This window comes from Stenotrophomonas sp. SMYL11, assembly GCF_036320005.1.
Lineage (GTDB): Bacteria > Pseudomonadota > Gammaproteobacteria > Xanthomonadales > Xanthomonadaceae > Stenotrophomonas > Stenotrophomonas maltophilia_A.
Map to the genome: position 1 here is coordinate 258,212 of NZ_JAWIRS010000002.1, position 56,867 is coordinate 315,078.

Consider the following 56,867-nt stretch of genomic DNA (forward strand, 5'->3'; position numbering starts at 1 on the left):
GGGGGTGGGGGGGCCCCCCCCCCGGCGGGGCCCCCCCCCCCCCCCCCCGGCCCGCCCCCCCCCCCCCCCCCCCCCCCCCCCCCACCCCGCCCACCCGCAGGAAGCCCGCTGTTGCTGTTGCTCTGGCCTCGGCGGGTGCAGGGCGCAGCCCTGCCAGAACCCGCTCCAGCATCCATGTCCGAATCCGGCGAGTATCCCCGCCCGCACACGCCTAGACTGACGCCATGGACACCGCCCTCGCCCTCGACACCGCCGCCTGCGACCGCGCCCGCCTGGCCCGCGACGCACGCTTCGACGGTGTGTTCTTCACCGCCGTGCGCAGCACCGGCATCTATTGCCGCCCCGTGTGCCCGGCACCGCCACCGAAGCCGCGCAACATCACTTACTACCCGACTGCGGCCGCTGCTGCGGCAGCCGGTTACCGCCCGTGCCTGCGGTGCCGCCCCGAGCTGGCACCGCAGGCGCAGCAGGCACTGGCCGGGCAGACCGTGCAGCGCGCACTGGCCCTGATCCATGGTGGCTTCCTGCAGGAACAGCCGGTAGCCGACCTCGCAGAGAAGATCGGACTCAGCGCGCGCCAGCTGCAGCGCCTGTTCGTCGAACATCTGGGCGCAACGCCAGGCCAGATCCACGCCACCCATCGGCTGCTGCTGGCCAAGCAACTGCTGACCGAGACCACGCTGCCGGTGACCGACGTCGCGCTGGCCGCCGGCTACAACAGCCTGCGCCGTTTCAATACGGCCTTCCTGCAGGGTTGTGGCATGGCACCGACCGCACTGCGTCGCCAGCACCAGCCGCTGGCCGCCGACGATGGCTGCCTGGTACTGCGCCTGGCATACCGGCCACCATTGGACTTTCCACGCATGCTGGCCTTCCTGCGCAAGCGCAGCCTGCCCGGCATCGAGCTGATCGGCGAAGACAGCTACCAGCGCGTGCTCGGCACGCCGGAGCGCCCCACCCTGCTGCGCGTCACCGCCGACCCGAAGCGCCCGGAACTGCGCCTGCATCTGGGCGCGGTCGATCCGCGCCTGATTCCGGACATCGTGCGCCGCGTGCGTCGCGTGTTCGATCTGGATGCCGACCTGCAGCAGGTCCACGCCGCACTGGATGAGGAACCCTTGCTGGCGCGAGGCATCGCCGAGCGCCCCGGGCTGCGCGTACCCGGCGGCTGGGATGGCTTCGAGGTGGGCGTACGCGCCGTGCTCGGACAGCAGGTCAGCGTGGCCGCGGCCACCACCTTCGCGCGGCGCCTGGTCGATGCCTATGGCGCACACCTGCCGGGCATGCCATCGGAATTCGATCGCCAGTTCCCCGCGCCCGAGGTGCTGGCTGAGGCACCGCTGGAATCGATCGGCCTGCCGCGCAGCCGCGCCGCCACCGTGCGCGCACTGGCCGCCGCCTGCGCCAGCGGCGCGCTCGACTTCGGGCCCGGACAGGCACTGGAAGAGTTCGTTGCGCGCTGCGTGGCACTGCCCGGCATCGGCCCGTGGACTGCGCAGTACATCGCCCTGCGCGGGCTCGGCCAGCCCGATGCCTTCCCCGCCGGCGACCTGGTACTGCAGCAGGTGCTCGGCCACGCGCAGGGCCAGCGCCTGAGCGAACGCGCGACCGAAGCACGCTCGCAGCCGTGGCGCCCCTGGCGCGCCTATGCCGTGCTGCATCTTTGGCACCTGTCCGGCACTTTCGTTGGAGAACCGACATGACTTTGTTGTTCGATCGTTTCGACAGCCCGATCGGCGTGCTGACCATCGCCGGTGACGAACGTGGCCTGTCCCATGTGCTGTTCCCGGAAAACCGCCACCCGGCGCGCGGGCGCGACGACTGGCACTACGCGCCGGATGCACTGCCGGAAGCACGCGAGCAGCTGCTGCAGTTCCTGCACGGTGAACGCAGCAGCTTCGACCTGGAGCTGGCGCCACGCGGCACGCCGTTCCAGCTGCGCGTGTGGCAGGCGCTGGCGCTGATCCCGTTCGGCCAGACCTGGAGCTACCTGCAGCTGGCGCAGCATCTGGGCCAGCCCAGTGCGACCCGCGCCGTCGGCGCTGCCAACGGCCGCAACCCGCTGCCGATCATCCTGCCCTGCCATCGTGTGATCGGCAGCAACGGCGCGCTGACCGGCTTCGGTGGCGGCCTGGAAACCAAGGCCGCGCTGCTGCGGCTGGAACAACGCCAGGCCCCGCTGTTCGCTTGAGAGGGCTGGCCGGGCTGCGCCCGGCACCCGCAGAGGCCAGAGCAACAGCAACAGCGGACTTCCTGCGCGGAGGCAGGGTGGGTCCGGTTGCAGGGGACGCTGCAAGTACGTCCCTGTAAGCTCGGTCGCGCCATCCATGGCGCTCACGCCCCTGCAACCGGGCCCACCCCGCCTTCGACAGGTTCCTGCGATCTGTCCGAACGTCATTCTGCGCAACTGTTGGTAGGTGTCGACCTTGGTCGACACGGTAGATCCACGCCATGCGGGGATGGAAGCATCAGGAACATGCCTGGGGAAAAGCCCCCTTCTTGTTGAAGGGGGCGCGCCGATGGCGCGGGGATAGGGAAAAATGCGCGCACACGCTGCGCCCTTCGGCGCAGCGTGTCTTGGGGTGGTCATTGCACCGGCTTATCATGCGCGGATGACTTCCGTACGCCTGACCTGCGCGCTGGCGCTGCTGCTGCCATTGGCCGCCTGCACCACCGCGCCCGCCCCTTCCGCCTCCGCTCCCACCGCTGTCGCTGCGGCTGCGCCGCCGAAGCTGCTGCTGATCTCCATCGACGGCCTGCGCGCCGATGCGCTGGACCGCGGCCTGACCCCGAACCTGCAACGCCTGATCGACGGCGGCGTGCGTGCACGCTGGATGACCCCGTCCTATCCGTCGCTGACCTTCCCCAACCACTACACCATCGTCACCGGCCTGCGCCCGGACCACCACGGTATCGTCAACAACAGCATGGACGATCAAGCACTGGGCCGGTTCGAGCTGAGCAATCGCGAAGCGGTCACCACCAGCGGCTGGTGGGGCGGCGAACCAATATGGGTCGGCGCTGAGAACGCCGGGGTTCGTTCGGCCACCACCTCGTGGCCGGGCAGTGAATCGGAAATCCGCGGTGTGCGCCCGAGCCAGTGGCGCGTTTACGACGGCAAGGAACCGCTGGAGCAGCGCGCCGGCATCGTGCTCGATTGGCTTGCACAGACCGACGCCGATGCCCCCCGCCTGACCACGCTGTACATGGAACACGTGGACAAGGCAGGTCACAACTACGGCCCCGAGTCGAAGCAGTACGCCGACGCCATCGTGCGCGCCGACCAGATCGTCGGCCAGGTACTCGATGGACTGCAGCAGCGCGGCCTGGCTGCGACCACCAACGTGATTGTGGTCTCCGACCATGGCATGGCCAGCGTCCCGGTCGGCCAGGTGATCTCCACCGAATCAATGGCCGCCCCGGCCATCGCGCGCAATGTCAGCCAGGGCCAGTCGGTGGGTTTTGCGCCGTTGCCCGGTCACGAAGCCGCCGCCGAACGCGCTCTGCTCGGCCGCCACGCGCACTACGAGTGCTGGAAGAAGGAGAACCTGCCGGCGCGCTTGCACTACGGCACGCATCCGCGCGTTCCCGCCATCGTCTGCGTGATGGATGAAGGCTGGGATGCCCTGCATCAGGAGAAGATCGCCAAGCGAGACCATCAGGATCGTGGCTCGCATGGCTACGACAATGCCCTGCCCTCCATGCGCGCGGTATTCGTGGCCAGCGGCCCGTCGTTCCGCCAGGGCCTGGTGATCGATGGCTTCGACAATGTCGACGTCTACCCGCTGCTGGCACACCTGCTGCAGGTGCCGGCCGCACCGAACGACGGCAATCCGGAAACGCTGAAGAAAACCCTGCGCTGATCCGTTGTAGACCCGAACCCGCGTTCGGCTGCATCCGGCCAGCCGAGCATGGGTTCGGCTCTACAGAGAATCGTGTGCCGGCCTGCGCGCGGGCATAAAAAAACGCGGCGCCAGGCGCCGCGTTTTTCGTTGAACCGGTCTGGGCCGGATCAGGCCTTGGCGACGGCCTTCTTCGCCACAGCCTTCTTCGCCGGAGCCTTGGCCACGGTCTTCTTGGCAACCGGAGCGGCGGCGCCTACGGCGACCTTGCTCGCGGTGTGCGAACGGGCGTTGCCGTAGCTGGCGTTGTAGCGCTTGCCCTTGGCGGTCTTGCGGTCACCCTTACCCATGTCTTCAACTCCTCAAATGTGAAATCTGGTTACCCCGTACTGACACGGGTTCGGCGGGGCCGCCTTGCTGGGCGCCCCCGCGCACGATCGAAAATCCTATCACGGAGCGCCTAGTGCGCGCAGCTGGCGTCGTGCACGTGGCCGTGGTTGAGGCGCAGGTTGACCAGATGGGCAACGCCCACCAGCAGGCCGCCGATGGTCATCACCACCGCATGGGGCACCGCGTTGTGATGCAGCGGGTCGTACAGCACACCGGCCCACAACGCGACCAGGCCGGGGATCAGGAAGCCCAACGCGCGCAGCGCACCGTGACGGCGGTAGCCCCAGACCAGGCTGAACAGCCCCAGCAGGGTCACGAACACCACCAGCGCCTGTTCCACGCCATCGCTCAGCCAGAACGACAGCCCCAGCGACGGCGCCGCCGCCAGCAGCACGGGGATCACCGCGCAATGCACGGCGCACAGCATCGAACCAGTGGCACCGAAACGGTCGAGCAGGTGGCGCAGGCGTGAGGACAGGGACATGACTTCCAGCAGGGTCGGCGAATCGTTATGGAATAATATAACATCCCTCCCCGACCCGCACGGTTTCCCTCCCCCTGTCCCGCTGACGGGATACGTGCGCCCAGCGATTGATACAGTGTAACAAAGGACCCACCGATGCCTGCCCGTACCCCGCGATTGAAGCCGCATTCCCTCGCCCTGGCCCTGACCGCCCTGCTTCCGACCGTTGCCTTCGCCGCCAGCGAAGACGATTCCCATCGTGACCGCCACCTGACTGAGCTGTCGTCGGTGCAGGTCACCGCGTCGCCGCTGCAGGGCGATGCCGAATCGCTGGCGCGCCCGGTGGACGTGCTGGCCGGTGAGCGCCTGGACGAGCAGAAGGCCGGCACCCTCGGCGATACCGTGGCCAAGCTGCCCGGCGTGCAGAGCACCTTCTTCGGCCCTGGCGTCGGCCGCCCGATCATCCGCGGACAGGAAGGCCCGCGCGTGGCCGTGCTGTCCAACGGCATGGGCAACATGGATGCGTCCACGGTCAGTGCCGATCACGCCACCAGCATCGAGCCGTTCCTGGCCGACCAGATCGAAGTGCTGAAGGGTCCGGCCACGCTGCTGTTCGGCAGCGGCGCGATCGGTGGTGCGGTCAATGTGGTCGATGGCCGCATCGCGCGCGAACTGCCGGAGCGCCCGCTGAGCGGCCGCGCAGAACTGCGCGGCAATTCGGTGAACAACGAACGCAGCGGCATGTTCCGCCTCGATGGCGTCAGCGGCAATGTCGTGCTGCACGTGGATGGCCTGGTCCGCAATGGCGATGACTACCGCATCCCCGGCTATGCCGTGATCGACAGCCTTGAAGATCATCACGATCACGACCATGACCACGCGGGCGAGGAAGGCGAAGAGCCGCGCCGCGGCCGCCTCGACAACAGCTCGATCCGCACCCGCGCCGGCGGTGTCGGCGCAACGTGGCTGGGCGACGGCGGCTACTTCGGCGTATCCGCCAGCACCTACCGCACCAACTACGGCATTCCCAATGGCGCGCACGTGCACGCCGATGGTGATGATCATGGCCATGACCACGGTCACGACCATGGCGATGAAGAAGAAGGCGGCGACGAGCATGACGTGCGCATCGACATGGTGCAGAACCGCTTCGAGACCAAGGCCGGTATCTACAACCCGGTCTCGTTCCTGAAGAACATCAACGCACGCGTGGCCTACACCGACTACGAGCACGTGGAGCTGGAAGCCGGCACGCCGTCCACCCGCTTCACCAACCGCGGCATTGAAGCGCGCCTGGAAGCCGTGCAGCAGCAGATCGGCGGCTGGGACGGTGCGTTCGGCCTGCAGTTCGGCAACAGCGATTTCGGTGCCAAGGGCGAAGAGGCGTTCGTACCGGATACCGGCACGAAGAACATCGGCCTGTTCGTGCTGCAGGAAAAACAGTTCGGCCCGTTCAAGCTGGAACTGGGCGGCCGCCACGACCAGGTCAAGCTCGACCCGACCGGCGACTATCGCCGCCGCACGTTCGGCGCCACCAACCTGTCTGCCGCCGGTATCTGGAAGCTCAACGACGCTGTTGACCTGCGCATCGGCGTGGACAGCTCCGAGCGTGCACCGACCAACGAAGAGCTGTACGCCGCTGGCGCGCACATCGCCACCCGCTCGCTGGAAATCGGCGACACCAACCTGAAGACCGAGCGCGGCCAGCGCGTGGAACTGGGTATCCACACCCACAGCGAGCGCCTGGATTTCTCCGCGTCGATCTACCAGACCAGGTTCAAGGACTTCATCTACCTGGCCGACACCGGCGTCACCGAGGGCCTGCCGGTCCGCGCCTGGACCCAGCAGGACGCGGTGTTCCGCGGCGCCGAAGCCGAAGCGCTGGTGCACCTGTTCGAGGGCGGTGCCGGTGACTGGGATCTGCGCCTGTTCGGCGACTACGTGAAGGCCAAGCTGGATGGCAGCGGCAGCCGCAACCTCGACATTGCCGTACCGCATGGCGACCACAACCACAACTACTCGGTGGAGCTGGCCAACACCGGCTACCTGCCGCGCATCGCCCCGGCCCGCGTCGGTGCCGACCTGCGCTGGTCGAAGGACGGCTGGCGCGCCTCGGTAGGTGCGGTCCGCTACAGCCGCCAGAAGGATGTCGCCCAGAACGAAGCCCCGAGCGACGGCTACACCCTGGTCGACGCGCATGTGGCCTACCGCTGGGACCGCAACGCGAGCAACAGCTATGAGGTGTTCCTGGATGGCAGCAACCTGACCAACCGCGAAGTGCGCCCGCACACCTCGCTGCTGCGCGACTACTCGCCGCTGCCGGGCCGTGGTGTCGCATTCGGCATCCGCGCGTTCTTCTGATCGCGTCGTGGGGTCGGATCCCTTTCCGAAGGAAAGGGCTCTGCCCCCAGGCAACCCTGACACAACCAAACATTTCCTGGCGACGTTCATCGCCGTTCTCTCCCGGGGGCCTCATGGCCCCCGTTTTTTATGTCGTGCAGACTGTGCGTAGCCACGTTGCTCCTCTCCGAACCACACACATGCAGGTTCCACCTCCGCGTATCCCAACCCAAGACATGCTTCGCGATGCACTGATCTCAGCGATCAGGACCGCCGTCGCCGAGTTGAAGGAGACGGATGAGCACTTCTACTACGTTGCACTCATGACCACGGGCGAAGCATTGGCTCCAGTGCTTTGCGCCTGGTCGTCAGAGGCACTGCAACGCACTGCCGATGCTCCGTTTCCGCTTGAGGCATCAAGCGACTTGAAATGGAGCTGCATTGACGCTCCCTACTTCGATGTCGGCAGGGAGGCCCTCGATCCGGTGCACGCGCTATTTGCTGCTCGTCCGGCCATGAATCCGTTCATGCCGGAAGCAGATTGGATGGAGGAATACGCGATCCGACTTGGCGCGATGGAGGAGGCCCTGCATGCGCTGGACACTGAAGGCTTCTTTGGAACCGGCTTCGCTCGCGAAACGGTGTTGATCAATGTCGAAGTGATCCCACCCGACCACAGCAACATCCTCCGCGCGCGTCGTCTGAATCCAAGGGCGGCGCTGGCCCGCTGGCTGTCGGAAGTGGCCGATCCGACAGATGCGCAATAGGCGCGACCTTAGGGTCATTCATCCACGCATGGCGTGGAACTACTGACCCCGGGCGGTCATTTCCTGGCGATGTTCCATGCCGTTCTCTTCCGGAAGCCTTCTGGCCCCGCTTTTCGCCACGGCTTCATCACGCATCCGTCACAAAGATGTGCGTACGACAACAAGCGGACAATCCCGTCACTCAAAGTCTCTCCAATCGGACACCTTTGTCCGAAAATGAATCCATGACAGCCCAACGTGCCGATGCTGCTGCCCGCCGTGCCCTCATCCTCGACGCCGCCGATCATGTGTTCGGCCAACACGGTGTCACCGCCCCGCTGGACCTGGTGGTCGAACGCGCCCAGGTGGGCCGCGCCACCCTGTACCGCAACTTCCCCGACCGCACCGCGCTGATCCAGGCGCTGCTGCAACGTACGGTCGACCGCATCAGGCGCCAGGTCGAGCAGCTCGGCGACCGCGACGATGCCCTGTTCGAGGTGTTCGAGGGCATGGCCCAGCGCATCATCGATTCGCCGGCATTGGCCGATTACTGGCGCGCGGTGGATCCGGACGTGCCGGCCATGCGCACCGCGCGCGAGACCGTGCGCGACCTGCTGGAAGCACCGATCGCCCGTGCCAAGGCTGCCGGCCTGTGCCGTGCCGACCTGGAGAAGACGGATATTTCACTGATCTCGGGCATGCTGGGGGCGGCCCTGCGCGGCAAGACCCGCGACGAGCGCGCCCACCTGGCCGGGCGCGCCCTGCAGCTGCTGCGCGGGGGTCTCCAGGGAGCAGCCAGCGAGGCCCGCTGATGGTCCAGCCGTATCTGAAGCCGGTTCCGGATTGGGAGGAGCACGAGAAGCCGACCATGCCGGGTTCGGCTTCGATGCCCTGGCATCCCCCCTATCGACGCGTGGCCTATGCACTGGTGTCGCTGCTGGTGGCGATCACCGGCGGTCTCGGCAATGCGCTGGTCACCGCCAACCTGCCCTTCCTGCAGGGCCAGCTGGCACTGACCCCGACCCAGGGCAGCTGGCTGGTGGCGGCCTATGCAATGGTCAACGTCACGGCCAACCTGCTGGCCTTCAAGTTCCGCCAGCAGTACGGCATTCGCCTGTTCGCCGAGATAGGCCTGGGCCTGTATGCGGCGCTGGCGGTGCTGCACCTGTTCGTCGGCAGCTTCGAGACCACGATGCTGACCCGCGCCGCCAGCGGCTTCGCTGGCGCGGCCTGTTCGACACTGGGCACGCTGTACATGCTGCAGGCGCTGCCACGCCGCTTCACCGGTAACCTGCTGGTGGTTGGCGTCGGCCTCTCGCAGCTGGCGGTGCCGATCGCCTGGATCGTGTCGCCGGGCCTGGTCGATACCGGCCAGTGGCACCAGCTGTACTCGTTCGAAGCCGGGCTGGCACTGTGCGCGTTCGCGGCAGTGGTGGTGCTGAAGCTGCCGCCGGGCATCCAGGTGAAGGCGTTCGAGCCGCTGGACTTCCTTACCTTCGCCCTGCTCGCACCGGCCGTCGCGCTGCTGGTGATCGTGCTGGCGCAGGGCTACACCCGCTGGTGGCTCAACACGCCATGGCTGGGCTGGGCACTGGTCGCCTCGATCGTGCTGTCCACCACCGCCTTCATCATCGAGCACTATCGGCGCAATCCGCTGCTGCAGATCCGCTGGCTGTCGAAGCTGCCGGTGCTGCACTTCATCGTCGGCGCGTTCCTGATCCGCTTCCTCACCACCGAGCAGTCCTATGGCGTGGTCAACCTGATGCGCACGCTGGGCATGGGTCCGGACCAGATGCGCCCGCTGTTCGTGGTGATCCTCGCGGGCGTGGTCACCGGCATCGCCAGTGCCTCGCTGACCTTCGGCCCTAAGCGGCTGATCGCGCAGTTGCTGATGGCGATCCTGCTGCTCGGCGCTGCCGCCTTCTTCGACCAGCACCGCACCAGCATGGACCGGCCGCACGACTTCTACCTCAGCCAGTTCCTGGCCTCGGTCGGTGCCGGCATGTTCATGGGCCCGTTGATCATGCTCGGCATTTCCGCCGCGCTGAAGCAGGGCGTGGATCACATGATCACCTTCCTGGTGACGCTGTCGATCACGCAGACGCTGGGCGGCCTGGCCGGCTCGGCGGTGCTGGGCACCTTCCAGCTGCATCGCGAGCAGTTGTACTCCAGCGCATTGACCAGCCAGCTCGACCCGGCCGACCCGGTGGTGGCACAACGCTTGCGTATCCAGCAGCAGCTGTACAACGCACAGATCACCGACCCGGTGCTGCGCAGTGCGCAGGGCAGCGCGCAGCTGGCGCAGACCGCGCGCCGCGAAGCCAACGTGCGTGGCTTCAACGACGTGTTCACGCTGAGCGGTTGGCTGGCGATCGGCTTCCTGGGCTGGTTGCTGCTGCTGTCGCTGCGCACCGCCGTGCTCAAGCAATGGCGCAAGCGCCACCCCACTTCCCCCGCTGCGGCCACGCCGGCCGCGCCCCGCTGAGTTCCCCCCAATGCCTCCCGTCCCGCCCCGACCCGACGACGCCGACAACGTCACTCCACCGCCGCCGACCGATGCGGCGCCTGCGCCCACGCCGGCGGCACCGGCTGCCGCGCCGAAATACCTCAAGCCCAGCGCGCGCAGCGTGGTGGTGATGGTGGTGGTCGCCCTGCTGGGCATCGCGCTGATCCTGCGCGCCTGGCACCTGTGGCCGTTTACCAGCAGCGTGATGGTGACCGACAACGCCTATGTACGCGGACAGATCACGGTGATGGCGCCACAGGTGAACGGCTACGTGACCGAAGTGCTGGTGAAGGACTTCCAGCACGTGAGGGAGGGCGAGCCGCTGCTGCGCATCGATGACCGCATCTACACGCAGCGTGTCGCCCAGGCGCAGGCGACGCTGGACAGCGCACGCGCAGCACTGGCCAACTCGGACCAGTCGCAGGCGCAGAACCGTGCGCAGATCGCTTCGGCGCACGCCACGCTGTCGGCGGGCCAGGCCGAGCTGCAGCGCTCGCGCAATGAATTGAAACGCTACGAGGAACTGGCCGCGCAGCAGCTGGTATCGATCAACGACCGCGACAAGTTCCGCACTACCCAGGCCTCGGCACAGGCCAGCGTGCAGCAGTCGCAGGCGCAGATCCGCATCGCCGAGGAAACGCTGGTGTCGACCCAGGTGGCGCGCAAGAGCCTGGAGGCACAAGTGGAAAGCGCACAGGCACAACTGGAACTGGCGCGCATCGACCTGGCCAACACGGTGATCCACGCACCGCGCGACGGCCAGATCAGCGAAGCCAGCGTGCGCGTGGGCCAGTACGTCGCCGCCGGTTCGCAGCTGCTGTTCCTGGTGCCTGACACGCTGTGGGTGGTGGCCAACTACAAGGAAGGCCAGACCTGGGGCATGGCGATCGGTCAGCCGGCCACGTTCTCGGTGGACGCGTTCCAGGGCCAGGTGCTGCGCGGCCGCGTGCAGGAGATCGCACCCGCCACAGGTTCGGAGTTCAGCGTGCTGCGCCCGGACAACGCCAGCGGCAACTTCACCAAGGTGGTGCAGCGGCTGCCGGTGCGCATCTCGATTGATCCCGGCCAGAAACTGGCGGCAAGGCTACGGCCGGGCATGTCGGTGATCGCGCGCGTGGATACTGCGACCAAGCCGATGGATTAAGGTTCAAGCCCGGTTGCGCCGATATGAAACGGGGTCAGATCCCTTTGCCAATGGCAAAGGGATCTGACCCCAATCCCGCCCTGCCTTCAGCCTGCGCAGCGCGCGCAGAGGCCGTGCACTTCCAGAGTCTGTGCCTGCGGCTGGAAACCCAGCTCCTTGGCGCGCTTCTCCAGCTGGGTGACGATCTCGCGGTCTTCCAGCTCCACCGCGCTGTGGCAGCTGTTGCAGATCAGGAACGGCACCGAGTGCGCGGCACTGCTGGGATGGTGGCAGGCCACGAAGGCATTGACCGATTCCAGCTTGTGCACGAAGCCATTGGCCATCAGGAAGTCGAGCGCGCGGTAGACGGTGGGCGGGGCGTCAGCGCCCACGCCCTTGCCGTTGCGCACCCATTCCAGCAGTTCATAGGCCTTGACCGGCTTGCCGGCCTCGGCGATCAGCTTCAGCACGTTGGCGCGGATCGGGGTCAGGCGCAGCCCGCGTTCGCGCGAGACACGCTCGACCACCGCCACGAAATCCGATGCGTCGTGGACGTGGTGGTGCGGGGCGGTACAGGCAGTGGCGGTCTTGGCGGGCATGCGTGTTCTCCGGTTCGGGCCTGGCAAGGATGCCTCAGGCCGTTGCTACCTTGGTGATGGCCACATCAATGCGTTTCAAGGCCTGCTCGCGGCCGGCCAGGTACACGGTATGGGAAATGTCAGGACTGACCTGGGTGCCGGTGATGGCCACGCGCAGCGGCTGGGCGACCTTGCCCATGCCGATCTCCAGCGCGGCGGCCGCATCGTGCAGGGCCACGCCCACCGATTCGGCGGTCCACTCCGGCAGGGCGGCCAGCAGCTCGCGGGCCTTGCCCAGCGCCACCTCGGCACCGGCCTTGAAGTGCTTGGCCACCGCCGCTTCGTCGTACTCGGTCAGCGGCTGGTACCAGACCACGGCCTTCTCGGCCATTTCCTTCAGGGTCTGCACGCGTTCACGCAGGGCGATCACCACATCCTCCGGGGCGGGGCCGGCGGCCACGTCCAGGCCCAGCTTCTGCAGCTGGTAGACCAGGTGCGGCACGATCGCGGCCACGTCCTCGGTCTTCAGGAAGTGCTGGTTGACCCAGCCCAGCTTGGCCATGTCCAGGCGCGAGGCCTTGGAATTACAGTCCTTCACGTCGAACAGGTCGATCAGCTCCTGGCGGCTGAACAGCTCCTGGTCACCGTGCGACCAGCCCAGGCGGGCCAGGTAGCTCAGCAGCGCGTCGGGCAGGTAGCCGGCGTCCTTGTACTGCATCACGTCGGCCGCGCCGGTGCGCTTGGACAGCTTGGCGCCCTGCTCGTCGAGGATCATCGGCATGTGGCCGAACTTCGGCACCGGCGCGCCGATGCCTTCGTACAGGTTGATCTGGCGCGGGGTGTTGTTGATGTGGTCGTCGCCGCGGATGACCTCGGTGATGCCCATGTCCCAGTCGTCCACCACCACCGCGAAGTTGTAGGTGGGGTAGCCGTCCGGGCGGAAGATGACCATGTCATCCAGCTCGCTGTTGGCGATCTCGATACGGCCCTTGATCAGGTCGTCGAACACCACCGTGCCTTGCAGCGGGTTCTTGAAGCGGATGACGCGGTTCGGGTCGTCCTTGCGCGGCAGGCCCAGTTCGCGTGCAGCGCCGTTGTAGCGCGGCTTCTCCTGCCTGGCCATGGCGGCCTCGCGTATCGCGTCCAGCTCTTCGCGGGTTTCATAGGCGTAGTACGCCTTGCCGTCGGCCACCAGCTGCTCGGCCACCTCCAGGTAACGGGCGACGCGGTCGGTCTGGTAGATCGGGCCTTCGTCGTAATCCAGGCCCAGCCACTCCATCGCCTCCAGGATCGCGTCGATCGCACCCTGGGTGCTGCGTTCACGGTCGGTGTCCTCGATGCGCAGCACGAACTCGCCGCCACGGTGGCGGGCCTCCAGCCAGCAGTACAGCGCGGTGCGGGCACCGCCGATGTGCAGGTAACCGGTGGGGCTGGGGGCGAAGCGGGTGCGGCAGGTCATGGACGGCTCGAGGAACGGGAATCCCCCGATTTTACCAGCCCTCCGCCCCCGACGGAAAAAGGGGACGGAGGGGATCAAGCCGCGATTGCCCAGCCGCTGGGCCTGCAACCGGGAAACGGAGGGGAGAAACGACTTAATCCCCTCCGTCCCCTTTTACGGTTCTACCTTGCGCGGGAAGGGCTGCTCGCGCATCGCAGCGTTGTAGGCGAACGAGGCGACGATGGCCGCGGCCTGCTTCAGGTCTTCCGGTTCGGCGTGGTCCCAGGTGTCCAGGTGGCTGTGGTGGACATTGGTGAAGTAGTCCAGCCGGTCCTGGATGAACTGGAAGCCCGGCAGGCCGATGCGGTCGAAACTGATGTGGTCGGTGCTGCCGGTGTTGCGGGTCGCCACGGTGGTGGCACCCACGTCATGGAACGGCGCCAGCCAGGCTTCGAAGATCGGCATCGCCGCCAGGTTTTCCTGCGCATAGATGCCACGGAAGCGGCCCGAGCCGTTGTCCATGTTGAAGTAGACCTGGAACTTGCCGTAGTCGCGGGTCTTCTGCAGTGCACCGGTCGGCTCGCGCAGCGAGGCCGGCAGCGCTTTCTGGGCCGGGTCGGTGGGTTCCGGGAAACGACCGAAGTGATTGGCCACATAAGCCTGCGAGCCGATCAGGCCCTGTTCCTCACCGCTCCACAGCGCCACGCGGATGGTGCGCTTGGGCTTGGCGCCGGTGGCCTTGAGGATGCGCATCGCTTCCATCATCACCGCCACGCCCGCGGCATTGTCGGCCGCGCCGGTGCCGCTGTGCCACGAATCCAGGTGCGCGCCGATCATCACCACTTCATCGCGCTTGCTGCTGCCGCGGATCTCGGCCAGCGTGTTGTAGCCGGGCTGGTCGGCCTCGTCGGTGAAGCGTGCGGCCACATTCACGCGCAGGCGCACGGTCTGCTTGGCCTCCAGTGCGCGCACCAGCGGATTGAAGTGTTCGCTGATCATCGCCAGCTCGGGAATGCCCACCGACTCACCCGCCTTGCGCGAGCCACCACCGGCAACGCGGATGATGCCGTTGTCCCAGCTGCTGATGCTGATCGAGGCCAGCGCGCCTTCTTCCACGAAGAACGCATTGACCTTGGTCGCCAGCTGCTGGCGTTCCTGGTACTCCTTGACCCGCTTGGCACGCTCGGCGGTGGCATCCTTGTCCTTGGGCAGGGTGAACTCCTGCAGGCCTTCCAGCGAGGTGGCGTCGTGCCGATGCGAATCCGCCTCGGTGCCGCGCTTGTACTCGCGCGCCTCGCCGAGCAGCAGGATCTTGCCGCGCAGCTTGCCACGGTACTTCTCGATGTCTTCGGGCTTCTTGATCTCGACCTGGACCAGCTCGCCTTCAACCGGTCCCTTGGTGCCCGGCGTCCACGCCTTCGGCAGTGCATGCAGCGGCTGTACGCGATCACCCAGCATCTCCACGCTGGCCGAAGTGAACTCCCAGCCACGGCCAAAGTCGTCGAAGGCTTCGTCGTGGACGTTGTCCAGCTTCCATTCGTTGAACTTGCCGCGGGTCCACGCATTGGCGCGGCCCATCGCCGGCGAGTTGGTCAGGCGCGGGCCGATGCGTTCGGTGAGGTAGCTGAAGGTGTCCATCACCTGCGAACGGTGGAAGGCCTCCTGGCGGATGCGGCTGACCATGTCCAGGTCCACCGGCTCGCGCTGCTGCGCGCCTGCATTGCCACCCATCGCCAGCGCTGCGGCCAGCATGCCCCACTTCAACACATCACACCCCTGCCCTTCGGCTCGATCATCAACCCATCGAGTCTAGCCAGCAGGGGCGCGCCGATACCGTCCCATCGGTCATGGGCGGCATGGAAGCGTGCGAACCAAGGTTCGCACCCACAAGAGAGTGGTTGGCTCGCACCTGCCAAGCCGAATCATCCACTCCATCCCAGCCACAGCTGTGCCCGTTCCGGCAGCAGCAGCAACCAGTGTCGCCGGTCGATGCTGCTGCAGCCGTAAACCGCCGCATGTGCGGGCCAGTCCTCGGGCAGGCCACCGATACCGATCTCGGCCAGCACCTCCGCGCCGGCCTTCCATGGCCGGTAGCGCGGCACCCCGCCGGCCAGCTCACCGCGTCCCTGCCGTGCGCCTTGCAGCCACGCCAATCCCTGCCCCCGCAATCCCTCGCAGGTCACCGCCGCCAGCTGGAAGCGGACCAGGCCGGGGGCGATCCGTGCTCCCGGCAGGGCCGCCAGCACGCCATGTGCCTGCAGCAGTGCATCCACTTCCAGCAGGGCCGGAATGCCCTGCCGTGCCCGTTGCCGCAATCCCTGGCGCCAGCTCATGGCGTGCTCCTTACTTCAGGTCCGCGCCAAGCGCGTACCAGTCCACCCGGCGGGTCACCCACATCGCCAGCGCCAGGATCACGAACAGCAGCAGCGAACCCATCAGCAGCGCGTTGTTTTCCGACACCAGCAGGCCATACAGCGCGCCATACAACACGGTCAGCAGCGCAGCGAAGCCGAGGCCGCGCTTCCAGTGGCCCAGCACGTTGGCCAGGTACACCGCCTGCAGGCCGATACAGGCCACCGCCGAGACCAGGTAGGCCTTCCAGAACGCGATGTGCTCGGACAGGCTGATCAGCAGCAGGAAGAAGATCGCCAGCGCCAGGCCCACCATGAGGTACTGCAGCGGGTGGATGCGCAGCGACCTGATCAGCTCGAACAGGATGAAGCCGACGAAGGTGAGCAGCACGAACAGCACGCCGTATTTCGAGGCACGGTCGGCCTGGGTGTAGGCATCGACCGGATCAACCAGCGACACCGTCACCGCCTGCGACTCGACCGCACCATCATTGCGCAGCTGTCGCTGTGCATCGGAGGCCAGCGAAGACACCGCCCAGCGCGCATCGAAGCCCTGTGCGTCGACGCGACGCTCGTTGGGCAGGAAGGCGCCGCTGAACGACGGATGCGGCCAGCTCGAACGCAGTGCGATCTTGGTGTCATCGCCCACCGGTACCACCGACAGCATGCGGCTGCCATCCAGGCGCAGCTCGAGTTCAACGGTGCTGGCAGCCAACGTGCCGCCCTGCTCCGCAGCGAAACCGGCCACCGGCGCATGCAGGCCTCGCCCCACCTCGCTGGCCGCACCAACGCCCGGCAGCAACCGCAGCTGCTTGCCATCCACGCGCAGGTTCGGCGTACCGACCAGGCCACGCACATCGGAAATGCCCACCGCCACATACGGCTGGCCGTAGCTGCGGCCGGCCTTCACCGGATAGTCGTCTGCAGCGAACGTCGCCTTCATCTGGCCGTTCCAGCTGTATACCGGCACCTTGAACAGGCCGACTTCACGCTGGCTCGGCAGCATCTCGCCGCCCACCTCCAGCGACACCGGCATCTGCAGCCAGTGCCCCTCGGTGACCTGCACCTCGGTCTTCTTGACGCCCAGCGGGTCGACCAGTTCAACCTGCTTGCGTTCCACCCACGGCACCACCCGCACCGGGCCCACCAGCTGCTGTGCACCGGCGCGGCTGTCGGCCACCCGCGAGAAGGCCTCGTCGCGGTACGCACTGCGTTCGTTGATGACCCCGCGGATCATCGTCAGCGGCACCAGCAGCAGCAGGATCAGTCCGCCGACAACGGCGAACCGCAGCAGCATCTTCAGGGATTTCATGGTCCATCCTCGTTGGAGAGGGCTGCAGGATGGACCGCCGCGGTGAGCAGGGTTTGTGGCGAATTTGAAGCGAGTGTGAAGTCAGCGGCGCGGGCGCTGGCCCGGCGCACTCAACGGCAGCCACAGGCTGGCCACGGTGCCGCCGCCCTCGCGGACGTCTACACTGGCGCGCCCATCGTGCAGGCGCGCGACCTCCTGCACGAACGGCAGGCCCAGGCCGGAACTGCGACGCCCGCTGCCGGGCCGCGCCAGCGAATAGAAGCGCTCGAACACCCGCTCACGCGCGTAGTCGGGAATGCCGGCACCACGGTCGGCCACCTGCAGGCGCACGCCCTGCCCATCCACCTCGGCCTGCAGCGCGACCTCCGCGCCGGCCGGCGAGAAGGCAATCGCGTTGTCGATCAGGTTGTGCAGTGCCTGCCGCAGCAGGTAGCCGTCGCCCTGCACCCGCAGATCGGGCACGCTGCCGATGCGGACCTGCACGCCGGCCGCCTGCGCGCGCACCTGCGCGGCGGCCGCGGCATCGGCCAGCAATGCCGGCAGCGCGATCGGGTCACGCGTCTGCAGCCAGCCGTGCTGTTCCACTTCGGCCAGCGCCAGCAGCTTGTCGATGGTCTCGGTCAGCCGCTCCTGCTGGTCGACGATGCTGCGCGCGAAATGCACGCGATCGGCTTCGGGCAGCGGCTCCTGCAGCAGTTCGGCGGCACCGCGGATCGCCGCCAGCGGGCTTTTCATCTCATGCGTCAGCGACTGCACGTACTGCTCGACGTAGGCCTTGCCCTCCAGCTTGCGGCGCATCGTTTCCAGCGCCTGGCCGAGATCGCCGATCTCGTCGCGGCGTCGCCGTGGTGGTGGCACCGGTTCGCCCGCGCTGACCGCGCGTGCATAGCGGCTGAGCTGGCCGAGGCCAGTGGTCAGCCACATCGTCACCAGCACGCCAACCAGCGCCGACAGCCCGATCAGCCAAGCACCGCGCTCGATGATGGCGCGCTGGCTGGCGGCGATGAACGGATCGATGCTGCGGTTCGGCTGGGCCAGGCTGAGCACGCCGATCAGCGTGTGCCCATCGGCCGGGTCATATACCGGCGCCGCCACATGCATCACCGTGTCGCCCTCTTCGCCGGCAATCTCGGGGCTGGAACGCGCGCCGTACTCACCGCGCAGGGTGCGGTAGACATCGTTCCAGCGCGAATTGTCGCGGCCCAGGTCACGGCCCAGCGAGTCGTAGATGACGATGCCCTTGGCATCGGTGATGGTCACCCGGTAATCCAGCGAGCGCTTGGGAAAACGCCAGACCATCGCCTTGAGGTCGCGCTGGCGCGCCTTGGCCAGGTTGCGGGTGAAGCTGCCGCTGCGGATGGTGCCGTCCTTGACGTCGGCGGCGGCCATCTCGGCCAGCACGTTGGCCGCATCGACCAGGGTCGATTCCATCGCCTGGCGCACACCCGGCTTCACCTCGTTGACGAACACGCGCATCACGAAGAACGCGGCGATGCCGGTGATCAGGAAGAAGCCGAGGAACAGCTTCAGTACCAGGCGCATCGGCTAGACCTCCAGCGCGTAGCCGAGGCCACGGTGGGTGCGGATCGGGTCGTCGCTGGCACCGGCCGCGCGCAGCTTGGCACGCAGCGTCTTTACATGGGTGTCGACGGTGCGGTCGGCACTGTCGGCACTGCTGTCCCAGCCGCGGTCCATCAACTGCGCGCGGCTGAGGATGGCACCTGGGCGCTGCAGCAGCGCTTCCAGCAGGGCGTACTCGTAGCGGGTCAGGTCCAGCGCATGGCCGCGGAAGCGGATGCGCCGGCCCTCGCGGTCAATGGCGAACGCGCCATGCTCCTGCCAGCCCGCATCGGCGCTCGGCGCTGCGACGACCGGCGCCGCACGGCGCAGGCGCGCACGCACCCGTGCAACCAGCTCGCGCGGCGAGAACGGCTTGGTCATGTAGTCGTCGGCGCCCAGCTCCAGGCCGAGCACGCGGTCCACTTCGTCGTTGCGCGCGGTCAGGAAGATCACCGGCAGCTGCGCCGCCGGCCCGGCCTGCGCACGCAGCCGCCGGCAGACCTCGAAACCGCCCAGGTCCGGCAGGCCCACGTCCAGCACCACCACGTCGATATCGCCGGCCTGCAGCCGTTGCAGGGCCTCGCCGCCCAGCAGGCAGTGGCTGGCGGCATAGCCCTCGCTGCGCAGCGCATAGAGCACGGTTTCGGCGATGGCGGCTTCGTCCTCGACCACCAGGACATGGGCAACGGGAGCTGTCATGGCGCGCAGCATAGCCGCTGCGGCCGCCGCCCCGTACACTGCCGCCCATGAACTATCGCCACGCCTTCCATGCCGGCAACCACGCCGATGTGCTCAAGCACATCGTGCAGCTGGCCCTGATCGACAGCTTCAAGCGCAAGGACAGCCCGTTCTTCGTGCTCGACACCCACGGCGGCGCCGGCCGCTACCTGCTGGCCAGCGAAGAGAGCCGCAAGACCCTCGAGGCCGAATCCGGGATCATGCGGCTGATGGCCCAGCCCAAGCTGCCGGAGGTGGTCGAGCGCTATCTGAAGGCGGTGCAGGCCGACAATCCGGTGGGCGCCCTGACCAACTACCCGGGCTCGCCGCTGCTGAGCGCACAGGCGATGCGCGCGCAGGACCGCATGGCGGTCTGTGAGCTGCAGGAAGCCGAAACGGCCACGCTGAAGGCCCTGTTCGCCCATGACAGCCGCGTCGACGTGCGGGCGGGCGATGGCTATGCGCTGCTGCGTTCGCTGCTGCCGCCGAAGTTCAACGGCAGCAAGATCGGCCGTGGCCTGGTGCTGATCGACCCGCCCTATGAAGCCCAGGACGCTGAATACCAGGCCGTTCTGGCCGCCCTGGCCGAAACCCTGGCGCGCTGGCCGCAGGCCACGTGTGCCGTCTGGTTCCCGATCAAGCAGCGCCGCACCATCCTGCATTTCCTGCGCAAGGCCACCGCCCTGCCGGTGAAATCGGCGATGACGATCGAGTTCCTGGTGCGCCCGGACGACTCGCCGCTGCGCCTCAACGGCAGTGGCATGCTGCTGCTCAACCCGCCCTGGCAGTTCGACCGGGTGGTCGGCCCGGCCCTGCCGGCGCTGCGCCAGCACCTGGGCGAACCCGGTGCCAGCACCCGCCTGGATTGGCTCAAAGCACCCGAATAACGGCCTTCACGAGGCTGTACCGCCGTGAGCCTTTCGTTCACGGAATGCAGCCCCGGTGATGCCACAATCGATGGACCACCAAGGAATCACCCGGTATGGCCACTCGCAACCGCATGCCGCCCTGGCATGAGATCTTCAAGGCTCCCAGCGGCCACGAGCTGCTGATCCGCCCCATCCGCCCGGAAGATGGCGCACCGCTGCAAGCGGCGTTCAGCTTGTTCGGGCCGGAAGAAATCCGTGATCGTTTCCTGCAGGCGGTGACCGAGCTGTCGCCGGAAACCACCCAGCGCCTGACCCACCCGAACCCCAAGACCGAGATCACCCTGGTCGCTGCCGAATCCCTGCCTGCTGGCGAAGCGGTGGTCGGCGCGGTCGCCCGGGCCTCGATCATCCCCGGTACCCGTGAAGCCGAGTACGCGATCCTGATCAGCCGCTTCCTCATTGGCCAGGGCCTGGGCCGGCAGCTGATGCGCAAGCTGGTGAAGTGGGGCCGCGGCAAGTACCTGGACCGTCTGTACGGCGACGTCGCCGCCGAGAACGAACCGATGAAGCAGCTGGCCGCCTCGCTGGGCTTCAAGCCGGTCCCGCACCCGACTGGCGCCGAGGGCTTGGTGCGGATGGTGCTGGAGCTGGACAACTGAAGGCTGCGCCGGGCGGTCCCTGGCGAGGCATGTTTCAACAGTCGAGCAAGCTCGACTCTACGGGATGCGCCGGGCGTGGCTTGGCGACGCATTCCGGTAGTGCCGGCCGCTGGCCGGCATTGCCCTACCCCAACGGCGCATGAGGCTGCCGGCCAGCGGCCGGCACTGCACACCGAGCCGGGCTGGGGCTTCTGCTAAAATCCGGGGTCCATGTCGCGTACCTCATACCCCGCCCCGCCGCTGCCGCGCGCCGGCCAGCTCCGCGCCTGGTGGCGCGCCCCCGCCTCGCCGACCGCCCTGGCCTGGTATCTGGCCCAGGCCGCGCGTGCCCATGACGCCCCGCTGCTGGTGATCGCCCGTGACAACCACGGCGCCAACCAGCTCGAAGCCGACCTGCATACCCTGCTCGGCGGCGACCCTGCCCTGCCGGTGGTGGCCTTCCCGGACTGGGAAACCCTGCCCTACGACCGTTTCAGCCCGCATCCGGACATCATTTCGCAGCGCTTGTCCGCCCTGCACCGCCTGCCCGCGCTGAAGCGCGGCCTGGTGATCGTGCCGGTGCAGACCCTGCTGCAGCAGCTGGCCCCGCGCAGCTACGTGATCGGTGGCAGCTTCGACCTGAAGGTCGGCCAGCGCCTGGATCTGGAGGCCGAGAAGCGCCGCCTGGAAAGCGCCGGCTACCGCAACGTCCCACAGGTGATGGACCCGGGTGACTTCGCCGTGCGCGGCGGCCTGCTCGACGTGTACCCGATGGGTGCCGACGAGCCACTGAGGGTGGAGCTGCTGGACGAGGACATCGACTCGATCCGTGCCTTCGACCCGGAAAGCCAGCGCTCGCTGGACAAGGTCGAGGCAGTTCACATGCTGCCGGGCCGCGAAGTTCCGATGGACGAGGCCAGCATCGCCCGCGTGCTGGCCACGCTGCGCGAACGCTTCGATGTCGATACCCGGCGCAGTTCGCTGTACCAGGACCTGAAGTCCGGGCTGGCCCCGGCCGGCATCGAGTACTACCTGCCGCTGTTCTTCGAACGCACCGCGACCCTGTTCGACTACCTGCCCGACGGCAGCCTGCCGGTGGTCTGCGCCGGGGCCGGCGAAGCCGCTGAAGCATTCTGGGCGCAGACCGGTGAGCGCTACGAACAGCGCCGCCACGATGTGGAACGGCCGCTGCTGCCGCCGTCGGCACTGTACCTTTCGCCAGAGCTGCTGCGCGAGCGTCTGAACGATGCCCCGCGCATCGAGGTGTGGTCGGCTGACCACGCGCGCATCGCCGATGCCCATGCGCTGGGCGACCAGCCGCTGCCGCCACTGCCGGTGGCCGCGCGCGAAGCCCCCGCTGGCGATGCGCTGAAATCCTTCCTCGGTCACTATCCGGGCCGGGTCCTGATTGCCGCCGATTCGCCCGGGCGTCGCGAGGCCCTGCTGGAAGTGCTGCAGGCCGCCGAGCTGAAGCCGCCGGTGGTGGTCGACCTGCCCAGCTTCCTCGCCGACGATGCGCGCTTCGCGATCGCGGTGGCGCCGCTGGAAGATGGCTTCGCACTGGACGATCCGCGCATCGCGGTGCTGACCGAGCGCCAGCTGTTCCCCGAGCGCGCCGGCAGCACCCGCCGCACGCGCCGTGCCGGCCGCGAGCCGGAAGCGATCATCCGCGACCTCGGCGAACTGACCGAGGGCGCGCCGATCGTGCACGAGGACCATGGCGTCGGCCGCTACCGTGGCCTGATCGCGATGGACGTCGGCGGCATGCCCGGCGAGTTCCTGGAAATCGAATACGCCAAGGGCGACCGCCTGTATGTACCGGTCGCCCAGCTGCACCTGATCAGCCGCTACTCCGGTGCGTCGGCGGAAACCGCGCCACTGCATTCGCTCGGTGGCGAACAGTGGAGCAAGGCCAAACGCAAAGCCGCCGAAAAGGTGCGCGACGTCGCCGCCGAGCTGCTGGAGATCCAGGCCCGCCGCCAGGCCCGTGCCGGCCTGGCGCTGCAGGTGGACCGCGCGATGTACGAACCGTTCGCGGCCGGTTTCCCGTTCGAGGAAACCCCGGACCAGCTGGCCGCGATCGACGCCACCCTGCGCGACCTGGCCAGCAGCCAGCCGATGGACCGGGTGGTCTGCGGCGACGTTGGCTTCGGCAAGACCGAAGTGGCGGTGCGCGCCGCGTTCGCCGCTGCCAGTGCCGGCAAACAGGTGGCCGTGCTGGTGCCGACCACGCTGCTCGCAGAACAGCACTACCGTAATTTCCGCGACCGCTTCGCCGATTACCCGCTGAAGGTCGAGGTGCTGTCGCGCTTCAAGACCACCAAGGAAATCAAGGCCGAGCTGGAAAAGGTCGCCGCCGGCACCATCGACGTCATCGTCGGTACCCATCGCCTGCTGCAGCCGGACGTGAAGTTCAAGGACCTGGGCATGGTCATCGTCGACGAGGAGCAGCGTTTCGGCGTACGCCAGAAGGAAGCGCTGAAGGCGCTGCGCGCCAACGTGCACCTGCTGACCCTGACCGCCACGCCGATCCCGCGCACGCTGAACATGGCCATGGCCGGCCTGCGTGACCTGTCGATCATCGCCACGCCGCCGCCGAACCGGCTGGCGGTGCAGACCTTCATCACCCAGTGGGACAACGCGCTGCTGCGCGAAGCCTTCCAGCGCGAGCTGGCGCGTGGTGGCCAGCTGTACTTCCTGCACAACGACGTGGAAAGCATCGGCCGCATGCAGCGCGAGCTGTCCGAGCTGGTGCCGGAGGCGCGCATCGGCATCGCCCACGGGCAGATGCCCGAGCGCGAGCTGGAGAAGGTGATGCTGGATTTCCAGAAGCAGCGCTTCAACGTGCTGCTGTCGACCACGATCATCGAATCGGGCATCGACATCCCCAACGCCAACACCATCATCATCAACCGCGCCGACCGCTTCGGCCTGGCCCAGCTGCACCAGCTGCGCGGCCGTGTCGGCCGTTCGCACCACCGTGCCTACGCCTACCTGGTCGCCCCCGACCGTCGTTCGATCACCCCGGACGCCGAGAAGCGCCTGGAAGCGATCGCGTCGATGGACGAACTCGGTGCCGGCTTCACCCTGGCCACGCACGATCTGGAGATCCGCGGTGCTGGTGAACTGCTCGGCGAGGACCAGAGCGGGCAGATGGCCGAGGTCGGCTTCAGCCTGTACACCGAACTGCTGGAGCGCGCGGTGCGCAGCATCAAGCAGGGCAAGCTGCCCGACCTGGATGCCGGCGAGGAAGTGCGTGGTGCCGAGGTCGAACTGCATGTGCCGGCGCTGATTCCGGAAGACTACCTGCCGGACGTGCACACCCGCCTGACCCTGTACAAGCGCATTTCCAGCGCGCGCGACAGTGATGCGCTGCGCGAACTGCAGGTGGAGATGATCGACCGCTTCGGCCTGCTGCCGGATGCAGCCAAGCACCTGTTCGCCATCGCCGAGCTGAAGCTGAAAGCCAATACGCTGGGCATCCGCAAGCTGGATCTGGGCGAGAACGGTGGCCGCATCGTGTTCGAGTCCAAACCGAACATCGACCCGATGGCGGTGATCCAGCTGATCCAGAAACAACCAAACCTCTACGCCATGGAAGGGCCTGACAAGCTGCGCATCAAGCACCCGCTGCCGTTGCCGGAAGACCGCTTCAATGCGGCCCGCGCCCTTCTGACCACCCTCGCCCCGGGTTGATCGCCCCCCGAACACCCCGCACCGGTCCCCACCCGGTGCGGGCGGATGACCATGTTTCCTGACGCCGTACCCGCCCCCGACCTGCTGCACGCGCAGGCCTGCCTGATCGATGCCCTCTCGATGTCGCTGCAGATGCGCGACGCCTACACCCGCCACCATTGCGACCGCGTTGGCCTGCTCGCGCAGCGCCTGGCCACGCACTGCGATCTCGACGACGATGCCTGTTCGCAGATCGGCCTGGCCGCGCGCTTCCATGACATCGGCAAGATCGGCATTCCCGACGATGTACTGCTGACACCGCGCCGGCACACCGACGAGGAACGCGCGATCATGCGTGAGCATCCAGTGCGCGGCGAACACATCTTCCTCGCCACCGGCCGCAGCGACGCGGCACCGGTCGCACGCCTGATCCGTGCCCACCATGAAGCGTTCGATGGCAGCGGTTATCCCGACGGCCTGCGTGGCGAGAGCATTCCGCTGGGCTCACGCATCGTCACCGTTGCGGATGCCTACGATGCCATGACCAGCGTGCGCCCCTATCGCGCAGCGATGGAACGCGGGACTGCGTTGCGCATCATCGACGAGCAGTCCGGCGGACTGATCGATCCCTATGTGCTGCAGCGCTTCCATCGCATGCTGGCGCGGGAGCCGGAGCTGGCCTGAGTCGCTGCACGATGCAGCTAAGTTAAACTGATTTGAATTCGATTGAACCAAATCGGCCTTCACGCCATGATCGAGATCAGGCACCTTCTCACGAGGTTTCCACGATGCAGACCAGCGGAAGCGGTGCCCACGAATTGTTCGCCCTTTTTCAAGATGCTGCGACAAAGAAGGATGTCGACTATCTCCTGCGCATCCTTCAGACGCTCGACGACGATTCAGAGGACGCTGATCTGATGAAGGATCTTATCGGACTTGCGGAATCCTATGATCTTCATGACTACATTCAGGCCGTGCTGGATGCAAACGCTCAGCTTACAATTCAAGCACAAGGCTGGCTTGACGTGATTACGTACCGGATCTTGAATTCTCGCCCATATTGTCAACATTACGTGCAACTGTTACGCGAGCATCAGGAAAAAAACGTGATCACAGCGTATCTTCGTTGTTTTCTTGAGAGAAATCCCGAGAAGAGACAGTCGGTTGAAGAAGTTCTGCATCAGACCACGGAGAGTCTCTGAAGGGCTGCATGCCGTGGCATGCTTCGGATGACAAAAGGCCCGGCTTTCGCCGGGCCTTCTGCATCACGCATCACGTGCGATCGATTACCAGATCACCACGCGCTTGTCGTCGGCACGCACCATCGCGTCACCGGCCTTGCACTGGAATGCAGCGGCATACGACGGCATGTTCGACGGCGCGCCGTTGGCACGGAAGTTGGCCGGCGCGTGCGGGTCGGTGTTCAGGCGGACGCGCAGCTCACCATCGGTGAAGTTGCGGCGCCACACGGTGGCCCAGTTCATGAAGAAGCGCTGGTCCTGGCTGTGTCCATCGACTTCGACATTCGCCTTCGGATCTTCCTTCAGCGCCATCTGCAACGCGTCGTAGGCCACGGTCAGGCCGCCCAGGTCGCCGATGTTCTCGCCCAGGGTCAACTTGCCCTTCACGAACACGCCCGGCACCGATTCATAGCCATCGAACTGCGCGACCAGCTGGTCGGTACGCTCGGTGAAGGCCTTGCGGTCGGCGTCGGTCCACCAGTTGTCGAAGTTGCCGTTGGCAGCGAACTGGCTGCCCGAGTCATCGTAGCCGTGCATCATCTCGTGGCCGATGACCGCACCGATGCCGCCGTAGTTCAGCGCCGGATCGGCCTTGGCGTCGAAGAACGGCGCCTGCAGGATCGCCGCCGGGAACACGATCTCGTTCTTGGTGGCGTTGTAGTACGCGTTGACGGTCTGCGGGGTCATGCCCCACTCGGTCTTGTCCACCGGCTTGCCGATCTTGTCCAGCATGTAGCGGTAATTGAACGCACGTGCCGCCTGCATGTTGCCCAGATAGCTGTCACCGTTGGTCTGCAGGCCCGTCCACTCACGCCACTTGTCCGGGTAGCCGATCTTCGGGGTGAAGCTGGCCCACTTCTCCAGCGCCTTCTTCTTGGTCTCTTCGCCCATCCACGGCAGCTGCTCCAGGCGCGCCTTCAGCGCCACCGAGAGGTTCTCCACCAGGTGCTGCATGGCCACCTTCGACTCGGCCGGGAACACGGCGTCGACGTACAGCTGGCCCAGGGCTTCACCCATTCCACCGTTGACCGACTCCAGCACGCGCTTCCAGCGCGGCTGCATTTCCTTCTGGCCACGCAGGGTGGTGCCATAGAAATCGAAGTTGGCCTTCTCGAACTGGCTGCTCAGGTACGGCGAAGCATCGTCGATGGTGTGGAAACGCAGGTAGGCCTGCCAGGTGCTGGCCGGCACATCGGCCAGCATCTTGTCCATTTCACCGAAGAAGCCCGGCTGCGCCAGCGAGAACTTCTGCGCGGCCGGCACCTTCAGGGTGTCGAACAGCGCGGTCCAGCTGAAGTTCGGGGTCAGCTTGTCGGCGTCAGCCGCGCTGAGCGGGTTGTAGCGCTTGGCCGGGTCACGCATTTCGATGCGCGACATCGAGGCCTTGGCCAGGCGGGTTTCGAAAGCCATCACGGCCTTGGCCTGCTCGGCGGCCTGCGCCGCGTCCACGCCGGACAGGGTCAGCACCTGCGCGATGTAGGCCACGTAGGCGTCGCGGATCTTGGCCTGCGCGTCATCGAAGTAGTAGCCCTTCTCCGGCAGGCCGAGACCGCCCTGGCCGACATAGGCGATGACGTTGGCCGAATCCTTGTAGTCGGCATTGGCGAACAGCGAGAACAGCACGCCCTTGCCCTCGGCCTGGCTGTCGCGCAGGTACTGGGTGATGGCAGCGGTATCGTTCAGCGCGGTGATCTTGTCCAGCTGCGGCTGCAGCGGCGCCAGGCCGGCGGCTTCGATCTTGGCCTCATCGTTGCCGGTCTTCCAGATGTCACCGATCTTGGCTTCCACCGAGCCGGCCTTGGCCTGGCTGGCTGCGGCCTGCTGCACCAGCGCGTGCTGCACTTCCAGCGAACGCTCGCGCAGGATCTCGAAGCTGCCCCAGGTGGTCTGGTCGCCCGGCACCGGGTTGGCTTTCAGCCACTTGCTGTTGACGAAGCCATTGAGGTCGGTACAGGCCGAGATGGCCGGATCGAGGTCGGCGCTGTTGAGCGAGATCAGCGCGGTCTTGATCTGCGACTGGTCGAAGGCCGGCTTGGCGTCGGCACCGGCCGCCGGCGCGGTTTCATTCTTGCCACAGGCCGCCAGCGAGGCAGCGATGGCGATGGTCAGGCCCAGCGGGACCAGGTTGCGGACGTTCATGAGGCTCTCCTGCGGGTAATTTCACAGGGTAGCCGGGGAGGCCCGCGGCGGGGACCGGCCAAAGGTCACGAGCCCCGGCGCGGCCTCCGCCACATGCCGGTATGCTCTGGCCTCCGCGATCATTGGACCTCATGACCATGGACGAACCTGCACTGCTGCTGGCCGTCGACGCTTGTGAGTTTCTGTTCCTGACGGGCATTGGCGAGCCGGAAGCGAATCGTCTGCGCCTGGTCGTCGAAGAAGGCCAGGTGATCGGAAAGCCCTCCCGTATGGCGCTCGGTCATGGATGTTCCATCGATGGTGTGCGTGCGATAGAGGTGGTGCCCCACTCACAGCGGTTTGAACTGATCTGGGAGCACTACATCAGCTACGCCGTGCACAACGAGTCCTACCAGAGCTGGGACGACTCCGAAGCCTGGAGCGGCAACCTGTTCCGCCGTTACAGCCGTTCGAAGTTCCTCGATTATCTGGAACGTGCCACCTCCGCTGATACCCGTTACCCAGGCCCATTCACGCATTATCAAGTGATATGCCAGGACCACGTCATCGACATTGCCGCGTTGCAGCCGCCGAAAGTGCGCCTGCTGGGTCCTTCGTAGCGGACAGAAGCAGCCACCCATGGGGTGGCTCTACTGGGTTGCGAGAGCATCAGCCGAGCGTGGGCTTGGCTCCAAAAAAGGAAAGGCCGGCTTGCGCCGGCCTTCTGCTTCTTACTTCGCCTTGCCCTGGTTGGCCACGGCTTCAGCGGCCTTGCGCGCCGCTTCCGGGTCACCCAGGTAGCGGAACGACTGCACCGTCAGGTCGTCGTTCAACTCGAACAGCAGCGGGATGCCGGTCGGGATGTTCAGCTCGAGGATTTCCTCGCGCGAGACGTTGTTGAGGTACTTGTACAGCGCGCGCAGCGAATTGCCGTGGGCGGTGACCAGCACGGTCTTGCCGTCCTTCAGCTGCGGCGCGATGGCGTCGTGCCAGTACGGCAGCACGCGGTCCAGTGTGGTGGCCAGTGATTCGGTACCCGGCAGTGCGTTGCGGTCCAGGCCGGCGTAGCGACGGTCATGGATCGGGTGGCCCGGATCTTCCAGGTCCATGGCCGGCGGCGGGATGTCGTACGAACGACGCCACACCTTGACCTGGTCCTCGCCGTGCTTGGCGGCGGTCTCGGCCTTGTCCAGGCCCTGCAGGCCGCCGTAATGGCGTTCGTTGAGGCGCCAGGACTTGTTCACCGGCAGCCAGTCCTGTTCCAGCTCGGCCAGTGCACCCTGCAGGGTGTGGATGGCACGCTTGAGCACGGAGGTGTGGGCAACGTCGAACTGCAGGCCTTCCTCGCGCATCAGGCGACCGGCGGCGGCCGCTTCCCGGCGCCCCTGCTCGGTCAGGTCGACATCGACCCAGCCGGTGAAGCGGTTGTCCAGGTTCCACTGGCTCTGGCCATGGCGCAACAGTACGAGTTTACGGGTCACTGCAGGGTCTCCAACGCGAGGAAAGGCAGGCCGCCATTGTAGCCCCGGGCGCCGCTCACCGGGCCGTGGCACCGCGCATGCGATGCTGTGACCAATGAATACGGTGATCGACCCCGGGCGCTGGGAAGGCAGCGTCGCTGCGGCACGCAAGCAGCAGATCCGGCTGGCTGGCCGCGTGGAGCGCCAGGACCGCCTGCCACGCAACGTGCGCTGGCTGGCCGGGCTGGATGTCGGCTTCGAGGACGATGGCGCAATCACCCGCGCCGCGGCGGTACTGCTGGACGCAGAGACGCTGCAGCCCGTGGCGCAGGAGATCGCGCGCATCCCCACGGTGATGCCCTATATCCCCGGCCTGCTCAGCTTCCGCGAGCTGCCGGCACTGCTGGCCGCGCTGGCGCTGCTGCCACGTACGCCGGACCTGGTGTTCGTCGATGGCCATGGCATCAGCCACCCGCGCCGGCTGGGGGTGGCCGCTCACCTCGGTGTGGTCACCGACCTGCCAAGCATCGGCGTCGCCAAGTCGAAACTGGTGGGCCGGTTCGTCGAACCGGGCGCCGAGGCCGGTGCGCATACGCCGCTGCTGGACGGCGATGAGCAACTGGGTTGGGTGCTGCGCAGCAAGATTCGCTGCAAGCCGCTGTTCGTGGCCGGTGGCCATCGGGTCAGTGCGGATACCGCGCTGGACTGGGTACGGCGCACACTGCGCGGTTACCGGCTGCCGGAGCCGACGCGGCTGGCAGACCGGCTGGCCTCGCGACGGGGTAGAGTCAACTGTTAGTCGACTGCTCTTCGGCAAGGTCGCGAAAATGCCCGCGCTGCGCGCGATAGTCGACTAACAGTCGACTCTACCAGGCCCGCTTCACCCGGGCGGTTTAACCCGATCGACGCCCCTGCATCCTCGATCAACGATGCACGTGGCCGCGATGGCCCTGCGCGTCCTCGCCGTGGTCATGGCCTTCATGGCCCTCATGCTCACCGCCCTTGGCCGGCGCTGGCTCGCCACAGGCTTCGCCGCAGTGGTCCGCTTCGATCTGCAGTGTCACGTGCTCGATGCCGAAGTCATCGTGCAGGCGCCCGCCCAGCTCACGGCGCAGCGTATCGGCATCGGTGCCATCACGCATCACGATGTGCGCGGTCAGCGCCGGGGTGCTGGAGGCCAGCGCCCACACATGCAGGTCATGCACGTCCAGTACCGCAGCGTGGCCGGACAGGCTGTCGCGCACCTTGGCCACGTCCATGCCCTTGGGCACGCCTTCCAGCAGCACGTTGATCGCCTCCCGCATCAGCACATAGGTGCGCGGCAACACCCACAGGCCGATCAGTACCGCCAGGATCGGATCGATCGGCTTCCAGCCGGTCCACTTGATCAACAGCGCGCCAGCAATCACGGCCACCGAGCCGAGCATGTCTGCCCACACTTCCAGGTAGGCGCCCTTCACGTTGAGGCTCTCGCCGCTGCCGGCCTGCAGCAGGCGCATCGAGATCAGGTTGATGACCAGGCCCGCCGCGGCAATCACCAGCATGCCCGACGAGGCAATCTCCTGCGGCTCGCGGAAACGCCCAATGGCCTCCCACAGGATGTAGCCGGCGACCACGAACAGCATCGCGCCATTGATCATCGCACCGAGCGCTTCCAGGCGTGCATAGCCGTAGGTACGACGCGCATCCGGCGGGCGCCGGCTCAGCCGCACTGCGACCAGCGCGATCATCAGCGCCAAAGCGTCGGTAGCCATGTGCGCCGCGTCGGACAGCAGCGCCAGGCTGTTGGTCCAGAACGCGCCGACCACCTCGACGACGAGGAAGGTGGAGGTCAGGCCGAGCGCCCACCACAAGGGTTTCTCGTGGCGGATCTCGGATGGCAGGTGATCGTGGTCGTGGCCCATGGCAACAGCTCCTTTGCGATGCGGTGCAGGCTACGCCGTGCTGGCGGGGGAGACTATTACGGTGTTTATAACATTGCAGGCGTGCCGATCCGGAGCTGCCGGGCATGGCCCGGCGCTACCCGGTAGCGCCAGATCATGCCCGGCAAGCACAGCGGACCGACGTCCGCCTGCGGTCAGAACCCGAAGCGCAGGCTGGCCCAGTACGCGCGGCCCGGCTCGTTGTAGGTCGCCGCTCCGGCATCGCTGCTGTTGGCCTCGCGGAACAGGCGCTTGTCGGCCAGGTTGTTGACGCCGAAGCCGAAGCTGACCGTCTCGGTCACCTTGTAGCGCGCGCTCAAGCCCCAGATGTTGTACGCACCACGGTCCTGCAGCGCGATCGACGGATCGCAGGTGCCGGTGCAGCGCGGATCATTGTTGATGTTGGTGGTGGCAGGCTTCTGCTTGCCGTAGAAGGTGCCGGTCAGCAGCAGCGACAACTTGTCGGTGGCCTGCCAGTCCAGCATCGTGTTGACGGTGTACTTCGGAATCACCGACAGCGGCTGGCCGGTGCTCTTGTTCTCGTTCTCCACCATGTAGGTAAAGTTGTTGCTCCACTTCAGGCGGTTGCCCTGCTCGCCCAGCAGCGGGACCACCAGGTTGCCTTCCAGACCCTGCACGATCGCCTTGGGTGCATTCTCCCAGCGGAAGATGCGGCCCTTGGTATCGGCAGTCAGCCCGATCTGGTTGTAGCCGGCCTGGATCTTGTCCTTGTAGTCGTTGTGGAAGTAGGTCAACGACGCCTGCCAGCCGCTCTGCGGTGCCCACTCGATGCCCAGTTCCTTGTTCAGGCTGGTTTCCGCCTTCAGGTCCGCATTGCCGCGCATGTAGCAGCCGGCGCCCAGGCTCGGCAATGCATTCGGGCAGCCATTGCCACGGGTGTAGTACAGATAGTCCGGATTCGACTGGTACAGGTTCGGTGCCTTGAATGCACGGGCGATGCCACCCTTCACCACCCAGTCGCTGTTGATGCGGAACTGCGCATTGAGGCTGGGGCTGGTGTTGTTGCCGAACTGGCTGTGGTGGTCGAAGCGCAGGCCCGGGGTAACGATCCAGCGCTCGCCCAGATAGATGTTGTCTTCCACGAATACGGCGGTGGTCTGCGCGTCGGACTTGCCGCGTGCGCGATCGGCCGACAGCCCCGGGATGCCGCCGCCGCTGCTGCTGGACTGGCTCATCGAGTACGGGTCGGTCAGGCGGCTGTCCAGGTATTCAAAGCCCAGCGTCCAGATGTTCTCGGCACCGCCCAGCGTGGTCGGGAAACTGACTTCGCCGTCCAGCTGGTAGTTGCGCAGGCGCGAGGTCGACCAGTCGGTGCCGTTGAAGCTGCCCTCCGGGCCACCGGCCAGGCCTTCGTTGATGCGCGAGTTGTTCACCGCCTCCACCGCAGCCGTTACCCGCGAGGTCACGTCACCCCAGCGGCCGCGATGGGTGATCGCGCCGGTGTTGCGGTACATGCGGTTGGTCTCGGCCTGCTGCTCGGCCAACGCCCCCAGATCGATCGGTGTCGAGGTACCGGTGGTGCTGACCGCGCGGTCGCCAGCATAGATGTTGCCCTGGCGACTGGTGCCTGCTTCGAATTCGACCACCTGGTTGGCGGTCACGTCCCAGCGCAGCAGCGCGTTGAGGTCGCGGTTCTTGACGCCCTCGCGGCCCGCCGGCGGCACTGCGTTGGGGTTGGTGGCGTACTGGCGGTTGAGGTCCAGTGAGTCGGCGTCGGTTTTGTTGAGATTGCCGTACAGGCGGAACGACAGGGTGTCGGTCATCGGCCCGCTCAGCTGCAGGCCGACGCGCTCGCTGCCGCCTTCGGCGCTGTGCTCGGGCACCAGCCCATACAGGTCGACCGCACCGGTCAGGTCGCCGGTCGGGCGCTTGGTGATGATGTTGACCACGCCACCAGAAGCACCCGAGCCATAGCGTGCCGCTGCAGGGCCGCGCAGCACTTCGATGCGCTCGATCATTTCCGCCGGCACCCAGTTGGTATCACCGCGGGTATTGCGCTCACCGCTGCGGCCCATGCGCACGGCATCACGTGCGCCGATGCGCTTGCCGTCGACCAGGATCAGGGTATTTTCCGGGCCCATGCCACGCAGATCGATCTGGCGGTTGTTGCCGTACTGGCCCGAGGCACTGTTGCCGGTCAGGTTGACGCCGGGCATGGTCCGCAACAGCTCGGCGATGTCGTTGGCCGGCGGGCGCCTGGCGATGTCCTCGGCGGTGATGGTCGAGGTCCCCAGTGCCTGGCGCGCGATCTGCGAGGCGGTGACGTGCACCGTGTCGATATCGGTGGCGTCGGTTTCGGCGTGGGCGGTCAGGGCGCTGCCGGCCAGCATGGCGGCAACGGCAAGCGCCAGCGGGCGCGGCGAAAGGACAACGGCAGGAGACATGATCAGGACCTTCTGGCAGGGCTACGGGGCCTCTGGCAAAGGGCTTGAGGCAACGACGAGGGGGAGGCGGAGCAGTCCTGCAGCAGGCACCTGCAGCCCGTTCCGTGCGCGCATTCTCCCATCAATGCGATTGATTCTCAAATGCGTTCACTCATTGCCGCAGCGGCGCCGATGTGGTTTGCGCACCGTGCAACCCTGCACCGCGCGTAAACTGGCCGGCTAACCCGCCATCAACCGTATGCCGCCGCGGCCGATACCCGTGGTTTGCCGTACGCAGTCAGAGATCGACGTGGAACCACCCCAATTGGACGATGCCAGCCAGCCGCTGGCCGAGGCCTGGCAGCAGTGTCTGCTGCAGGCCGGCCCTGCCGCCACCGCGCTGCTCAAGGCCGCTGCCACCGATGCCCCACCCGCACTGGCCCAGCGCTTTTACGAAGTGCTGCTGCAGGACACCCGTGCGCGCCGTTTCCTGTCCCACGACCAGGTCAAGCAGCGCCTGCAGCCGGCCATGCAGCGCTGGCTGGCGCAGCTGCTGACCACTGATGCCAGCGGCATCGCCAACACCGTGGCCTCGCAGCGGATCATCGGCGACGTGCACGCCCGCGTCGGCATTCCGGTCGACCTGGTTACCCGCGGTGCGCGCGTGCTCAAGCACGAACTGTTCGTGCGCCTGCGCGACGATGCGCCGGACAGCGACACCGCATTCGCCGCCATCGACTGCCTCAGCGCGATCATGGACATCGCCATGGAAGGCATGACCCTGGCCTACACCCATGCGCGCGAACGCTCCACCCGCGCCGACGCCGCTTATCGGCTGTTCTCGCTGGTGCAGAACGTCAGCACCGAGCGTGAGCGCCAGCGCGCGCTGCTGCTGGACTGGGAAAACGCGCTGCTCTACGCCCTGGCCGGCCATGTGCAGGGCAGCGACGGCGCCAGCCTGGCCACTTCCGAATTTGGTCTGTGGTTCACCCACAAGGGCATTCCCAGCTTCGGCGAAAGCAGCGAGACACAGCAGGTCGACCAGCTGATGGCGCGTATCGACGGTTGCCTGCAGCGGGCCGCCGCCGATGATCCTGCCCAGCGACTGGCGGTGCTACCGGCCATCCGTGAGGACCTGGCTGCCATCCGCACCCTGATGACACTGCTGTTCGAGCGCATCGGCGAACTGGATGCCGGCAGCGACGCGCTGACCAACCTGCTCAACCGTCGCTTCCTGCCCACCGTGCTGCGCCGGGAAATCGAGCTGGCCACGCGCAACCGCACGCCGTTCTCGCTGCTGCTGCTCGACCTGGATCACTTCAAGGCAATCAACGACGGCCACGGCCACGATGCCGGCGACCGCGCGTTGCAGCACGTGGCCGGCCTGCTCGGCCAGCTCACGCGTGGCAGCGACTACCTGTTCCGCTATGGCGGCGAAGAATTCGTGGTGGTACTGGTGGCCGCCAGCGAATCACAGGCAACCGTGATCGCCGAGAGCCTGCGCCGGCAGATTGCAAAGTCGCCGGTGGCGCTGGCCAATGGCCAGGTGCTGGCACTGACCGCCAGCATCGGCGTGGCCGGCCACGATGGCCATCCGGACTACGAGCGGCTGATGGCCCGTGCCGACGCGGCAATGTACGAGGCCAAGCGCAGCGGCCGCAACCGCGTGGTGGTGGCCAGTGCGGACCTGCAGGAAGCCCCGGGACGGCGCGCACTGCAGCGATGACGGCAGGACAGGCAGAGTCGACCGCGGGTCGACCATCGCGCGCAGCGCGGGATTTTGCGCACGCTGGGCAAAGAGCAGTCGACTGACAGTCGACTCTACTGACAGCCGGCACTACCGATACGGCCGCCGGCCGCTGCTTTCACCGCCACCACCCGCCACGCTGCCCACCAGAGTAGCGCCAGCAATGCGATGCCGGCGCCCAGCAGGCACACGGCGGGCCAACCATGCCGTGCCTGCATCCAGGGCCCGGCAGCCGCACCTGCACCACTGCCCACTGCATAGAACAGCATGTACAAAGCCACCAGGCGCCCATGCTGTTCTGCCGGCGCGCGCAGCAGCAATGCCTGGTTCGAGACATGTAGTGCCTGCCCGCCGAGGTCGAGCACGACCACACCCAGCAGCAGCAAGGACAGCGACTGCGGCAGGGCCAGCAGCGGCCACCACGCGGCCAGCATCAGCAGCAGCGCGCCGACGCTGACCGGATGCGCGAAACCACGGTCCATCCAGTGCCCGACCCGCGCCGCCAGCAGCGCACCGATCACCCCGGCCAGGCCCAGTGCACCGATGGCGGCGGTCGACCAATGCAGCGGCGGTGCCGACAGCGGCAGGGGTGCCGCCGCCCAGAACACATTGAGGCCGGCAAACAGCAGCAATGCCAGCGGCCCGCGCTCGCGCAGCGTTCGATCGCGGCGCAGCATGCCCAGCATCGAGCCCAGCAGCTCGCGCCAGCGTGGGGGAACCGACGGCACCGGTACTGCGGGCAGGCGCCGCCACAGCAGCGCCGTCAACGCCGCCATCACCACCGCTGACGACAGGTAGACCATCTGCCAGCCAAAGGCCGCCGCCACCGTACCGGACACCACGCGCGCCAGCAGCAGGCCGATGAACACGCCGCCCTGCACCACACCGACCACGCGACCGCGCTGCTCGGGCGGCGCCAGCATGGCGGTATAGGCGATCAGGCCCTGGGTCAGCGCCGTGCCCAGCAAGCCGGCCAGCAGCATGCCCGACAACAGCCAGCCCGCCGTGCGTGACGCTGCAAGCCACAGCAGGGCCAGCACCAGTGCGATCAACTGCAGCCGCAGCAGGCGTCGCCGGTCGCCGCGATCCGCCAGCGGCATCAGGCCAAGCAACGCCAGCACGCTACCGGCCTGGGTGGCAGCCAGCACCGCGCCGGCCACGCCCCGGTCCAGCGCAAAGGCCTGTGCCAGGCGTTCCAGCAATGGCTGTGCGTAGTAGACGTTGGCAACGCTGGCGCCGGCGGCAACCGCAAGCAGGACCAGCAGCGGGCGGGGAAGCGATGTGGCACTCATGATGTAGTTGCAATTTGAAACTTGATGCAGGCTAATGCCATTGGTTTTAAACTGCAACCACATTAGAGAGGTCCACCATGCTCGCCGACAGCCCCTGCCCCGTCGCCCGCAGCGCCGATCTGCTCGGTGACCGTTGGGCACTGCTGGTCATCCGTGATGCCTTCGATGGCGTCACCCGTTTCGGTGATTTCCAGCGCAGCCTCGGCGCGGCGCGCAACATCCTCAGCGACCGCCTGCGCCGGCTGGTCGAGGCCGGCATCCTGCAGCTGCAGCCGGCCTCCGATGGATCGGCCTACCAGGAGTACGTGCTCACCGCCGCTGGCCAGGAACTGTTCCCGCTGCTGGTCGCACTGCGCCAGTGGGGAGAGCGCCATCGCTTCGGTGAAGGCGAAGCCCACTCTTCCCTGATCCAGCGTGGCAACGGCTCAACCGTGCCCTACATGCAACCGCTGGATCAGACTGGCCAGCCACTGCCCGCGCACGCCACCGTGGTACGCAAGGTGTAAGCGGCGGCATCCCCCGAATGGGGGACTCGACAGGGGTACCGGTGTCAAATAGCATTCAATCGCAACTGCACACAGTTCTCATTGACCCGGCGATGGCCGCACCTACCTCTCCTTCTGCTGCCGGCGCTGCGCCGGCCAAGCGCGTGGCGCGCGGTAACGGTCATGGCCTGCTCTGGGCCCGCGGACTGATGGCGCTGCTGGGCGGTTACGCCGTGGCGGCCTGCTGGGCTGCTGCGCTGGCGCGCCTGCTGCCCGGCGCCAAGGCCGACGCCACCCTGATGGCCACCATGGCCGCCTTCGTGGTCTACGCCCTGGCCGCAATCTGGGCCTATGCCGCGCGTAGCACCCTGCGCGCCGCACTGGGTCTGCTGGCCGCGGGCGCACTCGCTGCGCTTATCGCGTTGCTGCTGCGCGGGAACATCGCATGAGCAACGCTGACAACCTGGGCGGCATCCGCCAATCACAATCGGTGCTGCACACCTGGTCGGGCCTGGTGGTCGGCTGGGTGCTGTTCCTGATCTTCATTGCCGGTACCGCGTCGTACTGGAAGGAAGAACTGACCCGCTGGATGCAGCCGGAAATCGGCCTGCCCGCCGATGCCGCCACCGCAGTGGAGCAGGCCCAGCAGTTCCTGGCGCGCACCGCACCGGACGCGCAGCGTTGGGGTATCGAACTGCCCGATTCACGCAGCAGCGCCACCACCGTCAGTTGGCAGCCGCAGGGCGAAAAGGAACGCCGGCGCGGCCAGCGCAATCCCAATCAGGCCACCCTGGATACCGACGGTGCGCCGGTGCAGGTACGCGAAACACGCGGCGGCAACTTCTTCTACCGCCTGCATTTCGATCTGCATTATGTGCCGGTGCTGTGGGCGCGCTGGTTCATCAGTGCCTGTTCCATGCTGATGCTGGTGGCGATCATCAGCGGTGTCATCACCCACAAGAAGATCTTCACCGACTTCTTCACCTTCCGCCGTGGCAAGGGCCAACGCACCTGGCTGGACGGTCACAACGCGCTGGCGGTGCTGTCCCTGCCGTTCCACCTGATGATCACCTACACCGGCCTGATCACGCTGATGACGCTGTACATGCCGTGGGCCGTGGACGCGAACTACCCCGGTGGCCGCGATGCGTTCTTCGCCGAACTGTTCCCGCGCGCGGAAAGGGTCGAGCCCAGTGGCGTGGCCGCTGTGCCGCCAGCGCTGGCGCAGGTCCTGCGCCGCGCGGAACTGCAGTGGGGCGGTGGCCATGCCGCGTCGCTGCAGATCGACCAGCCGGGTGACGCCTCGATGCGCATTGCCGTGCGGCGCCAGCAGGCCGATCAGATTGCCGGGGCCAACGATACGCTTACCTTCGACGCACGCGGCGAACTGCTGGATGCCACCCCGCCGCGCTCGGCCGCCGTGGTCACCCGCGACGGCATGATCGGGCTGCACGCCGCACGCTTCGCGCCCACTACCCTGCGCTGGCTGTTCTTCCTGTCCGGCGTGGCCGGCACGCTGATGGTCGCTACCGGGCTGGTGCTGTGGACCGTGAAGCGGCGCACCCAGTTGCCCGATCCTGCGCGTCCGCACCTGGGTTTCCGCATTGTTGAACGCCTGAACATCGGCTTCGTCAGTGGCCTGCCGGTGGCCATGCTGGCCTTCCTATGGGGCAACCGCCTGCTGCCGGTGGAACTGGCCAGCCGCAGCGATGCCGAAGTGAAAGTGTTCTTCTACGCGTGGGCGGCCTGCCTGCTGCACGCGCTGCTGCGCCCGGCCCGCCGTGGCTGGGTGGAACAACTGGCATTGGCCGGCGTGTTGGCGCTGGGCCTGCCGCTTTACAACCTGGTGGTATGGCAGGGGGGCGCGGTCAGTGCGCTGGCCAGCGGTGATGGCGCCAAGGCCGGCATCGATATCGGCCTGCTGCTGATCGGCGCGAGCCTGCTGTGGACCGCGCGCAAGGTGCATCGTTTCGTGCCGGCGCAACGCAAGCCCCGTGCAGCACGCGCTGCCCCGGCAGCCGGGGCCAGCGCATGAGCGCGCTCGCCCTGCTGCTGGCTGCCTTCGGCTTCGTCTGCCTGGCGCTGGCGATGGAACGCCACCATCGCGACGTCACAGGCCAGGCTCCTGCTGCGCCGCGCCGCCGCATGCTGCGCCTGCTGGGCGCGGCCGCGCTGGCGGCCAGCCTGGCCGCCAGCATCGCGGCCTGGGGCGTTGCCCAAGGGTTCTTGGGCTGGTGTGGCGTGCTCGCCGCAGGCGCCGGGGCCATGGTGCTCTGGCTCAGTTTCCGCAGCCCGGCCAAGCCGGCGCCACGCCCTTCTTCCCGTTCCTGACCTGGAAACAGAGGTTCCATCATGTACCAGCTTTCCTCTGGCGCCCTGCGCCGGAACGCCCTCGCCTTGTCGCTCGCCTGCGCCGCCGCACCAGTGTTCGCCCAGGACACTGCGCCGACCACCACCGAACTGGACCGGGTGATGGTGACCCAGCGCACCGAGGGCTACCAGGTCTATGGCACCAACACCGCCACCAAGCTGCCGCTGACCCTGCGCGAAACGCCGCAGTCGCTGACCGTGTTCACCCGCCAGCGCATCGAGGATTTCAACCTCATCACGATTTCCGAAGTGCTGCAGCAGACGCCGGGCGTGACCATCCAGTCGTATGACAGCAACCGCACGCTGTTCAACGCGCGTGGCTTTGCCATCAACAACTTCATGTTCGATGGCATTCCCACCAACTACACCACCGGCGCCGGCGGCAACTCGATCCTCAGCGACACCTCCATCTACGAGCGCATTGAAGTGGTGCGCGGCGCCAGCGGCCTGGTGACCGGTTCGGGCAACCCGTCGGCCACGGTGAACATGGTGCGCAAGCGCCCGACCGAGACGTTCCAGGCGAGCACCAGCCTCAGCGCCGGTTCGTGGAAATACAAACGCGCCGAAGTAGATGTGTCCGGCCCGCTCAGCAAGAGTGGCCGCGTGCGCGGACGCTTCGTCGGCGCCTACACCGACAAGGAAAGCTGGGTACGCTTCCAGCATGACAAATCGCCCAGCCTGTACGGGGTGATCGAAGCCGACCTGACCGACAGCACCCGCCTGCGTGCGGGCATCGACTACCTGAAGACCGGTTCCGATGGCGGCGCCTGGAGCGCCTCGCCGCTGTACTTCAGCGATGGCAGCCGCGCGCACATGCCGCGTTCCTACAGCGCCGCTGCACGCTGGAACGAATGGAACCGTGAAAGCACCAACTACTTCGCCACCCTGGAGCAGCAGTTCGGCGCCGGCTGGAGTGGCCGCCTGGCCTACAACCACCGCGCCACCGACACCGATTCGCTGCTGCTGGCCGGCTCCAACACCGGCAACTGGGCCGACCCGGTCACCGGCCTGGGCCTGCGCATTGCCGATACGTATTCGGTCTCGGAAACCCGCGAGGATGCCTTCGACCTGTACGCGTCCGGTCCGTTCCAGCTGTTCGGCCGTTCGCACGAACTGGTGGTGGGCATCAATCACTATGACCGCGATCTGGATACCATCCGCGCCGGCATCACCTCGCGCCCGTACAACGTGGCGGCGTTCCCCAGCATTTTCAGCTGGGATGGCAACATCGGCAGGCCGACCACGTATAACTACGGCATTCCGTCCAGCACGGTGAACACCACCGAGACCGGCTACTACGCCGCCGTGCGCCTGAATCCGATCGACCCGCTGAAGATCATCGCCGGCGCGCGTTATTCCGATTACCGCACCACCACCGACAACTACAACACCGACGGCGTGTTCACCAGCCGCAGCGCACGCACGACTGCACATGAGCTGACCCCGTACGTGGGCGTGTTGTACGACCTGAGCAGCAGCATCACCGCCTTTGCCAGCTATTCGGATGTGTTCCAGGCCACCGCCCGACGCGACATCAACAACCAGCTGCTGGCCCCCACCACCGGTGGCAACTACGAGTACGGCCTGAAGGCTGACTTCTTCGGCGGCCGCCTGTACGCCGCGCTGAACGGCTTCTACATGAAGCAGGACAACGTGGCCGAACTGGACCCGAACGGTGGCGAGATCAAGCTGCCCGATGGCAGTTCGCCGTACATCGCCAGTCGCGGCATCACCACCCAGGGCGGTGAGTTCGAGGTCTCCGGTTCGATCAACGACCACTGGAGCATGACCGGCGGCTACACCTACAGCTACAGCAGCAACCCCGATGGCAGCCGCTTCGCCAGCACCAGCCCGATGCACCTGGCCCGCTTCAACACCACCTGGACCCATGGCCGGTGGACGCTGGGCGGGGGTGTCAGCGTGCAGAGCGAGATCTACCAGATGCAGCCGATTCCCACCGGCCGCTTCAATGCCAACGGCACCCCGGTTACCGCCAGCGGCAAGATGAGCCAGGGCGGCTACGTGCTGTTCGACCTGATGGGCCGCTACCGCATCAACGACAACCTGAGCGTGGGCGTGACGGTCACCAACCTGTTCGACAAGGTCTACTACCGCAACGTCGGCTTCTTCAACGCCGGCTATTGGGGTGAACCGCGCCGCGTGCTGTTCAACCTGCGCGCGAAGTTCTGAGACGAAGGCCACATACCGGACTGACTGCAACGGCGATGCGGCCGGCCCAGCGACGGCGTAGCATCAGGGGCGGGCCTTCGGGCCCGCCTTTTCATTGCCCGCCAAGGAAACACCCCATGCTGCATCGTGCCCTGTTCCCCCCTGCCCGCCTGCTGCTGCCGCTGGCCCTGCTGCTGGGCACGCCCCTGTTGCAGGCACGCGAGGTGGCGGCACCGGCCGAGCACGTGGACGCCGATGGTCCCTACGTGTTCCGCGTGGGCGACCAGCTGCGCGCGAAATGGATCTGTGGCGATCAGGTACACACGCGCATCCTGCCTGCGGCTGCCAGCGGCACGGATTTCAGCCCACAGTGCGGCTACGCCCACAGCGTGCACGTGGCGCCGCCGGCGGCAGCGTCGGTCTCCGTGCTGCCGGCCACGCCGCGCATCGTCGCCCTGTCCGACATCCATGGCCAGTACGGGCTGCTGGTGCGCCTGCTGCGCGCCCACCAGGTCATCGACGCACAGGACCGCTGGGCGCTGGGCAAGGACACGCTGGTCATCGCCGGCGATGTGTTCGACCGCGGCCCGCAGGTGACCGAGGCCTTCTGGCTGCTGTATGGCCTGCAGCAGCAGGCGGCCGCCGCCGGCGGCGCGGTGCACTTCGTGCTCGGCAACCACGAAACCATGGTGCTGTATGACGACCTGCGCTACGTCAACCCGAAGTACCTGCGCAGCGCCCAGCTGCTCGGCCGCAGCTACCCGCAGCTGTACGGTGCCGATTCGGTGATCGGGCAGTGGCTGCGCACCCGCCCGGTGCTGCTGAAGATCGGCGACACCCTGTTCCTGCACGGCGGCATCTCGCCCGAGGCAGTGCAGCTGGCGCTGGACCCGGCGCGCACCAATGCGGCCTACCAGGCGTCACTGGGCCTGCCAAAGTCCGAAGTAAAGGCCGACCCGGCCACCGCACCGCTGTATGAGGGCAAGACCAGCCCGATCTGGTACCGCGGCTACTTCGATGGCCGCCTCGACACCGCGGGTGTGCAGACCGTACTCGACCGCCTGCAGCTCAAACGCATCGTGGTCGGCCATACCTCGATGCCACACGTCAGCAGCTTCCATGGCGACCGCGTGATCGCCATCGACAGCAGCATCAAGAACGGCGAGAACGGCGAACTGCTGTTCATCGAGAATGGCAGGCTCAGCCGTGGCCTGCTGGACGGCTCACGGGTGCCATTGGCGCCGGGTGAGCCGGGCCTGCAGGACTGAATGAAGGGACAGCGCGACGGCACCGGGCGGCGGCGGCGCGCTCCACCTTCGCCCGGTTTGCGGCTACCCTCGGCAGCCGAGAGAGGCCCACCCCGTCCATCCGGTGGGCCTGACCGTAACAGGAGCCCCCGCGCATGCGCGTTCTGATTGCTGAAGACGACCCGGACATCGCCTCCGGCCTGTGCGCCTCGCTGCGCCGGCAGGGGCACGTGGTTGACCACGTCGACAACGGCGCGCACGCCGACGCGGCACTGGGCTCGACCCAGTACGCATTGCTGGTGCTGGACCTGGGGCTGCCGCAACTGGATGGCCGCGACGTGCTGCAACGCCTGCGCCAGCGCGGCGATGGCCTGGCGGTGCTGGTGGTGACCGCCCGTGATGGCCTGGCCGAACGCGTGCGCGTGCTCGACCTTGGCGCCGACGACTACCTGGTCAAGCCGTTCGCACTGGACGAATTCGAAGCACGCGTGCGTGCGCAGCTGCGGCGGGTCACCAGCAATGGCAACCCGGACCTGCGCATCGGCCGCCTGCGTATCGATCTGGCCGGGCACCGGGTGTGGATCGACGACCAGCCGCTGGAACTGACCGCACGCGAGTTCGGGCTGCTGTCGGCGCTGGCGGTACGCGCCGAGCGCATCGTGTCGCGCGCGCAACTGGTGGAAGCACTGTGCGACTGGGGCCAGGACCTCACCGACAACGGCCTGGACATCGCCCTGCACCGCCTGCGCCGCAAGCTGCAACCCGGCGGCATGGGCATCCGCACCGTGCGCGGGCTGGGCTACATGCTGGAAGACGCGCAGGACGAAAGCGCCTCGTGATCAGTGGCCCGCCCAGCCTGCGTCGGCGCCTGCTCGCCTTTCTGGCGCTGCCGATGCTGGGCCTGCTCACCTTCAACACGATCCTGGCCTATTACGTTGCGCTGGACTATTCCAACCGCATCCACGACCGCAACCTGATCGACGACACGCACTCGTTCGCGCAGATGCTGAGCGCCATGCCGGTGACCAGCGACCTGTCTCCGCAGGCGCGCTTCCTGATCGAGTACGACCCCGACGGCCATCGCTACTTCAATGTCGACAGCAGCCGCATGGGTACGCTCAGCGGCAATGCAGACTTCAGCCCGTACGCCCCTTCGCAGGACTGCACCGGTGTGCATCCGGCGCTGTACGACGGCAACCTCAATGGCCAGCAGGTGCGCATGGCCACCGTCTGCACGCAGGCGATGAACGATCCGCAGGACCAGCTGGCGGTGACCGTGGCCGAGAGCATGGCCGACCGCCGGCAGCGTGCGCGCGAGATTCTGATGATCATCATCCCGCTGATGACCATGCTGGCGCTGGGTACCGCAGCGCTGGTCTGGTTCGGCGTGACCTATGGCCTGCGTATCCTGACCCCCCTGAGGACCCGCCTGGCGCAGCGCCGCGGCGAACTGGCGCCGATCTCCGATGCCGACGTGCCAGAGGAGATCCAGCCCCTGATCAGCACCATCGATGATCTGTTTGCCCGCCAAGCGGAAATGATCACCCTGCAGAACCGTTTCATCGCCGATGCCGCGCACCAGCTGCGTTCGCCGCTGGCCGGCATGGCCCTGCACGTGGACCAGGCGCTGGCACATGGCGACCCCGATACAGTGCGCGAGGCGCTGCAGCACATCCGCCGGCTCAACCAGCGCACCGCCCGGGTCAGCACCCAGCTGCTGGCACTGAGCCGGGCGCAGACCGTGCCCGATACCGTGGAGGCACTGGACCTGTGCGAGCTGGTGCCGCGGTGGGTCGGCATGCGCGTAGCCGAGGCGATCCGCGATGGCATCGATCTGGGCTACCGCGGCAGCCCCCATCCGCTGCGTGTACTCGGCAACGGCGCCATGCTGCAGGAAGCGCTGGACAACCTGATCGACAACGCCCTGCGTTATGCCGGCCGCAATGCAACCGTCACGGTGGGCGTGCACGCGCTGGACGACAACGATGTCGAACTGTATGTGGAAGACAACGGCCCTGGCGTGCCCGACGACGTGATGCCACGGCTGGGCGAGCGCTTCTTCCGGGCGCCAGGCACCGCTGCCAGCGGCACCGGCCTCGGCCTGGCCATCGCGCACGAGACGGTGGAGCACTTCGGCGGCCGCCTGAGCTTCCTCAACCGCCCCGGTGGCGGACTGAAGGTCGCCATCACGCTGCCGCTGCTGAAGGCGCCCTGACCCGACCCGGGGCGTTGAAAGGCTGGCGAAAATCGCGCTTGCGATCCTGCCATCCCCACTGCCGTCCCGGAGCCGCCAGGTGACCGAATCGCACGACTTCTTCCTCCCCGGTGGCCCACAGGGCGTGCTGCTGGTCCATGGCCTGACCGGCACCCCGGCGGAAATGCGCATGCTGGGCAAAGGGCTGAACAACGCCAGTTTCACCGTGCACGGCGTGCAGCTGCCCGGCCATTGCGGCAGCGTGGATGACCTGCTGGCGACCACTTGGGAACAGTGGTACCAGGGCGTGGAAGATGCGGCGGCAACCCTGCGCGGCAAGGTCGACCAGCTGTTCGTCGGCGGCCTGTCGATGGGCGCGGTGCTGTCGCTGGCACTGGCTGCACGTCGCCCGGAGTGGGTGTCCGGGGTCGGCGTATACGGCGCCACCTTCCGCTATGACGGCTGGAACATCCCCGCCGTGGCCCGCTTCTCGTTCCTGCTGCCGTGGTTCAAGCGCTTCAACATCGGCCGCGACCGCATGTTCATGGAAGAACCACCGTACGGCCTGCGTGACGAGCGCCTGCGCGCGCAGGTCAGCGCCGCCATGCTGTCCGGCGACAGCGCCGCCGCCGGCCTGCCTGGCAACCCCTGGCATGCGCTGGCCGAGATGCGTGCGCTGAGCAACTGGACCCGCCGCCATCTGCACCAGGTCACCGCGCCGTGCCTGGTGATGCACGCCCGCGAGGACGACGTGGCCAGCATGGGCAACGCCGAGCTGGTGATGTCGCGGGTCAGCGGCCCGAAGGAACTGGTGGTGCTGGAAGACAGTTACCACATGATCACCATCGACCGCGAACGCCGCGATGTGATCCGCCGCAGCGCGCGCTTCTTCACCGAAATTGGTGAACGCACTGGCGCGCTCAAGGCGGTGGCCTGAGATGGGGGCACTTGCCACGCTGCTGTGGCTGGCCAATGTGGTACTCGATACTGGTGGCCAGCTCGCCTTCAAGGCCGCCGCCAGCGATCCGCAGGAGGGCGAAGGACTGCAGCGCTGGAAACACATGCTCAGCCGCCCCTGGCTGTGGGTCGGCATCGCCTGCTACGTGCTTGAGTTCGTCGCCTGGATCGCGTTCCTGTCGCTGGTTCCGCTGTCCAAGGGCGTGCTGCTGGGCTCGATCAACATCGTCGCACTGATGATCGCCGGCCGTTTCCTGTTCCGCGAGAAACTCACGCCGCTGCGGGTGACCGGCATGCTGCTGGTCACCGCCGGCGTGGCGGTGGTGGGGGCCGGCTCATGAGGCGCCTGTATGTGATCGGCTTCCCGCTGCTGATGGCCTTCGACACGCTGGCCCAGCTGTGCTTCAAGTACGCCGGTGACGCCGCGTTGCCGGTCGAGGCCAACACCGCGTGGCTGCTGCGCGTGCTGTCGCAGCCGTGGGTGTACGGCGCGATCCTCGGCTACGTGGGCGCGTTCTTCACCTGGATGAGCCTGCTGCGCCACGCGCCGATCGGCCCTGCCTTCGCTGCGTCGCACCTGGAGGTGATCAGCGTGCTGCTGCTGTCGGCGTGGCTGTTGAACGAGCCGCTGACGCTGCACCATCTGCTCGGTGCGGTACTGATCGTGGCCGGCATCGTCTGCCTCGGCCGCGCGGAGGCCGACGACCCGCACAGCCCTGCCGAAGCCATGGCGTGAGCACGTTGCGATGAGCCTGTTCGCGCGCGAACTGCCACCAACCGCCGGCCTGCCGATGCAGGCCAGCGATTTCCTTCCCGGTGGTGGCGACCTGCGCGATATCCTGGCCAGCCAGCTCGGCACACCGCCGCTGCAGCTGACCTGTTCCGGTACGCACGCGCTGCTGATCGCGCTGCGTACGCTGCGCAAGCGTGCGCCAAAGCGCGACACCGTGATCCTGCCGGCCTATACCTGCCCGCTGGTGCCGATCGCGGTGCACAGCCTCGGCCTGCGCGTGCAGTTGTGCGACACCCGGCGCGGTCATTTCGACTTCGACCCCGGCCAACTCAAGCAGCTGGCCGATGCACGCACGCTGGCGATCCTGCCCACCCACCTGGGCGGGCGCATCGCCGATGTCGAACTGGCCAATGACATCGCACGTGGCGCGGGTGCCTGGGTGATCGAAGATGCCGCGCAGGCGCTGGGCGCCCGGGTTGGCAACAGCAGTGTCGGCCTGCGCGGCGATATCGGCTTCTTCAGCCTGGCCGCCGGCAAGGGCCTGAGCCTGCATGAAGGCGGCCTGCTGGTCAGCCGCGATGACGAACTGCGTGCTGCGCTGGCCGAACATGCCATCCAGCACGTTCGCTCCAGCCTGCGCTGGGAGCTGCTGCGCAGCGTGCAGTTGATGGGCCTTGCTGCCTGCTATCGCCCTTCGCTGCTGTCACTGGTGTATGGCAATCCACTGCGCAATGCGCTTCAGCGTGGCGATCTGGAAGAAGCGGTCGGTGACATTTTCCCGCTGGACATCCCGCAGCACCGGGTCAGCCAGTGGCGGCAGAACATCGGTGCGCATGCCGCGCGGCGCTTGCCGGCATTCCTTCAGGCCGGTCGGCTGCGTGCGTTGCAGCTGCGCGTGCAGCTGGCACAGCTGCCCGCCGTTGAGGTGGTCGATGGCCTCGCCGGTAGCGGTGGCACCTGGCCACTGCTGATGCTGCTGCTGCCCAGCCAACGCGCCCGCGACGCGGTGCTGAAAGACCTGTGGCCACGCGGTCTCGGCGCCAGCCGCATGTTCATCCATGCCCTGCCCGGCTATGCCTACCTGCGCGGCATCGTGCCGCAGGACGACATGCCCAACGCACGCGACTTCGCCGCACGCATGCTGACCCTCGGCAACAGCGCCTGGCAAACCCGTGAAGAGACCGCCGAAATACTGCGGGCACTGGCCCGCGCGTGACCCCAGGACGCACGGATGGGGTGCGCATCACGCATTCATCCATGCAACTTGCTGAACGCTTTCCGCGCCCTGCAATGCAGGCTTTCAACAGGAAAGGAACGAGAAAGGCTGCCTGCCTACATTGAGCCTGCCCCGGCATCGCGCCGGACGTTCCTTTCATCGACGGACCTGCCCATGCACTGGAGCATCCTGTGTGACTTCGACGGCACCATCAGCCTCGAAGATGTCATCGACTCGCTGCTGGAGAAATACGGCCAGCCGGGCTGGCAGGAACTGGAAGACCAGTGGAAAGCGGGAAAGATCGGCTCGCGCGAATGCATGCAGGGCCAGGTCAGGCTGCTGAAGCTGGACCCGGCCACGCTCGACGCCCAGCTGGACCAGGTGCAGATCGATCCGGGCTTCGCCGCCTTCGTCAGCCGTGCCGAACAGCTGGGCGTGCCGCTGCGCATCGTCAGTGACGGCCTGGACTATGCGATCCACCGCATCCTCGCCAACCACGGCCTGTCGCGACTGCCGGTGGTGGCCAACCACCTGCGCTGGTGCGATGACCACTGGGAACTGGAATCGCCTTACCAGGCCGAAGGTTGCCGCAGCGGTACCTGCAAGTGCACCTGCGCTGCGCAGGCGCGCGCCAACGAAGCACCTCGTGTGCTGATGATCGGCGATGGCAGTTCGGATTTCTGCGTCTCCGAAGATGCCGACTTCGTGTTCGCCAAGCGCCGCCTGATCACCCATTGCACGAAGGCCGGCATCGAACACGCCGCCATCGACACCTTCCACGATGCAGTCGCGCTGCTGCCGCGCCTGCTCGATGGCAGCCTGCTGCAGCCACGTCGTATCGACGCCAGCCCGCAGCCCGCCGTACTGCCGCTCCTGCTGGCCACCACCTGAGCACTCCCTTCCAAGCACGCCCCCGCTACCTCTTTCGAACGTCCTTCACGGAACCGAACTGCATGAACATTTTTGACAAGAACGCCGACGCCGCTGCCTCCGACGCGCAGCTGCTGGCCGAGGAAGCCCGCTACAGCTCCTTCGGCGATACCGTCCACTACGTCGACCCACCGAAGATCTTCCAGCGCGGCGAAGGCAGCTACATGTTCGACGGTGCGGGCGTGCCCTACCTCGACCTGCAGATGTGGTACTCGGCCTGCAACTTCGGCTACAGCAACAAGCGTCTGAACGATGCGCTGAAGGACCAGATCGACACCCTGCCGCAGGTCGCCAGCCAGTACCTGCACCCGACCCGCGTGCAGCTGGCCAAGACCATTGCCGTGGACATGCACGAGAAGTTCGGCCTCGACGGCCGCGTGCACTTCAACGTCGGCGGCGCGCAGGCCATCGAAGACTCGCTGAAGATCGTGCGCAACGCGCGTGGCGGCAAGAGCCTGATGTTCGCCTTCGAGGGTGGTTACCACGGCCGTACCCTGGGCGCGTCGTCGATCACCTCCAGCTACCGCTACCGCCGCCGCTACGGCCACTTCGGCGAGCGCGCGATGTTCATTCCGTTCCCGTACCCCTTCCGTCGCCCGAAGGGCATGACCCCGGACGAGTACTCCGACCACTGCGTGTGGCAGTTCGAGCGCCTGTTCGAAAGCGAATACAACGGTGTGTGGGATCCCAAGGTCGGCCAGGCCGAGTACGCCGCGTTCTATGTCGAGCCGATCCAGGGCACCGGCGGCTACGTCATCCCGCCGCGCAACTTCTTCACCGGCCTCAAGCGCGTGCTGGACAAGTACGGCATCCTGATGGTGGTCGATGAAATCCAGATGGGCTTCTGGCGCACCGGCAAGCTGTGGTCGATCGAGCACTTCGGCGTGTCCCCGGACGTGCTGGTGTTCGGCAAGGCGCTGACCAACGGCCTGAACCCGCTGTCGGGCCTGTGGGCGCGCGAAGAGCTGATCAACCCGACCGTGTTCCCGCCGGGCTCCACCCACTCCACCTTCAACTCCAACCCGCTGGGCACCCGCCTGGGCCTGGAAGTGCTGAAGCTGGGCAAGGAAATGGATTACGAGCGCACCGTGCCGGAAAAGGGCGCGTACTTCCTCGATGGCCTGCGTGGCCTGCAGAAGCGCCACCCGGAAATCGGCGACGTCGACGGCCTGGGCCTGGCCCTGCGTGCGGAAATCTGCCAGACCGACGGCTACACCCCAAACAAGGAACTGCTGGACCGCATGGTCGACATCGGCCTGGCCGGTGACCTGCTGCACGACGGCAAGCGCATGGGCCTCGTGCTCGACGTGGGTGGCTGGTACAAGAACGTGATCACCTTCGCGCCGTCGTTGGACATCAGCTACGAAGAGATCGACCTGGCGATCACCCTGCTTGACCAGGCGCTGACCAGGGCCAAGGGCTGAGGTCCGATGCGCTGCCGGTTCCCGTGCCGATGGAAATGACGTCACGCGCATCCAGCACCGCGCTGGAACCGGCCGCGCTGCTGGAGGGCTTCCTGGCCCACCCGCCGCTCGGGTTCGAGGCAGGCCGCCTTCCGAGCGGTCTGCCGACCTTCCGTGCGCCGCTGGACCTGACCACCACCATGGACGACGACCTGCGCGGCAAGCTGCGTGGCCTGCCGCTGTCGCGCCTGTGGCGGCCGTGGATCACCTGGCAGACCCGCTTCATCGGTGCCACCAGCACCGAGTACACCCCGCTGCCCGCGCACGTCGCACCAGGAGCATTGGCCGAGGACGTGACGCGTCACGCGATCGGCGATACCCGCCTGCTGGTGGTCAAGGACCTGGCCATCGATTCACCGCTGCTGGATGATGCCGCCAACGCACATAGCGGCGCCTTCCTGCAGGCATTGCTGGCACGCGGCTTCGTCGAACTGGAAGGCCTGCCGCTGGCCTGGGTGGCGATCGATTTCGATTCGCTCGATGGCTATCTCGGACGCCTGTCGTCCTCGCGCCGCAAGAACATCCGGCGCAAGCTCCGTTCGCGTGATGACCTGCAGATCGACTGCATCGCCACCGGCGATCCGGCCCTGGCCGACCCGCAGCTGCAGGCCGAACTGTATGCGCTGTACCTGTGCGTGTACGCGCAGAGTGCAGTGCATTTCGACCAGCTCGACCTGCCCTATTTCCAATACCTGCTGGCCGACAGCCAAGGCCAGGGACGGATGTTCCTGTACCGCCACCAGGGCCAGCTGATCGGCTGGAACCTGTGTTACGTGCATGCGGGCAAGCTGGTGGACAAGTACATCGGCCTGGCCTATCCGCAATCGCGCGAGCAAAACCTGTACGCGGTGAGCTGGATGCACAACCTCGAGTACGCGCTGCAGCACGGCCTGAGCCACTATGTGGCCGGCTGGACCGATTCGCGGATCAAGGCCGAACTGGGTGCCAGCTTCACCTCCACCCGGCATGCGATCCACGCCCGTTCCCCGCTGCTGCGTGCAGCCCTGCGCAGGCTGGCCCCGTACCTGCAGGGCGAACCGGACGGAGGTGGCTGAGCGATGCCGTTGCGTTCCCCGCTGATCCTGGACCTGGACGGTGGCGTGCTGCCGCTGCCAGAGGCGCAGACCCTGGCCCTGCCGCAATGGCACGATCCACTGCGCTTCGCCTGCAGCAATGCCACCCTGCATCGTTTTTCCGCTGAGGTGCTGGCACCGCTGCCCGCGCAGCTCGGCACGGTGATGCTCGGCAGTGGCGACTTCCACCACCTCAGCCTGCCGCTGCTGCAGCGCATGCGTACGCAGGCGCCGTTCCAGCTGGTGGTGCTGGACAACCATCCGGACAACATGCGTTTCCCGTTCGGCATGCACTGCGGGTCGTGGGTGAACGCCGCCAGCAAGCTGCCGCAGATCTCGCACATCCATGTGCTGGGCATCACCTCCAGCGACATCGGCCTCGGCCATGCCTGGGAGAACCACTGGCGCCCGCTGATCGGCGGTCGCCTGACCTACTGGTGCATGGATGTGGACGTGGGCTGGGGGCATCGTCTCGGCATGGGCCACGCCTTCCGCCGTTTCGAGCATCCCGAAGCGCTGGTGGCCGCGTTCGCCGCCGAGCAGGCCACGTCACCGCAGCCAACCTACCTGTCGATCGACAAGGATGTGTTTGCCGAGGACGTCGCCCGCAGCAACTGGGACCAGGGCCGCTTCCAGCTGGAACACGCGCTGGTAGTGATCGAAGCGCTGCGTGCCGGCGGCCTGGTCGGCAGTGACATCACCGGTGAGGTGTCGCTGGCCAACTACCAGAGCCGCTTCAAGCGATGGCTGTCGTCGCTGGATGGCCAGCCTGACGTCAGCGCCGAGGATCTACCGGTGTGGCAGGCGCGGCACCAGCAGGTGAACCGCGAACTGCTGGCGGCGATGGCCGCCGTGCCGACCGCCTGCTGACCGCATCGGTCATGCCGGCCGTTGGCCGGCGTGGCTTCGGTAGTGCCGGCCGCTGGCCGGCAATGCCAACCAAGGTTGGCAACTACCAGACCCAGGCAGAGTCGGTAGTGCCTGCCGCTGGCCGGCAACCTCATTGTTCCCGGGCTCAGGGGGATGCCGGCCAGCGGCCGGCACTACACTGGACGCCTGCCCCAGGAGCCTTCGCCATGCCCCAGACCGTCATCCCGCAACTGCGCATGCGCCACGCCGACACCACCCTGCCGTTCTACGTGCAGGGGCTGGGCTTCGTGGTTGACTGGGAACACCGCTTCGAACCCGGCTTCCCGCTGTTCGCCCAGCTCACCCGCGATGGCCAGACGATCTTCCTCACCGAACACAGCGGCGACTGCGAGGTCGGCGGCGCGGTGTACTTCATCGTCGAGGACGTAGACGCACTGCACCGCGCCTTCAGCGCCGCCAACGTGCCGATCGAGCAGCCGCCGCATGACACCGAATGGGGCAGCCGCGAGATGCTGCTGCGTGACCCCGACGGCAATCGCCTCCGCTTCGCCACCGATGCCAGTTGAACCGGACGGCCTTGAGCTGGATATACGAAACATATACGCTTCGTATATCCACTCTTCCAGGACCGCCCATGGGCATCGTCAACATCGATGACACCCTGCACGACCAGCTGCGCCGTGCCTGTACCGTCTCCAGCCGCTCGATCAACGCCCAGGCCAACTTCTGGATCCGGGTCGGCATGCTCTGCGAGCTGAACCCGACGCTGAGCTTCCAGGACATCGTCGCCAGCGAACTGCGGGCGGCCGGCGTGCAGCCGCCGCTACTGGCACCAGGACAGGTCTGAGCCGATGGCGATCATCAAGCGCCCCGACGAGATCGCGCTGATGGCCGAATCGGGCCGCCTGCTGGCGCAGGTGTTCGCCGCACTCGACCAGCTGCCGCTGCAGGGCCGCAGCACCATGGAGATCAACGATTTCGTCGAACGCATGATCGTCGATGAACTGCAGGCGAGGCCGGCCAGCAAGGGGCAGTACGGCTTCCCCTACGTGCTCAATACCTCGATCGACAACGTGATCTGCCACGGCGTACCCAGCACCACCGACGTGCTGCGCAACGGCCAGATCGTCAACCTCGACATCACCCTGGAGAAGAACGGCTACATCGCCGACTCCAGCACCACCTACCTGGTCGGTGAGGTCGACTACGCCGCGCGCAGGCTGGTGCAGACCGCCTACCAGGCGATGTGGAAAGGCATTGCCGCCGTGCGTCCTGGTGCGCGGCTGGGCGACATCGGCCACGCCATCGCCCGCCACGCGCGCAGCCACGGCTACAGCGTGGTGAAGGAATACTGCGGCCACGGCATCGGCCAGGAGATGCACGAGGAACCGCAGATCCTGCACTACGGCCATTCCAACACCGGCATGGTGCTGGAAGAAGGCATGGTGTTCACCATCGAGCCGATGCTCAACCAGGGCAAGCCAGCCATCCGCCAGCAGCCGGACGACTGGCCGGTCTACACCCGCGACGGCAAGCTGTCGGCGCAGTTCGAGCACACCGTGGCGGTTACCCGCACTGGCGTGCGCGTACTGACCCTGCGCCCCGGCGAGACGCCGTTGTGCGCGGTGGATGGCACCTAGAGTGGCCGTTGCTGCATCCCGGTACCCTCGTGCAGGGCGCGCTTCCGCGCCGTCAGCGGTTCACGTACCCGCTGTGCCACATAGCCGACGCTGGCTGCGAGAATGAAGGTGTAACCAAGGAGTTCGGTGGTCTCCTCGATGGTGTTCTTGAACACGCGGATGTACTGGTCACCCAGCAGTCCGGTCCACAACGACGTCATGCCGATCAGACGCGAATAGAACAGCAGCAGAACCAGGCCGATCGTCATCACGGTACCCGGCCGGGATACGAGAAAACGCACCAGCGCCTGCATGGCCCGGCGCCAGTCGCGGCTGGCCCAGGCCAGTGAGCCGATGATCAGCATGGCCACCGGGTACTTCCAGAAGCCGTGTGCGATCAGGTCCAGCGCCTCATCCATTTCCCGCAGGAGCATGCAGGCGAACAGCGCGGCCGCCAGAACGGCAAAGGCCCGGTCATCGGCACGCCGCAATGCAAGCCGGACGAAGGCAGCCACGCTGGCGACCAGGAAGCCTTCCTGGGTCAGTTCGACCAGCGACCACTCGCCGACTGCATTGCCCAGCCAATGGATGTCGAGCCAGGCCAACGCAGGCGGAAGCGCCATCATCAGGCCGAACAGGAAGGTGCGCCCCAGGTGAGACAGGAGCAGCCGTAGATTGTCTTTCATGCAACACCGATGCCGCGCCGTGGCGGTCGTACAACGAGAACACAGGCGACCGGGGGGCTGCCGAACGACGGTATGCGCGGCGGGGTCGCGACCAGGCGCGCATTATCCGCGCTGTATCCGGCCACGTGAACCGTACCGGTGGAACACATACGCAACACCGGCGTACGTCACGCACTCATGGCGATAAAGGACGCAGCAGCAACAACATCGCAAGGCAGAACATGAAGATCGCCACGCCTGCATCCAGCACCCGCCAGGCGCCCGGCCTGCGGAACACCGGCTGCAACAGGCGCGCGCCATAGCCCAACGTGCAGAACCAGGCCACGCTGGCCGCGCACGCACCGGCGGCGAAGGCCCAGCGCAGATCGCGGGGGTAACGCGTGGACAGGCTGCCCAGCAGCACGACAGTATCCAGATAGACGTGCGGGTTGAGCAGGGTGAAGGCCAGGCAGGTCATCAGTACCTGCCGTCCACTGCCGCCCTGCGCTTCGGCGGCGGCCAGCGCACTGCCACCGCGCCATGCGCGCAGCCCCGCCTGCAGGCCATACCAGAGCAGGAACGCCGCACCACCGAAGCGCAGCACCTGCAGCAGCAGCGGCCACTGCAGCACCAGCGCGCCCATCCCGCCGACGCCGGCCAGGATCAGCACGATGTCCGCGCCGGCACAGGCCAGCACCACCCTGCCCACATGGCGCTGCTGCAGGCCCTGACGCAGCACGAAAGCGTTCTGCGCACCGATGGCGATGATCAGGCCGGCGCCTGCGAACAGGCCGGCGGCGGTAGCGGCGATCCACATCAGGACAGGCCAGGCAGCGAGGGGACGCGCAGGGTGCGGTCGCCGACCCGGTTTAGACAATCTGATTTTTCTTTATCCTGTGCAGGAAAACTGAAGAGGCACTGGCATGGATCTGGTACATCCGCAACTGGCCGCGTTTGCTGCGGTGCTGGAAGAAGGCAGCTTCGAGGCCGCGGCACGCCGCCTGTCGATCAGCCCGTCGGCACTTTCGCAGCGGATCAAGGCACTGGAGGATCGGCTCGGCCAGGTACTGGTGGTACGTCAGGCACCGTGCCGGCCCACCGCCGCAGGCGAAGCGCTGCTGCGCCGGGTCAGGCCGATGCAGGCACTGGAAGCCGAGGCATTGGCCGAACTGCTGCCCGAACGCGGCAGCGATGCCGCGCGCACGCCGATCCCCTTGGCGGTCAACGACGACTCGCTTGATACCTGGTTCGTGCCGGCCATCGCCGAACTGCACCAGCGCCATGGCTACCTGTTCGACCTGCGCATGGACGACCAGGATCACACTCTGCAGCTGCTGCGCGATGGCAGCGTGCTCGGCGCGGTCACCGCCGAAAGCCAGCCGGTGAAAGGCTGCAACGTGCACCCGCTCGGCGCGATGCGCTACCACGCTGTCGCCTCGCCCGGCTTCGCCCGCCAGTACTTCAGCGACGGCATGCAGGCTGCGGCACTGGCGCGCGCACCGATGCTGGTGTTCAACCGCAAGGATGAACTGCAGTGGCGCTTCGTGCGGCGGCTGACCCGCGCGCGACTGCAACCGCCGCTACACTACCTGCCCTCCTCCACCGGTTTCGTCGAAGCCGCCGCGTGCGGACTCGGCTGGGGCATGGCCCCGGAAACCCTGGTCGCGCCCGCCGTGCGCGCCGGCCGCGTGGTGGTACTGGAACCCCGCCGCTGGCTCGATGTGCCGCTGTACTGGCAGCATGCCGCCGTGCGTTCAAGCACGCTGCAGCACATCACCCAGGCGCTGCGCACTGCAGCCAGCGGCACCCTTCGTTGAGGACAATCCAATGACCGCAGACCCGGGCTTCACGCCGCGCGCACTACCGTTTGCGCACTTCTTCACCATTGGGACGGCATGGGCGTGATCGGCCGACGTACAAGGATGCACGGCGCGAAGGCCGCGCTGGCGCTGGCAGCCTGCCTGCCACTGGCCTCGGCGGCGCAGCCCCTCACCGATGCCCCCGCATTGGACTGGGAACAGGCGCGGCAGCGCCTGGAGCAGGTCTCCGACGCACTGGCCGCCGCCGATGCAGCGGTGCGCAACAAGCAGGACCTGCAGGACGCCACCCGCCTGCTGCGCCTGCCGGAGATCACCGGCGAAGTGCGCCGCCTGCAGTTCCAGAA

General features: G+C 66.9%; 53 protein-coding genes (1 of these 53 cut by a window edge). 37 read left to right on the top strand and 16 right to left on the bottom strand.

Features of this window, described 5'->3' with window-relative positions; all coding sequences use genetic code 11:
* Positions 1–224: 224 nt before the first annotated feature.
* From V3B46_RS05115 to V3B46_RS05125, 3 genes are all read left to right on the top strand, one after another.
* Positions 225–1,703: a DNA-3-methyladenine glycosylase 2 gene (locus V3B46_RS05115; protein WP_154262867.1), complete on the top strand. Its 1,479-nt coding sequence runs from the start codon at positions 225–227 to the stop codon at positions 1,701–1,703.
* Positions 1,700–2,191 carry a methylated-DNA--[protein]-cysteine S-methyltransferase gene (locus V3B46_RS05120; protein ID WP_012510484.1) on the top strand — a complete coding sequence of 164 codons (492 nt, stop codon included), beginning with the start codon at positions 1,700–1,702 and terminating at the stop codon, positions 2,189–2,191. The genes V3B46_RS05115 and V3B46_RS05120 overlap by 4 nt, the downstream gene beginning before the upstream one ends.
* A gap of 421 nt (positions 2,192–2,612) precedes the next feature.
* Complete coding sequence (locus tag V3B46_RS05125; protein WP_329891286.1) at positions 2,613–3,863, top strand: alkaline phosphatase family protein; 1,251 nt, start codon at positions 2,613–2,615, stop codon at positions 3,861–3,863.
* Positions 3,864–4,012: 149 nt separating this feature from the next.
* On the opposite strand, the gene V3B46_RS05130 is transcribed toward V3B46_RS05125, so the two are convergent.
* Together V3B46_RS05130 and V3B46_RS05135 are read right to left on the bottom strand one after the other, a co-directional pair.
* Positions 4,013–4,192, bottom strand: coding sequence for a 30S ribosomal protein THX (locus V3B46_RS05130; RefSeq protein WP_004150462.1), 180 nt, complete (start codon positions 4,190–4,192; stop codon positions 4,013–4,015).
* Positions 4,193–4,302: 110 nt separating this feature from the next.
* The gene (locus V3B46_RS05135; RefSeq protein WP_008264835.1) at positions 4,303–4,716 is read right to left on the bottom strand and encodes a MerC domain-containing protein; all 414 of its coding nucleotides are present in this window, start codon (positions 4,714–4,716) and stop codon (positions 4,303–4,305) included.
* Between the two features lie 135 nt (positions 4,717–4,851).
* On the opposite strand from V3B46_RS05135, the gene V3B46_RS05140 reads away from it, so the two are divergent.
* From V3B46_RS05140 to V3B46_RS05160, 5 genes are all read left to right on the top strand, one after another.
* On the top strand, positions 4,852–7,056 hold the full coding sequence (locus tag V3B46_RS05140; protein WP_154262865.1) for a TonB-dependent receptor: 2,205 nt from the start codon (positions 4,852–4,854) through the stop codon (positions 7,054–7,056).
* A 179-nt stretch (positions 7,057–7,235) separates the two neighbouring features.
* Positions 7,236–7,802 carry a DUF4303 domain-containing protein gene (locus V3B46_RS05145; RefSeq protein ID WP_329891287.1) on the top strand — a complete coding sequence of 189 codons (567 nt, stop codon included), beginning with the start codon at positions 7,236–7,238 and terminating at the stop codon, positions 7,800–7,802.
* 224 nt (positions 7,803–8,026) lie between these two features.
* Complete coding sequence (locus V3B46_RS05150) at positions 8,027–8,593, top strand: TetR/AcrR family transcriptional regulator (protein ID WP_154262863.1); 567 nt, start codon at positions 8,027–8,029, stop codon at positions 8,591–8,593.
* Positions 8,593–10,266, top strand: coding sequence for an MFS transporter (locus V3B46_RS05155; protein ID WP_329891288.1), 1,674 nt, complete (start codon positions 8,593–8,595; stop codon positions 10,264–10,266). Before V3B46_RS05150 ends, V3B46_RS05155 begins: the two co-directional genes overlap by 1 nt.
* A 10-nt stretch (positions 10,267–10,276) precedes the next feature.
* Positions 10,277–11,431, top strand: coding sequence for an HlyD family secretion protein (locus V3B46_RS05160; protein WP_329891289.1), 1,155 nt, complete (start codon positions 10,277–10,279; stop codon positions 11,429–11,431).
* A gap of 86 nt (positions 11,432–11,517) precedes the next feature.
* Here the strand turns inward: V3B46_RS05160 and V3B46_RS05165 are convergent, their stop codons facing one another.
* The 7 genes from V3B46_RS05165 to creB all read right to left on the bottom strand — a co-directional run bounded on the left by V3B46_RS05165 (position 11,518) and on the right by creB (position 19,360).
* Entirely contained in the window at positions 11,518–12,009 is a 492-nt protein-coding gene (locus tag V3B46_RS05165) for a Fur family transcriptional regulator (RefSeq protein ID WP_004150412.1), read from the bottom strand.
* 34 nt (positions 12,010–12,043) lie between these two features.
* Positions 12,044–13,447 carry a glutamate--tRNA ligase gene (gene gltX / locus V3B46_RS05170; RefSeq protein WP_329891290.1) on the bottom strand — a complete coding sequence of 468 codons (1,404 nt, stop codon included), beginning with the start codon at positions 13,445–13,447 and terminating at the stop codon, positions 12,044–12,046.
* A gap of 153 nt (positions 13,448–13,600) precedes the next feature.
* Positions 13,601–15,178 carry a M20/M25/M40 family metallo-hydrolase gene (locus V3B46_RS05175; protein WP_329891291.1) on the bottom strand — a complete coding sequence of 526 codons (1,578 nt, stop codon included), beginning with the start codon at positions 15,176–15,178 and terminating at the stop codon, positions 13,601–13,603.
* Positions 15,179–15,348: 170 nt separating this feature from the next.
* The gene (locus V3B46_RS05180) at positions 15,349–15,759 is read right to left on the bottom strand and encodes a hypothetical protein (protein WP_154262856.1); all 411 of its coding nucleotides are present in this window, start codon (positions 15,757–15,759) and stop codon (positions 15,349–15,351) included.
* A 10-nt stretch (positions 15,760–15,769) separates the two neighbouring features.
* Positions 15,770–17,089: a cell envelope integrity protein CreD gene (creD, locus tag V3B46_RS05185; RefSeq protein ID WP_329891292.1), complete on the bottom strand. Its 1,320-nt coding sequence runs from the start codon at positions 17,087–17,089 to the stop codon at positions 15,770–15,772.
* An 81-nt stretch (positions 17,090–17,170) separates the two neighbouring features.
* Positions 17,171–18,631 carry a two-component system sensor histidine kinase CreC gene (gene creC, locus V3B46_RS05190; protein WP_154262852.1) on the bottom strand — a complete coding sequence of 487 codons (1,461 nt, stop codon included), beginning with the start codon at positions 18,629–18,631 and terminating at the stop codon, positions 17,171–17,173.
* 3 nt (positions 18,632–18,634) lie between these two features.
* The gene (gene creB / locus V3B46_RS05195) at positions 18,635–19,360 is read right to left on the bottom strand and encodes a two-component system response regulator CreB (protein WP_154262851.1); all 726 of its coding nucleotides are present in this window, start codon (positions 19,358–19,360) and stop codon (positions 18,635–18,637) included.
* A 35-nt stretch (positions 19,361–19,395) separates the two neighbouring features.
* Between creB and V3B46_RS05200 the strand changes: the two genes are divergently transcribed.
* The 5 genes from V3B46_RS05200 (at position 19,396) to V3B46_RS05220 (ending at position 25,750) form a co-directional block, all read left to right on the top strand.
* Positions 19,396–20,253: a 23S rRNA (adenine(2030)-N(6))-methyltransferase RlmJ gene (locus V3B46_RS05200; protein WP_024958156.1), complete on the top strand. Its 858-nt coding sequence runs from the start codon at positions 19,396–19,398 to the stop codon at positions 20,251–20,253.
* Positions 20,254–20,348: 95 nt separating this feature from the next.
* Positions 20,349–20,894, top strand: coding sequence for a GNAT family N-acetyltransferase (locus V3B46_RS05205; protein WP_004150340.1), 546 nt, complete (start codon positions 20,349–20,351; stop codon positions 20,892–20,894).
* Between the two features lie 210 nt (positions 20,895–21,104).
* Positions 21,105–24,569 (top strand): transcription-repair coupling factor, encoded by a 3,465-nt coding sequence (mfd, locus tag V3B46_RS05210; RefSeq protein ID WP_154262849.1) that lies wholly within the window; start codon positions 21,105–21,107, stop codon positions 24,567–24,569.
* Positions 24,570–24,614: 45 nt separating this feature from the next.
* Entirely contained in the window at positions 24,615–25,232 is a 618-nt protein-coding gene (locus tag V3B46_RS05215) for an HD-GYP domain-containing protein (protein WP_329891293.1), read from the top strand.
* Between the two features lie 104 nt (positions 25,233–25,336).
* Positions 25,337–25,750 carry an Imm30 family immunity protein gene (locus tag V3B46_RS05220; RefSeq protein ID WP_329891294.1) on the top strand — a complete coding sequence of 138 codons (414 nt, stop codon included), beginning with the start codon at positions 25,337–25,339 and terminating at the stop codon, positions 25,748–25,750.
* 84 nt (positions 25,751–25,834) lie between these two features.
* On the opposite strand, the gene V3B46_RS05225 is transcribed toward V3B46_RS05220, so the two are convergent.
* Complete coding sequence (locus V3B46_RS05225) at positions 25,835–27,928, bottom strand: M13 family metallopeptidase (RefSeq protein WP_154262847.1); 2,094 nt, start codon at positions 27,926–27,928, stop codon at positions 25,835–25,837.
* A gap of 131 nt (positions 27,929–28,059) precedes the next feature.
* Between V3B46_RS05225 and V3B46_RS05230 the strand changes: the two genes are divergently transcribed.
* Positions 28,060–28,527 carry a hypothetical protein gene (locus tag V3B46_RS05230; RefSeq protein WP_329891295.1) on the top strand — a complete coding sequence of 156 codons (468 nt, stop codon included), beginning with the start codon at positions 28,060–28,062 and terminating at the stop codon, positions 28,525–28,527.
* Between the two features lie 111 nt (positions 28,528–28,638).
* Here V3B46_RS05230 and gpmA read toward each other — a convergent pair whose 3' ends face one another.
* Complete coding sequence (gene gpmA, locus V3B46_RS05235; protein ID WP_019337589.1) at positions 28,639–29,388, bottom strand: 2,3-diphosphoglycerate-dependent phosphoglycerate mutase; 750 nt, start codon at positions 29,386–29,388, stop codon at positions 28,639–28,641.
* Positions 29,389–29,482: 94 nt separating this feature from the next.
* Between gpmA and nfi the strand changes: the two genes are divergently transcribed.
* Entirely contained in the window at positions 29,483–30,166 is a 684-nt protein-coding gene (gene nfi / locus V3B46_RS05240; RefSeq protein WP_329891296.1) for a deoxyribonuclease V, read from the top strand.
* Positions 30,167–30,290: 124 nt separating this feature from the next.
* Here the strand turns inward: nfi and V3B46_RS05245 are convergent, their stop codons facing one another.
* Positions 30,291–31,271 (bottom strand): cation diffusion facilitator family transporter, encoded by a 981-nt coding sequence (locus tag V3B46_RS05245; RefSeq protein WP_154262844.1) that lies wholly within the window; start codon positions 31,269–31,271, stop codon positions 30,291–30,293.
* 173 nt (positions 31,272–31,444) lie between these two features.
* Entirely contained in the window at positions 31,445–33,694 is a 2,250-nt protein-coding gene (locus V3B46_RS05250) for a TonB-dependent siderophore receptor (protein ID WP_329891297.1), read from the bottom strand.
* Positions 33,695–33,983: 289 nt separating this feature from the next.
* Between V3B46_RS05250 and V3B46_RS05255 the strand changes: the two genes are divergently transcribed.
* Entirely contained in the window at positions 33,984–35,399 is a 1,416-nt protein-coding gene (locus V3B46_RS05255; RefSeq protein WP_154262841.1) for a GGDEF domain-containing protein, read from the top strand.
* A gap of 95 nt (positions 35,400–35,494) precedes the next feature.
* On the opposite strand, the gene V3B46_RS05260 is transcribed toward V3B46_RS05255, so the two are convergent.
* Positions 35,495–36,712, bottom strand: a complete 1,218-nt coding sequence (locus tag V3B46_RS05260; protein ID WP_329891298.1) for an MFS transporter — start codon at positions 36,710–36,712, stop codon at positions 35,495–35,497.
* Between the two features lie 77 nt (positions 36,713–36,789).
* Here V3B46_RS05260 and V3B46_RS05265 point away from each other — a divergent pair, with 77 nt between their 5' ends.
* The 19 genes from V3B46_RS05265 (at position 36,790) to map (ending at position 54,059) form a co-directional block, all read left to right on the top strand.
* Entirely contained in the window at positions 36,790–37,218 is a 429-nt protein-coding gene (locus V3B46_RS05265) for a winged helix-turn-helix transcriptional regulator (RefSeq protein WP_329891299.1), read from the top strand.
* 92 nt (positions 37,219–37,310) lie between these two features.
* Positions 37,311–37,646 (top strand): DUF3649 domain-containing protein, encoded by a 336-nt coding sequence (locus V3B46_RS05270; RefSeq protein WP_229655284.1) that lies wholly within the window; start codon positions 37,311–37,313, stop codon positions 37,644–37,646.
* Entirely contained in the window at positions 37,643–39,232 is a 1,590-nt protein-coding gene (locus V3B46_RS05275; protein ID WP_329891300.1) for a PepSY-associated TM helix domain-containing protein, read from the top strand. The genes V3B46_RS05270 and V3B46_RS05275 overlap by 4 nt, the downstream gene beginning before the upstream one ends.
* Entirely contained in the window at positions 39,229–39,528 is a 300-nt protein-coding gene (locus tag V3B46_RS05280; protein ID WP_154262835.1) for a DUF3325 domain-containing protein, read from the top strand. Before V3B46_RS05275 ends, V3B46_RS05280 begins: the two co-directional genes overlap by 4 nt.
* A 21-nt stretch (positions 39,529–39,549) precedes the next feature.
* On the top strand, positions 39,550–41,757 hold the full coding sequence (locus V3B46_RS05285) for a TonB-dependent siderophore receptor (protein WP_329891301.1): 2,208 nt from the start codon (positions 39,550–39,552) through the stop codon (positions 41,755–41,757).
* A gap of 116 nt (positions 41,758–41,873) precedes the next feature.
* On the top strand, positions 41,874–43,004 hold the full coding sequence (locus V3B46_RS05290) for a metallophosphoesterase (RefSeq protein ID WP_329891302.1): 1,131 nt from the start codon (positions 41,874–41,876) through the stop codon (positions 43,002–43,004).
* A 134-nt stretch (positions 43,005–43,138) separates the two neighbouring features.
* Complete coding sequence (locus V3B46_RS05295) at positions 43,139–43,822, top strand: response regulator (protein ID WP_329891303.1); 684 nt, start codon at positions 43,139–43,141, stop codon at positions 43,820–43,822.
* Positions 43,819–45,198: a sensor histidine kinase gene (locus tag V3B46_RS05300; protein WP_329891304.1), complete on the top strand. Its 1,380-nt coding sequence runs from the start codon at positions 43,819–43,821 to the stop codon at positions 45,196–45,198. The genes V3B46_RS05295 and V3B46_RS05300 overlap by 4 nt, the downstream gene beginning before the upstream one ends.
* A 79-nt stretch (positions 45,199–45,277) precedes the next feature.
* Positions 45,278–46,114, top strand: coding sequence for an alpha/beta hydrolase (locus tag V3B46_RS05305; RefSeq protein ID WP_329891305.1), 837 nt, complete (start codon positions 45,278–45,280; stop codon positions 46,112–46,114).
* A gap of 1 nt (position 46,115) precedes the next feature.
* Positions 46,116–46,475: an EamA family transporter gene (locus V3B46_RS05310; RefSeq protein WP_329891306.1), complete on the top strand. Its 360-nt coding sequence runs from the start codon at positions 46,116–46,118 to the stop codon at positions 46,473–46,475.
* On the top strand, positions 46,472–46,870 hold the full coding sequence (locus V3B46_RS05315; RefSeq protein WP_329891307.1) for a DMT family transporter: 399 nt from the start codon (positions 46,472–46,474) through the stop codon (positions 46,868–46,870). The genes V3B46_RS05310 and V3B46_RS05315 overlap by 4 nt, the downstream gene beginning before the upstream one ends.
* 10 nt (positions 46,871–46,880) lie before the next feature.
* Positions 46,881–48,083 (top strand): DegT/DnrJ/EryC1/StrS family aminotransferase, encoded by a 1,203-nt coding sequence (locus V3B46_RS05320; RefSeq protein ID WP_329891308.1) that lies wholly within the window; start codon positions 46,881–46,883, stop codon positions 48,081–48,083.
* Between the two features lie 174 nt (positions 48,084–48,257).
* Positions 48,258–48,974, top strand: coding sequence for an MtnX-like HAD-IB family phosphatase (locus V3B46_RS05325; protein ID WP_329891309.1), 717 nt, complete (start codon positions 48,258–48,260; stop codon positions 48,972–48,974).
* 62 nt (positions 48,975–49,036) lie between these two features.
* Entirely contained in the window at positions 49,037–50,437 is a 1,401-nt protein-coding gene (locus tag V3B46_RS05330; protein WP_329891310.1) for an aspartate aminotransferase family protein, read from the top strand.
* 29 nt (positions 50,438–50,466) lie between these two features.
* Complete coding sequence (locus V3B46_RS05335) at positions 50,467–51,531, top strand: GNAT family N-acetyltransferase (RefSeq protein ID WP_329891311.1); 1,065 nt, start codon at positions 50,467–50,469, stop codon at positions 51,529–51,531.
* Positions 51,532–51,534: 3 nt separating this feature from the next.
* On the top strand, positions 51,535–52,419 hold the full coding sequence (locus V3B46_RS05340; RefSeq protein WP_329891312.1) for an arginase family protein: 885 nt from the start codon (positions 51,535–51,537) through the stop codon (positions 52,417–52,419).
* Between the two features lie 206 nt (positions 52,420–52,625).
* Positions 52,626–52,985, top strand: a complete 360-nt coding sequence (locus V3B46_RS05345; RefSeq protein ID WP_154262822.1) for a bleomycin resistance protein — start codon at positions 52,626–52,628, stop codon at positions 52,983–52,985.
* 68 nt (positions 52,986–53,053) lie between these two features.
* Positions 53,054–53,266, top strand: coding sequence for a ParD-like family protein (locus V3B46_RS05350; protein WP_106467454.1), 213 nt, complete (start codon positions 53,054–53,056; stop codon positions 53,264–53,266).
* A gap of 10 nt (positions 53,267–53,276) precedes the next feature.
* A complete protein-coding gene (gene map, locus V3B46_RS05355; RefSeq protein WP_329891482.1) occupies positions 53,277–54,059 on the top strand; it encodes a type I methionyl aminopeptidase in 783 nt (260 codons plus the stop codon).
* On the opposite strand, the gene V3B46_RS05360 is transcribed toward map, so the two are convergent.
* Both V3B46_RS05360 and V3B46_RS05365 read right to left on the bottom strand, forming a co-directional pair.
* On the bottom strand, positions 54,056–54,724 hold the full coding sequence (locus V3B46_RS05360) for a hypothetical protein (protein ID WP_329891313.1): 669 nt from the start codon (positions 54,722–54,724) through the stop codon (positions 54,056–54,058). The two genes, map and V3B46_RS05360, sit on opposite strands and share 4 nt — an antisense overlap.
* A 175-nt stretch (positions 54,725–54,899) precedes the next feature.
* On the bottom strand, positions 54,900–55,520 hold the full coding sequence (locus V3B46_RS05365; RefSeq protein WP_329891314.1) for a LysE/ArgO family amino acid transporter: 621 nt from the start codon (positions 55,518–55,520) through the stop codon (positions 54,900–54,902).
* Positions 55,521–55,626: 106 nt separating this feature from the next.
* On the opposite strand from V3B46_RS05365, the gene V3B46_RS05370 reads away from it, so the two are divergent.
* Positions 55,627–56,520, top strand: coding sequence for a LysR family transcriptional regulator ArgP (locus V3B46_RS05370; protein WP_046983255.1), 894 nt, complete (start codon positions 55,627–55,629; stop codon positions 56,518–56,520).
* 78 nt (positions 56,521–56,598) lie between these two features.
* Positions 56,599–56,867: the 5' end (the start) of a TolC family protein gene (locus tag V3B46_RS05375; protein WP_329891315.1), read on the top strand. Its footprint extends 1,132 nt past the window's final position; the window shows 269 of its 1,401 coding nt (coding positions 1–269); it begins with the start codon at positions 56,599–56,601; its stop codon lies off the right edge, out of view.

Coding starts and splice junctions, on each gene's coding strand:
- V3B46_RS05290 (WP_329891302.1), top strand. CDS start 41,874: ATGCTGCATCGTGCCCTGTTCCCCCCTGCCCGCCTGCTGCTGCCGCTG.
- V3B46_RS05320 (WP_329891308.1), top strand. CDS start 46,881: ATGAGCCTGTTCGCGCGCGAACTGCCACCAACCGCCGGCCTGCCGATG.
- V3B46_RS05225 (WP_154262847.1), bottom strand. CDS start 27,928: ATGAACGTCCGCAACCTGGTCCCGCTGGGCCTGACCATCGCCATCGCT.
- V3B46_RS05180 (WP_154262856.1), bottom strand. CDS start 15,759: ATGAGCTGGCGCCAGGGATTGCGGCAACGGGCACGGCAGGGCATTCCG.
- V3B46_RS05275 (WP_329891300.1), top strand. CDS start 37,643: ATGAGCAACGCTGACAACCTGGGCGGCATCCGCCAATCACAATCGGTG.
- V3B46_RS05365 (WP_329891314.1), bottom strand. CDS start 55,520: ATGTGGATCGCCGCTACCGCCGCCGGCCTGTTCGCAGGCGCCGGCCTG.
- V3B46_RS05265 (WP_329891299.1), top strand. CDS start 36,790: ATGCTCGCCGACAGCCCCTGCCCCGTCGCCCGCAGCGCCGATCTGCTC.
- V3B46_RS05140 (WP_154262865.1), top strand. CDS start 4,852: ATGCCTGCCCGTACCCCGCGATTGAAGCCGCATTCCCTCGCCCTGGCC.
- V3B46_RS05130 (WP_004150462.1), bottom strand. CDS start 4,192: ATGGGTAAGGGTGACCGCAAGACCGCCAAGGGCAAGCGCTACAACGCC.
- V3B46_RS05120 (WP_012510484.1), top strand. CDS start 1,700: ATGACTTTGTTGTTCGATCGTTTCGACAGCCCGATCGGCGTGCTGACC.
- V3B46_RS05250 (WP_329891297.1), bottom strand. CDS start 33,694: ATGTCTCCTGCCGTTGTCCTTTCGCCGCGCCCGCTGGCGCTTGCCGTT.
- V3B46_RS05325 (WP_329891309.1), top strand. CDS start 48,258: ATGCACTGGAGCATCCTGTGTGACTTCGACGGCACCATCAGCCTCGAA.
- V3B46_RS05245 (WP_154262844.1), bottom strand. CDS start 31,271: ATGGGCCACGACCACGATCACCTGCCATCCGAGATCCGCCACGAGAAA.
- V3B46_RS05370 (WP_046983255.1), top strand. CDS start 55,627: ATGGATCTGGTACATCCGCAACTGGCCGCGTTTGCTGCGGTGCTGGAA.
- V3B46_RS05315 (WP_329891307.1), top strand. CDS start 46,472: ATGAGGCGCCTGTATGTGATCGGCTTCCCGCTGCTGATGGCCTTCGAC.
- nfi (WP_329891296.1), top strand. CDS start 29,483: ATGAATACGGTGATCGACCCCGGGCGCTGGGAAGGCAGCGTCGCTGCG.
- V3B46_RS05270 (WP_229655284.1), top strand. CDS start 37,311: ATGGCCGCACCTACCTCTCCTTCTGCTGCCGGCGCTGCGCCGGCCAAG.
- creC (WP_154262852.1), bottom strand. CDS start 18,631: ATGCGCCTGGTACTGAAGCTGTTCCTCGGCTTCTTCCTGATCACCGGC.
- gltX (WP_329891290.1), bottom strand. CDS start 13,447: ATGACCTGCCGCACCCGCTTCGCCCCCAGCCCCACCGGTTACCTGCAC.
- V3B46_RS05360 (WP_329891313.1), bottom strand. CDS start 54,724: ATGAAAGACAATCTACGGCTGCTCCTGTCTCACCTGGGGCGCACCTTC.
- V3B46_RS05165 (WP_004150412.1), bottom strand. CDS start 12,009: ATGCCCGCCAAGACCGCCACTGCCTGTACCGCCCCGCACCACCACGTC.
- V3B46_RS05260 (WP_329891298.1), bottom strand. CDS start 36,712: ATGAGTGCCACATCGCTTCCCCGCCCGCTGCTGGTCCTGCTTGCGGTT.
- creB (WP_154262851.1), bottom strand. CDS start 19,360: ATGCTGCGCGCCATGACAGCTCCCGTTGCCCATGTCCTGGTGGTCGAG.
- V3B46_RS05135 (WP_008264835.1), bottom strand. CDS start 4,716: ATGTCCCTGTCCTCACGCCTGCGCCACCTGCTCGACCGTTTCGGTGCC.
- V3B46_RS05345 (WP_154262822.1), top strand. CDS start 52,626: ATGCCCCAGACCGTCATCCCGCAACTGCGCATGCGCCACGCCGACACC.
- V3B46_RS05175 (WP_329891291.1), bottom strand. CDS start 15,178: ATGCTGGCCGCAGCGCTGGCGATGGGTGGCAATGCAGGCGCGCAGCAG.
- V3B46_RS05295 (WP_329891303.1), top strand. CDS start 43,139: ATGCGCGTTCTGATTGCTGAAGACGACCCGGACATCGCCTCCGGCCTG.
- V3B46_RS05220 (WP_329891294.1), top strand. CDS start 25,337: ATGCAGACCAGCGGAAGCGGTGCCCACGAATTGTTCGCCCTTTTTCAA.
- mfd (WP_154262849.1), top strand. CDS start 21,105: ATGTCGCGTACCTCATACCCCGCCCCGCCGCTGCCGCGCGCCGGCCAG.
- V3B46_RS05330 (WP_329891310.1), top strand. CDS start 49,037: ATGAACATTTTTGACAAGAACGCCGACGCCGCTGCCTCCGACGCGCAG.
- V3B46_RS05160 (WP_329891289.1), top strand. CDS start 10,277: ATGCCTCCCGTCCCGCCCCGACCCGACGACGCCGACAACGTCACTCCA.
- V3B46_RS05280 (WP_154262835.1), top strand. CDS start 39,229: ATGAGCGCGCTCGCCCTGCTGCTGGCTGCCTTCGGCTTCGTCTGCCTG.
- V3B46_RS05205 (WP_004150340.1), top strand. CDS start 20,349: ATGGCCACTCGCAACCGCATGCCGCCCTGGCATGAGATCTTCAAGGCT.
- V3B46_RS05335 (WP_329891311.1), top strand. CDS start 50,467: ATGGAAATGACGTCACGCGCATCCAGCACCGCGCTGGAACCGGCCGCG.
- V3B46_RS05285 (WP_329891301.1), top strand. CDS start 39,550: ATGTACCAGCTTTCCTCTGGCGCCCTGCGCCGGAACGCCCTCGCCTTG.
- V3B46_RS05310 (WP_329891306.1), top strand. CDS start 46,116: ATGGGGGCACTTGCCACGCTGCTGTGGCTGGCCAATGTGGTACTCGAT.
- V3B46_RS05145 (WP_329891287.1), top strand. CDS start 7,236: ATGCAGGTTCCACCTCCGCGTATCCCAACCCAAGACATGCTTCGCGAT.
- V3B46_RS05340 (WP_329891312.1), top strand. CDS start 51,535: ATGCCGTTGCGTTCCCCGCTGATCCTGGACCTGGACGGTGGCGTGCTG.
- V3B46_RS05155 (WP_329891288.1), top strand. CDS start 8,593: ATGGTCCAGCCGTATCTGAAGCCGGTTCCGGATTGGGAGGAGCACGAG.
- V3B46_RS05200 (WP_024958156.1), top strand. CDS start 19,396: ATGAACTATCGCCACGCCTTCCATGCCGGCAACCACGCCGATGTGCTC.
- V3B46_RS05115 (WP_154262867.1), top strand. CDS start 225: ATGGACACCGCCCTCGCCCTCGACACCGCCGCCTGCGACCGCGCCCGC.
- V3B46_RS05230 (WP_329891295.1), top strand. CDS start 28,060: ATGACCATGGACGAACCTGCACTGCTGCTGGCCGTCGACGCTTGTGAG.
- V3B46_RS05350 (WP_106467454.1), top strand. CDS start 53,054: ATGGGCATCGTCAACATCGATGACACCCTGCACGACCAGCTGCGCCGT.
- V3B46_RS05150 (WP_154262863.1), top strand. CDS start 8,027: ATGACAGCCCAACGTGCCGATGCTGCTGCCCGCCGTGCCCTCATCCTC.
- creD (WP_329891292.1), bottom strand. CDS start 17,089: ATGAAATCCCTGAAGATGCTGCTGCGGTTCGCCGTTGTCGGCGGACTG.
- V3B46_RS05215 (WP_329891293.1), top strand. CDS start 24,615: ATGACCATGTTTCCTGACGCCGTACCCGCCCCCGACCTGCTGCACGCG.
- V3B46_RS05125 (WP_329891286.1), top strand. CDS start 2,613: ATGACTTCCGTACGCCTGACCTGCGCGCTGGCGCTGCTGCTGCCATTG.